This window comes from Stenotrophomonas sp. CASM110 (assembly GCF_049384345.1).
GTDB lineage: Bacteria > Pseudomonadota > Gammaproteobacteria > Xanthomonadales > Xanthomonadaceae > Stenotrophomonas > Stenotrophomonas muris.
This window is the reverse complement of record NZ_JBMRGI010000003.1, coordinates 56,013-109,687: the sequence shown is the minus strand read 5'-3', so window position 1 is coordinate 109,687 and position 53,675 is coordinate 56,013. Positions and strand designations below refer to the sequence as shown.

The following is a 53,675-nucleotide window of genomic DNA, read 5'->3' as shown; positions in this document are numbered from 1 at the left end:
ATCGCAACGGGGCAGTGCTGCCCGTCGCGCCTTGGGCGGTTGATCCGATCCCATGCACTGAAACCCGCACCTTGGTCTCCCGATCAGCCACCGCCGCCGTGATGGTTGGTTCGCCAGACGAGTATCGATGGATCGACCGCGCGCTGTCCGACCTCTACCGGCAGAACATGGTGCGCGCGCTGGTGGTGCTGGAGGAATTCACAGGGCGGGGTAGCCAGGCGCAGCGGGCCGCAGCCGTCGCCAAGAAGCTCGGGGCCGCGTTCACGAAGTGGCAGTACCGAAAGGAGCTGGACAAGGGCATGGCGTTCATGGAGGCGCGGCGCGCATGAGAAATCTGACATTGGCACAGGCCGCTCGCGATGCGGTGTACCTGTGCGCAGCCTGCGGCGCCGACGGGGTAGTCCGAATCAGCGTTTCCCGAAACCCCGAGGGCAGCATCTGCCGCCGGCCCAGCGTAGTTGCCTCTCAATGGGCCTGGGTGGGTAGCGAATCGAGAGCGAAGCTGCTCGTGCGCCGGCTTCGCCGTCAGTGGGCTGAACGCTACGTTGTGGGGGAGGGCTACCGGTTCGACTATGGTTCCGAAGGCAGAACCTTCCGGGACGAGCTCAACCGGGTCTTTGAGGAGGTTGTGGGCGGGTCGGCGGCATGGGAGAAGCTGGGGCCGAGCGCCTTGGCGATCCTCAGGGGGCGATGACAGATGGCCCGGCGAATGCACCGGGCCGGGCGTGGCGTTTGAGTCCTCAACGTTCATCACCGGCTTGAAGCCGGGATGGGCATAGCTGGCTCCAGCACGGTGGGTGCGCGGTCAGTCTGCGCACCGCACCGCGGGGGTTTCCGACTATCTGCCAATGCCCCGTGCTGCCCCACGGCGGTACGATTGAGCCTCACCCAACAGCGGAGAACCGCGCTTGAACACGGACGATCAGACGAAACTCGCACGCTCTATTGGCCGCGACGTTGCACAGGAGCGTGCCCTCCTGGCTTTCATCGGCAGCCCCCGCAGGAACGAACCGGCAGCGATGGCCGATATCCTGAAGATGAACTTCGAGATGGGCCGCACCCAGCTGCAGGGGCGCCTCGTTGAGGCCAATCTGCCGGACAACCTCTACCGCACGGCCGAGGATGAATTCCGCAAGGTGAAGGACGCCATCCTGGACGGCGTCAAGAACGGCAAGTACGTGGTGCCGCCACGCTGACCAAGCCCAACCGTCCTCCTTATGGGGGACGGTTGTTTTCCCGGTTCCAAACCGGAGAAAGGCCCGGTTTCAAACCGGACCTTTCTGAGCAATAGACGGAATTCCGCCTATCTCGGGCCCTCGGTCGGCCCGCCTCAGCCTTTCTTGTCGATTTCGTTGAAGAACAAGGGCTCGCGGGCCAAGTCCTTTCCATCCTCTCCGACGAGGTATGCCCCCCAACTCTTGGAGTAGAACGCGCGCTCTTTGCTGAAATCCTTGGATTCGGTTCCAGCCGTCGTCAAATAACTCCCGTGGAGCGTAATGGTTTGCTCATTGCCATCCGTAGACCACACCAAGGCGCCGACGGGCGGCTTCCCTGGCCCCTCGATAGCCCCAAGAACCCGGAATTCGACCCTCACGCCGTCAGCGAGGTGGACGCAGCTGGAAGGGCTCTCCAGATATCGGATCTCCCCCAGTTCCTTGCCGCTCATCGCGACCGCTACGTCCAACATATCCTCCCGGTCCTTGATTTGCGCTCGAAGAAACCAGCCCCCCTCCGACTGGATCAACGACCCAAGCGGCCTGTCAAAGTCCCTTCCCACCGCAAACGCGGTCGCTTTAATCAGCATGTCTTCGTCTCCTCTGGCAGAAATCTGAGTCTACGGCCGCAGCGTTCGGCTGTGCCGGTCGTCACGTCCTCGGTGCCTCGTGCCGGCTGCGCCCGTTCATCGCCATCCACAGGTCGAGCAGCAGCTCCCCGTCGCGGTACATCGGTTCCGCCCCCTTCTTCCCGCCGCTCGCAAGCCGCGCTCTTGACCGTTGCCAACAAGCTGCTACAGTTCTCGGCATGGTGGGGAGAGTCCCATCTACACGGCTCGCCAATCGGTGGGCCGTTCGCGTATCTGGCTCCGCAACTCCGGGAATTGCCGGAGTTGAAGAACTGGTACGCCGGCGCAAACCGCGCCCATCCGTAAACAAACAGGGCGGCGCCCCGATGCCTGCAAGCACCGGAGCACCGCCGCCGTACACGCGTTCCAGCCGCGTGCCATTGGCTCAAGCCCTGCCGCTCTCCGGAGAGCGAGTGAAGCTTGCTTAACTAATGTCGCATGAGCTGAGATTTGAAGACCAAGACACTGTTTCCCTGGCCGGGTGGCAAAACACGCCTGGCGAAGCATCTGCTGCCGCTGATCGATGAGCGGCCACACACCTGCTACGTCGAAGCCTTCGCCGGCAGCGCCGCCATGCTGTTCGAGCGTGCACCGGCCAAGATTGAAGTCCTGAATGACACGCACGGCGAGCTGGTTCGGCTCTACCGCGTGGTGGCCAATCACCTGGACGAGTTCGTTCGGCACTTCCGTTGGTCACTGACCAGCCGGGAAATGTACCGGTGGGCTCAGCTGCAGCACGTCGAAACGCTGACTGATATCCAGCGCGCCGCGCGGTTCTACTACCTGCAGAAGCTGAGCTTCGGTGGAAAGGTGGACGGGCAGTCGCTGGGCGTTGGCCCGACGGCGACAAAACGCATCAACCTGCTCCGACTGGAACAGGATCTGAGTGATGCCCACCTCCGGCTACAGGGGGTGGTGATCGAGCAGCTGACTTGGCAGCGGTGTATCGAGAAGTACGATCGGCCCGAAACGTTGTTCCTGCTCGATCCTCCGTACTGGGAGACCACGGGCTATGGAAGCGAGTTCGGCATGGATCAGTACGAGCTGTTGGCTGAAACCATGAGCCAGCTCAAAGGCCGGGCAATCCTGACCATCAACGACCACCCCGCCATGCGCGCGCTATTCGATCGCTTCAGTCGGGTCAGCGTGCCCATCCGCTACACCGTGGGTGGTGGCCAAGGCGTTGCTCGGAGCGAGCTGATCTACACAACCTAGCCGGGCATCGGGTCCGGCAGGGTATCCATGCCCCGCTCGGCGCGGCGGGGCTGAACCTCCGCAGGAACCGAGATGACGCAGATCACTCCCCAACAGGCTGGCGGCGTGAACGTCGTAGCCTTTCTCGACATGCTGGCTTGGTCCGAAGGTACGGACAACGGCAAGCAGGCCACCAACGACCGCGGCTATGACGTGATCGTCGGCGGGCAGTTGTTCAAGAGCTACGCCGACCACCCGCGCGTGCTGGTGGACCTGCCGCGGCTGAAGATCCAGTCGACCGCAGCCGGCCGCTACCAGCTGCTGCGCCGCTACTACGACGCCTACAAGAAGACCCTCGGCCTGAAGGATTTCTCGCCGCTGTGCCAGGACCTGATCGCGCTGCAGCAGATCCGGGAGCGTCGCGCGCTGCCGCTGATCCAGGCGGGCAGGATTCCCGAGGCCATCAAGGCGGTCAGCAACATCTGGGCGAGCCTGCCCGGAGCTGGCTACGGCCAGCACGAACAGAAGCTTGCCGACCTGCTGGCCGTGTACCGCAAGGCCGGCGGGACGGTGGTGCCGTGACTGAGCCCGTGAGCACTCTGAAAACCATTGTCGGGACGTTCACCGCGGCCGTTGTGGCGCCGGCGACCGCTGATGCGCTGCGGGAGGCCGAAAGGGTGATCCTCGGCGTACCGCAGTCCGTGCTGCTGGTTGCCATGGCGGGAGCGCTGATCGGCGTCCTGCTGCTGCCGGAAAAGGACGCGGAGCGCGTGGCCGCTGACGCCAGCCGCCGGCGCGGCCACCGCCTGCTGCAGACTGCCGCGCGCTGGGCTGCCCTGGCTGTGGCGGTCGTGGCCTACGCCATCGTGGCCGCATGGGTCATCGCCGTTGCCGCGTCCATCTGGCCGGCGCTGGCGGGCGCCCCGCAGCTTCCCCTGGCCGGCCTGTCCGGCGTCCTGATCCGCCGGCTGTTGCCCGGCTACGTGCGCATGGTGGAGCGGGCCACCGGTGCCATCGGAGGCGATAAGCCATGAGCGTACTGATTCGATTCCTGCGCGCGCTGTGGACCCTGATCGTAGGCGCCGCTGCCGACGCGCTGCAGTGGCTGAGCAAGCCCGGCAGCAAGGTCAAACTGGTGTGCGCGGTGCTGGCCTTCGGCTGCATGGTGTCCGGGCTGACTGCCTGGGAGAAGGAGCAGAAGATCCGCGACCTCAGCGCCCAGGTGATCAAGGTCCGGGCGGACTGGCAGGCCGATGCCGCCCGACTGCAGGCCGACGTGGACAGCCGCGATCAGCGTCTGGCCGAGGTCGCCGCCGCACTGAGGGCGGAAGCCGAGAAGCTGCAAGCCCTCCGGGACGAGAGTGCGGAGGCACTGCGGGCCTTGGCAGGAAAGGTCGAGGCTTCCGAGAAAGAGGCATCCACCTGGCGCGGTCGCTATGAGCAACGGCCCGACACCTGCAAGGCAGCACTGGAGCTGCTCGATTCCGCTTGCCCGGCACTGAAGGGGTACTGACATGCGCGTCATCGTGGTTGCTACCGCTGCCCTCCTGGCCGCGTGCCAGGCAGCACCTACCAAGCCGAACCCGCCGGCGGCAGCCGTCATCACCATGCCGGTGGCCACCTACGTCCCGATCGATCCCCAACTGCGCAAGCGCTGCAAGTGGGTGAAAGAGGCGGCGCCGTCCGCCGTATTCGAGGTGAGCAACGGCCGGAAGCGTTGCCTGCTGCAGTACGAGGCGCAGCTCGACGGCATCGACCAGGTGCAGGGCAAACCTGTCCCGGATTTGCCCTGATGGTCCGGCAGACGGCGCGGGAACGCCGCGTGCTGGCGTTGGGTCGCCTGAAGACAGGCGAGATGAACAAGACCGAGGCCGCGTATGCCGAGCGGCTGCGCGCGCTGCAAGCGGCAGGCGAGGTGCAGTGGCACCGGTTCGAGGGCATGAAGCTGCGCTTGGCCGACAACACGTTCTACACCCCGGACTTTGCAGTCATGGCTGCCGACGGCGTCATGGAGTGCCACGAGGTGAAGGGCCACTGGCAGGACGATGCACGGGCCAAGATCAAAATCGCCGCCGCCATGTACCCATTCCGCTTCATCGCGGTGAAGGTCAGGCGCAAGCGCGACGGCGGTGGCTGGGAAGTGGAGGAGTTCTGACCCTCCCTACTGATGCTCCCTGAGCAACTCCTGCAGCTGGCTCGCGAGGTAGGAGATATCAGAGGATGGCCCGTAGAGCCCGGTGACCCACTCAGACGGTGGGGCATTGGTCCGCAAGGAGAAGTTGGCGGATGCCTGCCTGATAGCTGGCTCGTAGAACGCATCCTCGATCCTGGTCAGCCGTCGCTTCGAGCCGTCGACAGTGCCGGTGGCCGCGCGCTGCTTCAGGTGGGCTTTCAGCTCTACCAAGCGTGCGCGGTAGTCCTGCAGTTCATCTGGAGCCAGGGATCGATGGCGGTCGCCTGCTGCGGCAATCTCTTCAAATTCGTCATGTACCCGGAGCAGCTCGGCAAGTACGAGTCGTGCTTCATGGAGATCAGTGGTGTCCATTCAGTTCAATCCTGATGACGGCGTCGTCCGTGTGGAAATGTGCGTGCGCGGCGGTAAGGAGGGTGACCTCAGCCGGTACATCGCCTCTGGCGCGCTGCGCACCCTGGATTCTATTGCTGCCATGGATCAGGGACCTGCGAGACGAAAGCTGATCAGCTGCCTGATCCAGCAAGCACGATCGCTCAAGCGAAACGAGGATGAGCTGCGATTGGCCGCAAGGGCAGGGAGTGCCAAGCAGTGAGCGTGGCTCGCGGCCGCAGGACCCGGCAGACCGGCGGCAGCGCCTTCGCCCACCTGTATGGCACCGCTCGGTGGCAGCGCACGCGCAAGGCTCAGCTCGACCGTGAACCGCTCTGCAGTCGGTGCAAGGCCCGCGGGCACGTGACGGTGGCAACGGTGTGCAACCACACGAACGGACACCCGCCTGGGGAGACCGAGGAGATGTTCTGGTCTGGACCCTTCGACAGCCAGTGCTCCGACTGCCACAACGTCGATCAGGCCCGTTTGGAACGGGGTGCGGTGCAGGTCCGAGGGTGCGATGAGGACGGGTGGCCGGTGACCGGCTGACGCGTTCCACGCTCCTGTTCCACAGGGGGGGGTGAATTTATGCCATTTCGACCGGCCTAGACCGACCGTCCCCCCAAACACGCGTATCCACAATTCACGGGACGACCCTCGACCGGGCGCCCCCAGTCAAGAAATCCCGCACTTTCCCGAGGAATTCATGCCAAGGCCCCGATTGCCCGTCGCAAAGGCTGCGACAAGCGGCGCCGCCATCAAGAATCCCGGCCGGCACGCTGGCCGGAAGAAGCCGGCGGGCACACGAAGCTTGGGCGAGCCGTACAAGGCCATGACTGCGGCGGAGAAGCGGGCATGGAAGGAATTCGCGACGGAAATGCCCTGGCTCAACGCGAGCCACCGAGTACTGCTCCGCCTTGCCTGCCTCTGGACGGCCCGGATGGATGACCCGAAAGCCGAGTTCGGCGTGTCAGCAACCCAGGCGCTCAGCTCGATTCTTTCGAAGCTGGGCGCCACACCTGTGGATGAATCGAAGGTCTCGCATGGCGGTGACGAAGAAGACCAGGGCGAAGAATTCTTCGGTGGCCCCAGCTCCGGCCGACCGCACTAAGGCGTATGCGCTGGATGTGGTGGCTGGCCGGATCGTTGCCGGCCCTCATGTCCGAAACGCCTGCCGGCGCCACCTGCAGGATCTGATAGAAGGCCCCGAACGGGGCCTTTACTTCGACCACGGGGCTGCCGAGTACGCGTTCCGCTACTTCGAGAACGTCTTGATGCTCTCCGAGGGTCAGTTCGAGGGCCGCAAGTTCGAGCTGCACCCTTCGCAGGCGTTCATCATCGGCTCGCTCTTTGGCTGGAAGGGCGCAGACGGGCTTCGCAGGTTCCGTCGCGCGTACATCGAGCAGGGAAAGGGCAACGGAAAGAGTCCGCTGGCCGGTGGGCTGGGCCTGCTGGGGATGACGGCCGCAGGCGAGGCCGGCGCACAGATCTACTCGGCGGCAGCGAAGAAGGACCAGGCGGGCATCCTGTTCGCCGACGCGGTGAAGATGGTCAAGAAGTCGCCGCTCCTGGCCAAGCGCATTGAGTTCGCTGGCGGTGAGGGTCGGGAGTTCAGCATGGCGCACCACGCCAGCGCGAGCTTCTTCCGGCCGGTGTCGCGCGATACGGGACGCACCGGGTCCGGTCCGCGACCGTTCTTCGTGCTGGTCGACGAGGTGCACGAGCTTCCCGACCGGCGAATCATCGAAATGCTGGAGCGCGGCTTCAAGTTCCGGCGCGAGCCGCTGCTCTTCATGATCACCAACTCCGGCAGCGACCGAACTTCGGTGTGCTGGGAGGAGCACGAGCATGCGGTAAAAGTCGCCGCCGGCCACACCGAGGCGGTGAACGATCCGACCTTCGTCGGCGACGTGATCGATGACCGCACCTTCAGCTACGTGTGCAGCTTGGACGACGGGGACGACCCGCTTGAGGACCCCAGCTGCTGGGCAAAGGCCAATCCCCTGTTGGGGGTAACTATTACCGAGCAGTACCTGGCGGATGTGGTGGCGCAAGCCAAAGCGATCCCCGGGTCTCTCAACGGAATTCTTCGTCTGCACTTCTGTGTGTGGACCGATGCGGAGACCGCTTGGATGACGCGCCCAACGCTGGAACCGGCGCTGGCCGACTTCGACCCGCGCGTGCATGAGGGACGCAAGGTTTACCTCGGCCTGGACCTGTCGCAGGTTCGCGATATCACCGCGCTGGCGGCGGTGGTGGAGACCGGCACAGTGCCGGTGGAGGTTGAAGTCGAGGGCGAGAAGCTCGTCATCGAGAAGCCCACATTCGACGCCTGGATTGAGGCTTGGACGCCCGGCGACACGCTGGACGCGCGGCAGCTGCAGGACAAGCTGCCATACCGCACGTGGGTCAATGGTGGATACCTGCACGCGCCACAAGGGCAGGCCATCAACTTCCGGCATGTGGCCCAGGTCGTGGCGGAGTACGACAACCGGTATGACGTGCAGCTGGTCGCGTACGACCGCTACGCGTTCCGCAGGTTCGAGGAAGAGGTCAACGACATTGGCTTGTCGGTGACCTTCGCCGAGCACCCGCAGGGCGGCTGCAAGAAGGGCAAGCCTCTGCAGGCCGCGGTCGAGGCCGCAGAGCAGTCGGGACAGCCGGCGCCCGAAGGCATGTGGATGCCCGGATCGCTACGCCTGCTGGAGGAGGCGCTGCTGGAAGGCCGCCTGCGCCTGCGCCGGAACCCCGTTCTGGTGTCCGCAATCATGTCCGCCGTCATCGAATCGGACCGCTGGGGCAACAGCTGGCTGTCGAAGGCCAGGTCGGCAAACAAGATCGACGCCGCCGTGGCCCTTTGCATGGCCATCGGAGCGGCACACGCCATGCCACCGGATGCCGGCGGCATAGACGACTACCTGGAAAACGGCTTCTTTGGACTGATCGGATGACTACCTTTCGTTGGTACAACCCGCTGAGCTGGCGGTTCTTCGGATACGACGACCCTGCCACCGGCAACTACGTGGAGGTCGATCTATCCACCGGTGGCCGAGGCACCAAGGCTGGCGTCCGGGTGACGCCCAAGAAGGCGCTGACGGTCAGCATCGTCTGGTCGTGCGTGAAGGTGCTGTCCGAGTCTGCCGCGGGGCTGCCTTGGAAGCTGTATGAGGACGCGGGCGGCCTCCGCCAGCTGGTCAGAGGGAGCAGCCCGCAGAGGCGCCGTCTGCTTCGCCTGCTGAGCAAGCCGAATCCGTTCATCAAGTGGCTGGACCTGATCAAGGCGGTCGTGGTGAACATGGCGCTGCGCGGCAATGCCTTCGCCATCATCCAACGTGACGACGGTGGTGGATGGATCGGCCTGATTCCCGTGCCGGTGGATAGCGTCCGCATCGACACAGACGACGGCCTGATCTACTGGGCGACGATCAACGGCAGCGAAACGCCGGTCTCGCCGCAGAACATGCTGCACTTCAAGCTGTTCAGCCCAGATGGCATCACTGGCCTGTCGCCAGTCGAGTATCAAGCCGAAACCATCGGCCTAGCGCGCGCTGCGCAGGACTGGTCCGCCCGGTTCATGCGCAAGGGTGGTTTCACCGGTGGATACATCATCTATCCCGGCTTCCTGACCAAGGAGCAGCAGGCGCAGATCAAGGCGAAGTTGCCGGATATCCGTCAGGGCGATGTAGACGACCTCGGCAAGATGGCCATCCTGCAGGGCGGCCCGACGATCACGCCGGCCGGACTGACCCAGAAAGACAGCCAGTTCATCGAATCGCAGCAGTTCCAGGAAGAGGCGCTCGCCGGCATCTGGGGCGTTCCGCTGTACCTGACGAACCGCGCTCGCTCCACGTCGGTGCTGGGCTCCAATCTGGAGCAGCAAACCAGCGGCTTCGTCACCTTCGGCCTGAAGCCATACCTCGATGCCATCGAGAGCGAGATCAACGACAAGTTGTTCGCTGATGGCGACATGTTCGTGGAGGCTGTCGTGGAGGGCCTCCTGCGGGCCGACAGCGGCGCCCGTTCTACCTACTACAAGACGGCCCTCGGCGGCTCCGGCGGCTCGGGCTGGATGACCATCAACGAGGTCAGGGTGAAGGAGAACCTTCCTGTGCTGGAAGGCGAGCAATACAACCAGGTCACACGGTGGACCAGCAACAAGCCCGATTCCAGTAACGACGACCCAACGGGAGATCCCGCCAATGCTTAGCAAGTATTCCTGCCCTTTCGAGGTAAAGGCGGCAGATGATGCCGGCAACTTCGAGGGCTATGCCTCGGTGTTCAACAACGTGGATCTCGGCGAGGACCTGATCCTCCCTGGCGCCTTCGTCAAGGTGAAGACGACTCGGACTGGCCGACTGCGCCTGGCGCTGTACCACAACCTGACCCGGCTGATCGGCGATGCCGAGTTCAAACAGGACGGCAACGGCCTGCACTTGAAGGGCAAGGTCAACCTCAACGTCAGCTACGCCAAGGACGCCTACGAGCTGATGAAGGCCGGCACCTTGGACGAAATGTCAGTCGGCTTCAACACCTTGGAGGACGCGATTGAGAACCGCGAAGGACGTCGGGTGCGCGTCATCAAGAAGGCCGAACTGTGGGAGGCATCGGTTGTCCCATTCGGCATGAACCCGGATGCACAGGTGATGAGCGTCAAGTCCGACGTTCGCGCCTTCGAATCAGCCCTGCGCGAACGCATGGGGCTGTCCCAGAAAGAGGCGGCGGCCGTCGCCTCGCTCGGCTTTCCCGCGATCCACCGAGACGGTGGCATTGGGGACACGGAGACCGTGAAGCAGCTGCAGAAACTCGGCAACTCCATCCAATCCATCTTTGAAGGAATGAACTAATGCCGGACAATATCATTGAGATCCGCGAAGGCCTGGAAAAGCAGCTGAAGGACGGCTTCGCCGGCCTGCAGAAGAAGTACGACAGCGCCTCGGCCGAGATCGAAAAGGGCAACCAGGTCACCACTGACCTGAAGAAGCAGATTCAGTCCGCCACCGACGAGATCCAGAAGGTCGTCGACAAGGTCCTGAAGCTGGAAGAAAAGGGCATCGGCCTGGGCAACCAGCCCGGCACCAAGAAGGGCTTCATCGACTTCATCAAGGGTAACGACGAGTACAAGTCGCTGATCGGCCGCGAGAAGTCGGCTGCGGAGATCGAGATCCAGAAGGACGAGCTCGCGTCCATGCAGGAGACCAAGGCGGTCACCAGCGCAGGCATCGTCGTGCCGAACTACGACCCGACGATCCAGCCGGGCATCCGTCAGGAACTGCGCATCCGCGACCTGATCCCGTCGATCTCCGTCACCGGCCAGAGCTACACCTACTTCCGCGAGAAGCTGCACACCCGCGGCGCCGGCCCGGTCGGCGAAGGCACGGCCAAGCCGCAGAGCAACGTCACCTTCGAGCAGAAGACCGACCTGGTGAAGAAGCTGGCGGTCTGGATCCCGGTCACCGACGAAGCGCTGGACGACGTGCCGCAGATGTACGGCTACCTGCAGCAGCTGCTGCGTTACGACCTGAAGCTGGAAGAAGAAGTCCAGATCCTGAAGGGCGACGGCCTGGGCAACAACCTGCCCGGCCTGATGACTGACGCCACGCTGTTTGATGACGCCCTTTCGAAGGCAAGCGACACCTCGATCGACACTGTCCGCCGCGCAATCTATCAGGTGCGCAAGCAGTCGAAGCTGTCGGCCGACGCCACGGTGATGACCGAACTGGACTGGATGAACATCGAGCTGGAGAAGGACAGCCAGAACCGCTACCTGTTCGCCAACCTGCAGGGCTTCGTTACCCCGATCCTGTGGGGCCGGCCGGTGGTCGCCTCGGACAGCATGGACGAAGGCGACGGCACCACCACCGGTGGCGAGTTCCTGGTCGCCAACTTCCAGCGCGGCGCCACGATCTACGACCGCATGAGCTTCCTGTTCAAGGTCGGCCTGATCAACGACGACTTCGTGAAGAACCAGCGCGTGCTGCTGGTCGAAGAGCGTCTGGGCCTGGCCAAGCGCCGCATCGAGGCATTCGTGAAGGGCCGCTTCAAGCCGCAGGCGTGATAGCGAGCTGATCCCGAAAGAGGCCGGCCACGCGCCGGCCTCTCTCTTTCGATACGGAGCAGGAACATGAAGATCAAAGCTCAATGGGGCTTCCGCGGCGACGCCCTGAAGCTCAATGCAGAGTCTGCCGATGTGAAGGCCGGCCAGGTGTTCGAAGACGTGGATCCGGAATACGGGCACGTGCTGGTAGGCAAGGGCCTGGTGGTGCAGATTCCGGAAGGCACTGCGCCCAAGGAGACGAAGCCGGCCAAGCCTGCCGAGCTGAAGGCGGGCGAGGGCAGCGACGTGGTCCCAACCACCAACAGCGACGGAGCGACAGACGCGGCAGGCACCCAGACGGCCGGTGGTGAAGCGTCCGGCGGTGCTGGTCCGGCCGACGCCGTCAGCGATGCTGCCGCAGGCGGTCCGACCACTTCCGATCAGGGCGGCGACGATAAGAAAGCGCTCTTGATTCAGCAGCTCGAGGCCGCCGGCGTTGAGTTCGATCGCCGCTGGGGTGCTGCCCGCCTGGAGGCAGCGCTCGCTGAAGCCCAGAAGAAGGATCCCGCGTAATGGCCGTCACCCTCGATCTGGAGCTGGTGCGCAAGCAGTGCAACATCGTTGCCGACGTGGACGACGCCCTGCTGCAGCAGTACGTGGCAGCGGCGTTGGCACACATCGAGCAGCACTGCGACCGGAAGCTGGTCGAGGGCGAGCCTGCCGCCCCGGATGAGATGAAGCTGTCGCCAGACGTGATGCAGGCCGCACTTCTTCTGGTGGGACACTGGGTTTCTAATCGCGAGGCGATCATCGTCGGTGAGGTCTCGACCGAGATTCAGTTCGGTGTGGAGCGCCTCCTTTGGTACAGGAAGGCATTCTGATGCGTGCTGGCAAACTGCGCTGGAGGCTTCTGCTGCAGCGTCCCGAGAAGACACGTGACGACTACGGCGAGGAAACTTTGACGTTCGTCAACGTCGGGGAGGTCATGTGCGGAGATGAGCCGCTTTCTCTTCGGGGTACGGCGGCTGTCCTCGGGGTCGAGTCAGGATCGATCAACGCCCCGGTGTTGCGGTGGTTAACGATTCGGCACAGGGGCGATATCGCCGAGGAATGGCAAGTTGTGCGTCAGACGGGCGATCGGGCTGGGGTTCCGATGACGGTCATCGCGGTTCGAGATGGCGAGCGGCCTGACGAGATGAACCTTATCGCGAGGTACAGGCGTGTCTGACTTCGATATCCACATCACTGGCCTGAGCGAGCTAGAGACGGCGCTTCTGGAGCTCTCTGATCGGGCCGCCCGCCGGGCGCTCCGAAAGGGCATGCGCCGCGGAGCAATCGTGGTCAGAAACGACGCACGCAACCGCGTCAGGATCGCGCGGGGCAAGCTGCGTCGATCGATCCGCGTTCGGGAGCGCAGCGACGAGCAGGGCTGGATGCGGTTCGCCGTGGAGGTTCCGCGATCGGCCTTCTACGGCAAGTTTGGCGAGTACGGCACATCGAAAATGGCCGCCTGGCCATTCATGCGGCCTGCAGCGGAGTCGAAGACCGAGGAGGCCGTTGGCACCATGCGCGATGCCCTCGGCGAGGCGATTGTTGACGAGATGCGGAGGACCCGCCGATGAACCTCGATATCCGCCTCACGGCGGCAGCCGCCACGATCACCGCAGCCTTCTACCCGTTTCCTGCCCCGAAGGACCGCCCGCCGTTGTACGTGACGTATCAGCGTGCAGGCGGCAAACGACACACGACCCTGAACTCTGGCGCCGGTGCCGAGAGAGGCACGTTCCAGATTGATGTTTGGGGTCCGAAGAAGGGGCCAGTGAGGGAACTTGCTGAGCAGCTCAAGGATGGTCTGCCGGACCTGCTGAAGGTAGGTGAGATCACCGACAACCCCGATGACTACGAGTCGGATACCTCGCTGCACCGCGCCAGCTTTGACGTAACCGTTTGGGCCTGACGGCCGCCGAACCCTGCAACCACCATGCCGCCTCCGGGCGGCTTTTCTTTACCCCAAGGAGCCAACATGGCCACGAATGAAGCGATCTCCGCGCAGGACTCTGCGCTCTATGTGAAGAAGGGCACTGCGCCCACCACGCCGAACGATCCGGCCGGCTACACCGAGGTCGACGGCCTGACGGGCTTCCCGTTCGGCCGCGGCCAGGCCAACACCCTGGACGCCACCAACCTGAAGTCCAAGCAGGTCGAGAACATCGCCGGTCTGGCTGGCGGCCAGACGGTGCAGGTTGCTGGCCACCGCTGGCCGGTTGGCAAGTCGGCCGGCCAAGAGATCCTGCGCGATGCCGACCAGGATGAGGACCTGCACTTCCTGATGGTGCTGCCGACCGGCGATGCGGCCACCTTCGTCGGTAAGGTGGCCGGCTTCAACGTCACCCCGGGCACCAACGCCGTGCTGACCTTCACTGCGGACCTGCTGCCGCGCGACTTCACCATCGTCACCCTCCCGACCGGACCGTAAGCCATGACCCTGTTGAACAAGAGCCAGATCCTCGCCGCATCCGACCGCAAGACTGAAGACCTCGAGGTCAAGGAGTGGGGCGGCACCGTCCGTATCTCCACCATGTCGGCCAGCGACCGCGACAAGTGGGAGCAGGACACCTACGGCGGCGAGAAGACCAAGACCGAGGACTTCCGCGCTCGCTTCGTCGCCCTGTGCCTGGTGGATGAGAAGGGCGACCGACTGTTCACCGACAAGGACGTGGCGCAGCTGGGCGCCAAATCGGCTGCGGCCCTGGACCGCGTGTTCCGTGCAGCGCAGAAGCTCAACGCCTTGGGCGATGCTGCGATCGAGGCCGCTGAAAAAAACTGACGAGCCGGCCTGAGCGCCGGCTTCAGTTTCGGATCGCGTGGCGCCTCGGCTTCCCGCATCCTGACCAGATGCTGGCGGGGATGGACTCCCGCCAGCTGACGGAGATGTACGCATTCGCCCGTATAGAACCGCTGGACCAGCCCCTCCAGGACATGCTGGCCCAGCTGACCGACGTACTGGCCCGGGTCCATGGTAATGAGACCAGCCCGAGGGACTTCCTGCTGGTCCGCGAGGCCCGGCCACCGGTTGATGAAGGTGCGGCCCGCGCCCAGCGGATTGCTGAGCTGTTCCAAGCTGCTGCCGCGAAGAACACGGTCAATTGAGGGTGTGGAAAGAATCCCTACCTCTGCCCGGTTCGCATGTAACGTTTCGCCTTGGCGATGGCTTCGTACTGATTCGGTTGGCAGCCGAAGATATTTGCGCACCAGGCCTTTGTACGGATCTGATATTTACCGCCGTCGAGGGGTTCCTTCGTGATGCTGAAGGCGAGACTAGGCGATGCGTCAGTAGGGTTGTAGGTTTCGATTACTGTGTCGTTCTGAATCTGCAACTTAAAGCCCGCATTGGCGCTCACGAAGTACGTTGCGCGCTCCCAAATGGTCTTGCACTCGGCTTCGCTGTTGCAATACAGCGGTTCGTTCAACTCGCTTTGCAGATCGGGTGGAAGTTTCGAACCTGGCGGCGATGTAGCGCAGCCGGCCAACAGCATTACTGCCAGAATGTTGATGTGGCGCATTAGTCCCCCTATCGCGACGGATGTTCGCCTCGTCATATTGCCGCTGAGCGGGGGGCGGTGTACAGCCCAGCTCGTCGAAACTGCGCCCCCACAGCCAGCGCGCCACAGCCGCTTAACCCTCAGCCCGCCGCTCGGCGGGCTATTTATTGCCCGGAGTAAAACGTGTCATCAACTGCCGCAACCATTGATGTGCAGCTGCGGGCTAACACCGCTGCCTATCGTGCGGAGATGGTTAACTCCGCACGGACCACCACGCAGCAGCTTGGCCTAATCCGTAAGGAAGCCTCCCAGACAGCGGTTTCGATCGCGAACCTCAACAGGGCAGCGATCGGGTTCGTAGGCTTCGAAGCGGTCAAGAACGGGGTGTCGGCGCTGCTGGACGCACAGAAGTCGATCCAGCAGATCCATTACGGTCTCATGGGTGCAACGGGGTCCGCTCAAGCAGCAGACAAGGCTTATGGATTCGTCGCGCAGACGGCGAAGGACCTTGGCCTGAACTTGGAGGAGGCCGGCAAGAGCTTCACCAGTATGTCGGCGGCTGCTACAGCGAACGGCATTGCCATGAAGGATCAGCAAGAGCTGTTCCGGCAGCTGTCGCGCTCGGCGACGGTGATGCACCTGACCAGTGAGCAGATGGGACGAGCCACCACGGCGCTTGGGCAGTCCTTCAGCAAGGGCAAGTTCCAGGCCGAGGAGCTACGGCAGCAGCTTGGCGAAGCAATCCCCGGCATCGTGCCACGCTTTATGCAGGCGGTTGCTAAGATGAACGAAGGAACGGCTCTTGCTGGCAAGTCCTTCGACAAGCTCCTCCAGGACGGTGACCTGAGCGTCCAGAAGTACCTGCCAGCGATGATCAAGGCGCTTGAAGCGTCCGGTACTGGAGCGGAAGAGGCGGCGAAGGGACTAAGCGCTGAGCTGAATCGCCTTTCCACGGCGTGGTTCAACTTGAAGGTCAAGGCTAGCGGCGGGGTGTTCAGCGACGCCGCCATCTCGTCCGTTCGATTCATGGCCGAGAATTTGGAGAACGTCGCCGGTGCGGCGACGGTGGCTGCGGGTGTCATCGCTGGCCGTCTCGTCGGCGTCGGTGCTGGCAAGGCATATAGCGCTGTCGCTACACCGATCACCGATCGGATGGCTGCATCCAGCCAGGCATCGGACTTGGCAAACGTCGCGCGGGAGCGTGTCAAGGAGGCTGCCGCAACAGTCAACCAGGCAAGGGAGTCTGTACGCCTTACCACGACGTGGAAAGCCCAAGCTGCAGCCGCCCAAGATACTGCTCGGGGCCAGTTGGCTGTGGCTGCGGCTGCCCACGAAGCGGCACAACGGACGCTAGAACACCAGCAGGGCGCGGCAACGCTGTCTGCCAACCTGCGGGCGCAGAAGGAGGCTCAAGCCGCAGTGGTTGTTGCCCAACGCAACCTTGAGCGGGCCCAGCTCGAGTACAACGCAGCATCTCTGTCCGGAACGCGAGCTGATGCAGCAGCTACCGCGGCGAAGGGGCGGCTGATCCTGGCCCAAGAGGCTGCTGCCGTAGCAACCAACAACCTCACTGCGGCGCGCGGGAGGGAGGTCGCTGCGGCGTCGGCATCCTCACTCGGCGGAATGCTGGCTGGCGGACTGCGCAGTGCAGGTAGCGGCTTGTTAGCGCTGGCTGGTGGCCCATGGGGCGCAGCAGCGATCGCCATTGGGGCGCTCGGCATCGCGTATGTGGATGCCCAGAAGAAGGCCGAGGCGGCAAGGGCTGAGTTCGACGCACAAGTTAAGTCGATGGACACGCTTCGTGTCGCCATCCAGGACACCTCAGCCGAATATGGGCGGATGGATGGTTCCAAGTCGATACGCTCCGCTGCTGAGGACTGGAACCAGTACGGCGTGGCAGTGCGCAAGGCCGATGCCGAGATCGAGAAGGTCAAGAAGGAGATTGCAGACTACCGTCGGGATATAGAGGCGGCTAAAGACCAGTTGGAGATGGGTGGCGGCGGGTTGGGAGTTGGCTTCTACACCACCAAGCTGGAGGATGCCCAGGCTCGACTGCAGCAGTTGTCGAAGGAGACGGAATCGACTCGCGCTGCCTTCCAGACGCTGGAGGGACAGTTGAAGAAGTCGATGGATCCCGACCTATTCGAGAAAATGCGCCAGGCGGCATTGAACGCAGACGACGTGAAGTTCGACAGCCTTCGAGCAAAGCTCGACAGGACTAGTCAGGCGGCTCTGGATGTATACCTCGCTATTGAGAAGATCAATAGCGCAGGTCGCGACGATATCTGGGATCGCAAGGTTGCACGTCTCAAGCGCGAGCAAGGAGAGCTAGCCGCTTGGGATGCAGAGCGACTCAAGGACTTTGCCGCAAAGGGAAATATCAAGCTTGATGGGATATCGCCGGCCTCGTTGGCGGACCCCGATGGGATGGCGGCGAAGATGGCTCTTTCCGCACTGACCAAAGATCAGCAGCGTGAGTATCGCGAACAACGGGCTGCAGTTGCGGAGAGCATCGCGGCCGAGAAGGAATGGAAGGAGTCGAAGAAAGACACCGCGAAGGCCACCCGTGAGTCGTTGAGCGAGTCCAAGGCTCAGGAGAACCAGTACACCTCGATCATGGACCGGATCAAGCGGCAGATCGCTCTGGATAAGGAGCAGATGGGCCTGACCGACGACATGACGGCGGCGCAGAAGATCCAGGTGGTCGTCACGAACGAGATGGCCTCAGCCAAGAGCAAGCTCAGCGATGAGGAGAGGAAGCGCGTCAAGACGCTGCTTGACGAGGCGGTCGCACAAGGCAAAGCACTGGCAGCCCAGGAATCGGCGAAGAAGGCCGCGCAGGACCTGCTGCGGCTGCAGAAGGAGTTGAACGAGGCGGCAGTCACGCAGCAGCAGGGGAACGATATCGACCTGGCGGCTATCGGCACCGGTAGCGAGCAGATGGAGCGCATGCGCCGGCAGCATCAACTCAAGGAAGAGTACGACCGCAGGCTGTCAGCGCTGAACGACCGCAACGCCAGCGCCAACAACGGCAATGGCTATAGCAAGGAGCAGTACGCGCAGCAGCTGGCGGAGCTGGACAAGTACCACCAGGACGCGCTGGAGCGTGAGGCTCAGTACCAGGAGGCGCGGCAGCGCTACATCGGGGACTGGAGGGAGGGGGCATCACGCGCCTTCTCCGACTATGCCGCCACCGCAGCGAATTCCGCCGAGTTGGCCAACCAGGCATTCACCAACGCCTTCCAGAGCATGGAAGATGCGTTTGTGAACTTCGCTTTGACCGGGAAGCTGTCGTTCAAGGACATGGCTCGATCGATTATTGCCGACCTGTCCAGGATCGCGGCCAAGCAGGCGATTGTCGGGATTGTCAGATCGATAGGGCAGGCGTGGGGCCCCCAGATCACCGGCTTCGACTCAGGTGGCTACACGGGGCATGGTGGTCGCCTTGAGCCGGCCGGCATCGTACACAAGGGCGAGGGCGTTCTCAGTCAGGATGACATGCGGGCGTTGGGTGGTCCTAGCGCGTTCCATTCGCTGCGTGCCTCACTCCGCCGTGGCTATGCCGTTGGCGGAATTGGCGGCGATGCCCCAACCTCGGCACCGGTTGCCCTGGGTGGTAGCGGCGGCGGCCGAGGCGGCGACGTGAACGTGGAGATCAACATCGCGGGCGACGGGAACGCCAATGTCCAGTCGAACCAACCGCTGATGCAGCAGTTCGGCAAAGAGATCGGCCAGTTTGTAGAGGCCAAGTACCGCGAGCTGCAAACCCGCGACCTCCGTTCGGATGGGATTCTCGGTAGCAGGCTCCCTAAGCGCTAGAGGCCGGAAACCCCAGTATCACAGAGGTGAAGACTATGAAGGAAACGTTCGACTGGCCCGTGAGGGTCGGCGTGCAAGGCTCTGGGCGATTCGCAGTGCTGTCATCTGCGTTCGGTGACGGCTACGCCCAAACGGCGGCAGATGGGCTGAACAACGAAAGGCAGCAATGGCCGGTATCGTTCGTGGGATACGGAGCAGATATAGAGCCGATTCTCGCGTTCCTCCGAGCGAGAAAGGGGGCGGAGTCCTTTCTGTGGACTCCGCCCCTTGGGCAGCAAGGGCTCTACACCTGCAAGGAGTACAGCGTGACAGCGCACGGCAACGACGTACACACGCTTTCCGCCACCTTCGAACAGACGTTCCAGCCGTAAGGAGAGAACATGGCGCTTCAACCTATCAATATCGATACCGTCCAACCGAACGGCAAAAAGGGCGATCCAGCCAGGATTGCCTTCGGGAAGGTCAACGATAACGACGCGTACCTCGACGGACGGATCAGTACCGTCGCCACAGCTGCGGCCACCGCGGACACGAAGGCGACCAATGCTGGTTCTGCAGCAGCGGCGGCTGTTCCGAAGGCTGGTGGTGAAGTGGGCGCTATGACGGGGACGCTCGTCATGCGAGGCGGCGGAACGGCAGTTCGTCGCGCGAACCTCTTTCACAATGCGAATTCCTCGAATGATTTCGGAGCCAAGTGGACACTGTCCTATAACGCCAGCAATAGCGATCTGGCCGGCGTGTTCTTGGTCCCCACGGGGGCCAATGGATTCGAATCCCAGTTCCAAGTCTGGTTGAAGGATGGAGATTTCTTCAACTCCGCATACGTGTCGATGCTGGTTGTTACCCGGCAGAACGTCTCATTCCGTGGCAACAACCTCTGGCATGCAGGGAACACCACCGTGGATGCCAACAACTTCATCAAGAGAGCCTGAAAATGGAGCCCACCTGCACTGCAGCGTTCAACATCCAGCCTGACGGCGGGATCGTACTCGATGGGGACCATGCTCCTGGGACAAGCATCGGATGCTCGTTTGATGCCCTGGGCATCGCGTGCACTCGCGTTGCGACTGGCGTGTATCGGGTAGCAGGTCCGGGGATCCATCCGGCTACCGGCTGGCGCGCGAGCGTGTACCGCGACGAGAACGACGAGCAGACCATTCGCCTGGCCATCCAGCAGGAGGCGGGTGCGGTGCTTTACCTGGGCACCGATCCGGCAACCGGAGAGGCAAAGGACATTGTCTACTTGCTGACGGTACGTGTCGTCGTTGACGTTACGGAGGTCGAACAAACCGAGGATGCGGAGGTCGATGCGCCATGATCACCGCAGATGCCCAGCAGCTAGAGCCAGGTGGCCGCATCACGGTCTATGAACTGGACTGCAGCAGCTTCGGCGCTGATCAGCTGTTCTTCCACCAGCACCTGCAGTCGGGGGTGATCTGGTGGCAAGGGCAAGAGTATGGCGCTTGGCCAATCGAGGCTTCCGGCTTTGAGCGAACCAGCGATCAGCCGCCGATGCCGCGGCTGAGGGTCGGCAACCTGGATGGCCGGATCGGCTACATGTGCCGGCTATTCGGCGACCTAGCCGGTGCCAGAGTCATCCGCCGGCAGACGCTGGTGAAGTACCTGGATGCGGCCAACTTCCCCGAAGGCAATCCGTTGGCCGATCCCGGCGAGCATTTCCCGGATGAGATCTGGTTCATCGAGCGAAAGGTGTCTGAGACGGCTGAGATGGTTGAGTTCGAGCTGACCACCGCAATCGACCTCAATGGCGAGCAGCTGCCTGGTCGCCAGATCATTGCCGGGGTGTGTGGCTGGCTGATCCGTGGCGGATACCGGGGGCCATTCTGTGGCTACACCGGGTCGGCCTACTTCGACATCAACGACAACCCCGTGACGGATCCAGCCAAGGATGTATGCGCCGGCTTGGTGCGCAGCTGCAAACGACGGTTCGGTGAGGACAAGCCTCTGCCCTATGGCGGCTTCCCCGCTGCCGGCCTACTCAGAAGCTGAACTGGACGCACGCTTTACCACTTCCAGCCCGCCGCGTGCGGGCTTTTTCATGGGCGAAACCATGCTACAGAGCACCCTGCAGGCCATCCAGGCGCACGCCATGGCCGAGTATCCGCGTGAGTGCTGCGGCCTGATCGTGGCCGGCAGCGATGGCGAGGCCTACATCCCGTGTCGGAATGTGGCCACCACACCCAGCGAACACTTCCGGCTGCCGGCGGAGGACTTTGCCGACGCCGAGGACCGAGGCGAGGTGCTGGCCGTTGTGCACAGCCACCCGAACGCCCCCGCCATAGCTTCAGATGCCGATCGGGTCATGTGTGAGGCAAGCGGCCTGCCATGGCACATCGTCAGCGTTGGCCAGGTCACCGGTGCCGATCCCGAGTGCGGAGATTTCCAAACCATCGAGCCCTGTGGCTACGAGGCGCCGCTAGTGGGTCGCCAGTTCGCTCACGGCGTGCTGGATTGCTACAGCTTGGTGCGGGACTTCTATGCCCGAGATATGGGCATTCGGCTCAGTGAGTACGAGCGGGAGGACGACTGGTGGGAGAAGGGGCAGGATCTCTACAGCCTGGATCGCCTGCGCGCCGAGGGCTTTGACCTGATCCAGGGCGAGCCACAGCGTGGCGATATGGTGCTGATGCAGATCCGCTCAGAGGTGCCTAACCATGCCGGTGTCTACCTTGGCAACGGTCAGATGCTGCATCACCTGCATGGGCGGCTGTCCGAGGCCGTGATCTACGGCGGCATGTGGACAGAACGAACCCGCTTCATTGTCCGGCATCGGGAGGTCGGTCATGGTTGATGCCATTACCCGCCATATGTATGGCGAGCCCCGTCTGCGCACCATCCGCCTGTACGGTCGACTTGGTGCTCGCTTCGGCCGCAAGTTCCGCCTAGCTGTCTCCAGCCCAGCCGAGGCGATCCGGGCGCTGTGCGTTCTGCTGCCAGGCTTCAAGCAGTACCTGATGGCCGCGAAGGGAAGCGGCATGGAGTTTGCCGTCTTCGTCGGGCGCCAGAACTTGGTCAAGGAGCAGCTAAAAGACCCTCCAGGCGACGACGACATTCGCATCGCCCCGGTGATGGTTGGCGCCAAGCGCGCTGGAGCCCTACAGACGATCGTGGGCGCGGTACTCATCGTGGTGGGCGCCATCCTCTACTACACCCCGGTAGGTGTGCCCTTGATCAAGTTGGGTGTGGCCATGGCCGCCGGCGGCATCGTGCAGATGCTCTCGCCGCAGCCAACGGGACTCGGGGCAAAAGATAGCCCTGAGAATACCCCGAGCTACAGCATGAACGGCGCCGTCAACACGCAGGCGCAAGGCAATCCCGTGCCTTTGGCCTACGGCGGACATGACACCAAGGGAATGTTCACGGGCTCGGCAGTAATCAGCGGTGGCATTTACGCAGAGGAGCAGCAGTGAACGCAGCAATCATGTCTCAGCCGACGCAGCTGGCGCGTGCCTGCTCGGTCGCAGCAATCGCCGGTGCCGGTGGCAAAGGAGGCGGGAATGCCCGGACGCCTGTCGAGACGCCCGACAGCCTGCATTCCATTTCCTACGCGAAGATTCTTGACCTGACCAGCGAAGGCGAGATCCGCGGCCTGGTGGCGGGCAACCAGTCCGTCTACCTCAATGAGGTGCCGATCCAGAACAGCGACGGCACACTTAACTTTGCGGGCGTCCGCGTTGAGACTCGCGCTGGCACGCAGGATCAGGAGTACATTGCCGGCTTCCCATCGGTCGAGAACGAAGTCACGGTGGGGGTCGAGTTGCGCAGCAATGCGCCCGTCGTGCGGAGCATCTCCGGAGCAGACCTGTCGGCCGCCCGTATCCGGTTCGGCGTACCTGCGCTGCAGCGGCAGAACAGCGAGAACGGTGACACCGAAGGCTACGCGATCGAGTACGCCATCGACTTGTCCACGGACGGTGGTGCCTTCAGCACGGTGCTGACCAACGCCTTTCGCGGCAAGACAACCACCGAGTATCAGCGCAGCCACCGTATCGATCTTCCTGCCGGGTCTCAGTGGCAGGTTCGTATCCGCCGCCTCACCCCGAATGCCAGCAGTTCATTGATCGCCGATACGGTCAATGTGCTGTCGCTGACCGAGATCATCGACGCCAAGCTGCGCTATCCCAACTGCGCCTTGGCTGCTGTGCAGGTTGATGCAAGCGCCTTCCAGAACATCCCGTCCAGGGCCTACCAGATCTGGGGCCGCATCATTCGCGTCCCGAGCAACTACGATCCGATCAGCCGCGGCTACACCGGCGTGTGGGACGGAACTTTCAAGTCAGCATGGACGAACAACCCGGCATGGGTGTTCTTCGACATTGTCACCAACAACCGGTTCGGGCTTGGCAACCGCATCCCATTGGATTGGGTCGACAAGTGGCGTTTGTATGAAATCGCACAGTACTGCGATCAGCTGGTCAGCGATGGCGTCGGGGGTATGGAGCCCCGCTTTACCTGCAGCTTGTACCTGCAGACCAGATCTGACGCCTACCGGGTGCTGCAGGACATGGCCAGCATGTTCCGCGGGATCAGCTTCTATGCCGGTGGCCAGGTCATGGCTGCAGCCGACATGCCAAAGGACCCGGTCTACACCTATAGCCAATCCAACGTGGTGGAAGGAAAATTCACATATGAGGGCAGTGGCCGCAAAGCCCGGCACACCGTAGCGCTGGTGTCCTGGACTGACCCGGACGACTTCGGCCGGCAGAAGGTCGAGCCCGTGCAACTGTTGGGCGCTAAATTCGGCATTGCCCGGTATGGCGTGAACCAGGTGGAGGTCACGGCGCTGGGTTGCCATTCGCGGTCGCAGGCGCAGCGCGTTGGTAATCACATCCTCTACAGCGAGAACCTGGAAACGGAGACGGTCACGTTCGAGGTGGGCCTGGATGCCCTGAACTGCACGCCGGGTGACGTGATCCAGGTGGGCGATGCCAACCGCGCAGGTCGCCGCAATTCAGGTCGAATCAGCGCCGCTGGCGGGAACAGCCTCACGCTGGACGCTGTGCCGCCGTCAATGCAGGTCGGAGACCTCCTGCGCGCCACGCTGCCGAGCGGCAAGACCGAAGCCCGTACCATCAACGGGATCAACCCAGAGACGCGTGTGGTCACTGTCTCGGCGCCTTGGAGCGCGGTGCCGGTGGAGCAGTCGATCTGGGCAACCGAGTCGGCTGACCTGGTCCTTCAACAGTTCCGCGTCCTGAGCATCGCCGAGACCGAGGGGCTCAACTACCGCATCACCGCGCTGCAGCACCGCCCGGACAAGTTCGCGGCCATAGATGACGGCACCCGGCTGGAGCCGCCGCCGATCAGCATCGTGCCGCCCAGCGTTCAGCCGGCACCGGCCAACGTGCGCATGTCCTCGCATGTGGTGATCGACCAGGGCATTGCAACGCCGGTGCTGACCATCGAGTGGGATGCGGCCGACAAGGCGATTGCCTACGACGTGGAGTGGCGCAGGGATGACTTGAACTGGGTGCGCGCGGGTCGGGTGTCCACGACCAGTGCCGAAGTGCGTGGCGTCTATGCAGGCAAGTACCTGGCCCGGGTGCGATCGGTGAACGCGCTAAATGCGGTGTCGCAGCCAACCCTTAGTGCCCTGACGGACATTCACGGCAAAACGGAGCCGCCGCCGGCGCTCACCTCGCTGACGGCAGCGTCGGTGGTGTTCGGCATCCAGCTGGCCTGGACCTTCCCGCCCGGGGCAACCGACACCGAGCGCACCGAGATCTGGCGCAGCGCGGGCCCGAATCTTGAAAGCGCGACGAAGCTGGGCGATTTCGCCTATCCCCAGAACCGGCACCGGCTCGATGGCCTGGCCGCCGGCGCGAAGTTCTACTTCTGGGGTCGGTTGGTGGACCGCAGCGGCAACATCGGGCCGTGGTATCCCGCTGGCGCTGGTGTCGTGGGCGAGTCGAGCACCGACGTGACCGAGTACGACGCCTATTTCTCTGGCCTCATCAACAAGAGCGCGCTGGGGCGGGAGCTGCTGTCGGAGATCGAGAGCATCAGCAGTATCGCGCCGTTGATCTGGGCCGCAGATGCCACGTACGAATCGGGCCAGACGGTGGTGCACAACGGCAAGATCTGGTTGTGGACCGACGCCGCGCCCGGCAACGAGGAGCCCCCGGGCACGAAGTGGAAGAGCGTCGGTGATGCGGTGGCCGAGGCCGGTGCGTTGGCCGGGCGGATCGATCAGCTGGAGCTGGATGTTACGGAGGTGGACGGCAAGGTCACGGCGGTGGGCAACCGCGTAGATGGCCTGGTGGCGCAATACAGCGCGGAGCACGCCGGCGATGGGGACTGGAACGCGGGCGATGAGGACGCGTTTGCCGGCACGATCACCACGCTTACGGTCATCGCCAGCGGAGACTACGCGCTGGGCCGGCGTGTGGATACCACCGAAGCAGCGGTAGGCGAGACCCGGGCGATGGTGCAGGCCACCTCGCAGGCTCTGGTCGACTTGGACGGACAGATCAGCGCGTCGTACAGCCTGAAGCTGCAGATTGCAGCCAACGGCCAGTACTACGCAGCTGGCATGGGCATCGGCATCGAGAACCAGCCGGACGGCAGCTACCAGAGCCAGGTGCTGTTTACCGCCGACCGTTTCGCGTTCGTCAACCTGGTCAACGGGCAGCTGACCTCGCCGTTCGTGATCCAGGGCGGCCAGACCTTCATCAACCAGGCCCTGATCGGCACCGCGTGGATCACCAGCGCCAAGATCGCCGATGCAGCGATCACCAACGCGAAGATCAGCGGGGCGATCCAATCCGATGACTACTTGCCTGGACAGACTGGCTGGCGGATCAACAAGGCTGCCGGCGGCGGGTTCGAGTTCAATGCCAGTGTAGCCGGCGGGTATCAGCTGAACATCACGAACCAGGGCATTTACATCCGCTACCCGAACGGGAATCTCGCCGTGGAGCTTGGAGTACTGCAGTAATGGTCGACATTGGGCTGAGGGTTCGGACCGAGAGCGGGTACGTGGAGACGTCGGTCACCACCAAGCTATCGAAGATGATCGGGTCGTACACGTTCCCGCTCTACAGTCCTGTGAACTCCAACAACAAGTGGGTGGCTCCGCCCGAGGCGAATGGAGGGCTCGTCGTCAACGACTTCTCAGGCGGCGAGCCTTTCTACTACTTCACCTGCGAGGGCCAACGATCTGTGTACGGGATGCTGGTCCCGTCGGTGACCATCTCGGGTAACAGCATTATCTGGAGCTGGGATCCTGACGTTGTGAACTACCACGTCAGGATGGAGATGTTCCCGAGCAAGCCCACGACGGACACCGTCGGCGGCATCACCCTTCATTACGGGATATACAGCTGATGGCCGTTGGACTACGCGTGCGGAACCAGGGAACCGGGCAGATCCAGATTGGTGCTGGGTATCGGAACTTGCAGCTGGCCAAGTCCGGGACGCTGAACACTGGGACCTTCTCCGGCGGCGGGACCGGCGGCTCGCCGCCGTTTGCGTCATGGTCGCCGAGCGGGGTCCTGGCTTCAACGAGCGGGACCACGAATCTCCACGTCTGCCGCTACATCAACGACAGCGTTGCAACTACGACGGGATTCACTCTGGTTCAGACCGGGGTGACGTGTTTCGTCTACGCCTCCAACCAAGCGCCGAACAAGACACTGGAGTACTACACGTTCAACGCGACCGAGCGTGCGGCCAGCGGACCGGTTGGTCTGCGCATGCGCGGTGAGGACGGCACGGTCTTCTACGACTCCAGGCGCAAGGGCCTACGGGTGCTTCAAGTGGTCGCGCTGCCAACCGTCCCAGGGCCGCCCGTAGAGATCGGCCAGTTCTTCCCAGGGACGAAGATCGGCATTGCCATCCCGTCGCCGCGCTTCTACTACTTCTCGCAGTCACAGGACCGGTGCACCATGAATGCCGATCATTTCCACATGACCAGTGACAACCGGATCTTCCTATCGCGGTTGCAGGTGACTCAACAGACCCTGATCACCAACACCTTCCCGGTGGGCGGTGTGACGATGGGCCCTCAGAACGCCACGATCTTCATCGTGGACCTGACCGAGGTTCCGCTGGGGTTCGGTTGACACAGCGGTATTGTTGGCTGTGGGGACTGGGTCATGTCGCGGATTTGCAAGTACAGCTAGGATGGGCCGGCGAGCAAGGGGCTCGCGATTGAAGAAATGGAGATGTCCGTGAAAGCATGCCTTTTGGGAATTTCGTTGCTTCTGGCAGCCGGAACCGCAGCCTCGGCTCCTGCCAGCCAATCCGATCTGTCCGCCGCGGCAAATGCAGCAGTTCAGATGAGCCCGACGTTGGCCGTGCCGCCCGGAGTGACCTTGAGCGAGGTCCTGCGAATCTACAGACCGAACCTTGGCTCACACATGAGCGTCAACTGGGACTACGGTCCCTCGTTGGAGGCGGGATGGCATATCGAGGGCACATTAGGATTCATCTCCTCGACTCCCTTTGAGAACAGCGCGCCAATTCGTGAGTGTGTATCGCATACTCCTTGGGACACCTTCAGTAGCATCGACGTGAACTGTGAGGGCCAGCCGATGCTCCCCCAGCCGAAGCTGCGGGGCTACATCTCGCAAGCCCAGCTGCCAGGTACTGTTCCCCTGTACCGCTGCCGCCATCTCTGGGAGGGGAAGTCGCGGCATTTTGATACCCTTCGCGCGGATTGCGACGGGGCGCCTGGCGCTATCCTTGACGGTCCTTTGGGTTACGTCTTCATGTGATCCCCTGCTGCCCAGCTACGGCTGGGCAGTTCGAGCGAAGGGCAATAGCAGATCCTCACTGTTGTTCCGGGGCGTATTGACCGCGCGGCTGACCCGGTAGGCCTCCATTGCTGGCGGCTCGCTGGCCAGCAGCATGGCCATGGCGTCGTCCGGGCTCGCCGCCATCCATTCATCGATCTGGCCGGCCTGCAGCCACACCGGCATGCGGTCGTGGATGTTGGCCGAGACGCCGCTGCTGTCGCCGGTGATGATGGTGAAGGTTCCCAGGTTGCCGTCGGGCAGTAGGGGGCTGGTGTCCTCCCACAGGCCGGCAGCCAGCAGCGGCGCTTCTTGAAGGCCGACCGAAATGCTGGCTTGGTGGCCACCGTCTCGATCCGGGCGTTGATGGTCTAGCCCTGCAGCTTCTTGTCCTTCGCCCAGAACCGCAGTAGGCCCCGCGCCATCCGGGTGACCTGCCGGCCTTCGCCGCGGTCCAGAATCACCGAGGCGCGCTGTGTCGGCGCCAGGTTGTAGCTGGGCTGGATCTCGGCCAGGCCGGAGGCAAGGTCAGCCAGCCCCGGCTGGCCGAAGTCGATCACGGGGAGCTGGACGAATCGGCCGCACATGGCAGGAGGGTAGTCCTGCCGGGCGTGCCCAGAATGTGTTGGGCACGGGCCCTGATAGGATCTGGTCTAGACCTCAATGGCAGGAACAGCAGTGGGCAAAAAGGACGTGATAGTGGGCCTTGTGATTCTCCTGATCCTAGCCGTCTCTTACTTTCAGGTTAGAGAGAGTCGGCGAGCCGAGCAGGAAGAAGCCCGGACGAAGTGCATCAAAGAATCGTACGAGCGCGCTGACTACTACGGTGGCACTCAGAATGAGAACTACAGGATGTGCTTGGAAGAGCATTCTGAAGCCGGGGCTGTATTCCCGCAGGACTAGCGGCATACGCCACTGCTCTGAACGACTTTCCTACCACTCGCTTGAAGTCAATCACTATCTGGCTCCGAGGCAGAAGTTGGCGCCGGCCGGAGTATCAGTGAATGAGGCAGCGGCTGGTGAAGGGGATCTCGATGTAGCGAACTTGGTGCGAGCTGCGTGTAGCGCTTCAGCGATTTCCAATCCTTGTGGCCGGTCACGATTGCGACCTCTGGAATGGTGTACCCCTGCTCAAACAGCCTGGACGTTCCCTCGTGACGCAGATCGTGGAAGTGAAGATTCTCGATCTGTAGCCGGTTGCAGGCGCGGCGAAATGATGCACCGATGCTGTCTGCCTTATAGGGGAAGATCAGCGCGCCATTGCGGGGCTGACTGTCAATGATCGCCGCCGTCCGCCCCAGCAGTGGCACCCATTGATGGTTGCCCTTCTTGTCCTTGGGATCCTTTCTGTCCCGGATCAGGATCATCGGCTTCTCGCCGCCTTGGTAGTCGTCCCAGCGCAGTGCGACAATCTCACCCATGCGCATGGCCGAATCGATGGCGAACGGGATCAGGTCGCGCATCGGGATGGCGCCGAAGTTGAACTTGTAGAAGGCAGCCAGCTCGTCAAGCTCATGGGCCGTAGGGCGCCGATCGCGCTCCTCTGGCTTGGCGATGGCTCCGGCGCGTCGCAGCACTGGTCGGACGGCAGTGACCACGTCGGGGATGGTCATGTTCCATAGCGACCGAGCAGCGGCCAGGGCCTCAGCCAGAAACCCGAGTTCCATTGCCATCGTCGCCGGTCCCGGGGCCTTACCGCCATTCAGTGCAGCGGACGGATTCGTCCTGTCCCGGATGTGGTTCAAAATGTCCTGGCCGGTGAGGCTGGACACCTCTCGGTCGCCTAGGCTTTCAACCCATCTGCGCAGGTTCCCGCGCTTGGTGGCCGAGATGGGTTTGAAGCGGTCCATCTCCTTGATGTACCGATCAATGAGGGTTTCCAGCGTCATGCTCTCCTGCGGCGGAGGCAGGCCAGCCCGAAGGGCGTCTTCTGTAATGCGAGCCCAATCCTCAGCGGCCTTGCGACCGTTGAAGGTCTTCGAGGCGGTAGGATGGGGCTTGATGCGGACCATTGCCCGCCATTTCTTTCCGCGCTTTTCGACTACTGCCATGTCTTGGTGCACTCCCCGCTGCTTGGTGCAGCAGGGGTACATTACACCGGGATTGGCAGGGGAAAACAGGGACTTACAGGGAGTCCCAGCGCACCAAGGATGCACCGAAACATGCGTAAGACATTGAATTTGAAAGATATCCGCCTTTCCGTGGCCCCCATGATGGACTGGACCGATCGCCATTGCCGCGTGTTCCATCGCGTGCTGGCACCGGGTGTGCGCCTGTACACGGAAATGGTGCACGCCAACGCGGTCATCCACGGCGATCGCGCGCGCCTGCTCGGCTTCGACCGCAGCGAACAGCCGCTGGCGCTGCAGCTGGGGGGCAGCGATCCCGCGCTGCTGGCGCAGGCTGCGCGCATCGCTGCCGACTGGGGCTACGACGAGGTCAACCTCAACTGCGGCTGCCCGTCCGACCGCGTGCAGGCCGGGCGCTTCGGCGCCTGCCTGATGCGCGAGCCGATGCTCGTGGCCGAGTGCGTGGCGGCGATGGTCGATGCCGTCGAGATCCCGGTGACGGTGAAGTGCCGCCTGGGCGTGGACGAGGACAACGACTACGACGTGTTCGCCGCCTTCGTCGACCGCCAGGTCGCCGCAGGTGCCGCGATGGTGGTGGTGCACGCGCGCAACGCGTGGCTGAAGGGCCTGTCGCCGAAGGAGAACCGCGAGGTTCCGCCGCTGAAGTACGACTGGGCCTACCGCCTGAAGCAGGAGCGCCCGGCGCTGCCGGTGGTGCTCAACGGCGGCCTGGCCAGCGTCGAGGCGGTGCAGGCGCAGGCCGCGCACGTCGATGGCGTGATGCTGGGCCGCGCGGCCTACCACGATCCCTACCTGCTGCATCAGCTGGAGGCGCTGCAGACCGGCGCCCCGCTGCAGGCCCGCGGCGACCTGCTGCGCGCGCTGCGTCCCTACGTGGAAGCGCGCCTGGGCGAAGGCCTGGCGCTGAAGCACATCACCCGCCACCTGCTCGGCCTGTTCCATGGCCAGCCCGGTGGCCGCGCATTCCGCCAGGTGCTGAGCGAGGGCGCACACCGCCCGGGCGCCGATTGGAGCCTGGTCGAGCAGGCGCTTGCCGCGACCGAACGCGACGCTGATCGCGCCGCAGCGTGACCGCTGTCACATTCCTGACTTGACAAGGCGCGGCGATTCGTTCCGAATGTTCACCTAGCTGAACATCGTGGGGTCGCGGCCGGAAAAGTTCAGACCGGATTCACTGCCCCAAACCAAGAATTTGCAAAGGATTTGTAAAGCGCCGGGCCCCGAACCCGGCATCCGGATTTACGACTTTTGAACGAATCGCCGTGCTCGGCTAGGATCGCATCGATGTCTTCCGCTCCCTTCCATCGCCGCATTGCCCTGGCCACCTGCGTGGTCCTGTCGGCCGTGCCGCTGTCGTCGGCGCTGGCACAGCAGCCGCCGCGGGGTGAGCAGGGGCGTGCGGAGATGATGGAGCGGGGCGAGCGCGGCAACCGTGGCGACGAGCGTTCGCTGTCCGATGCCGTGCGCCGCGTGCAGCGCACCACGGGTGGTCACATCCTCGGTGCCGAGCGCGTGCCGTTCGATGGTCGTGATATCAACCGGGTGAAGTACATGGACGACCGGGGCCGGGTCCGCTACATGGACGACCCCGCCCCGTCGCGTTCACAGCCGCGCACGCCGCGGTCGGATATGTCATCACTACGCGGCGATAACCCCTGAACAGGGATAGTTGTCGCTATCAACCCGTACCCCACAGGCCTCCGGGCCACACCCAGGACACTAGGGAGAGTTCATGCGTATCCTTCTGGTCGAAGACGAAGCCCCGCTGCGTGAGACCCTGGCAGCCCGGCTCAAGCGCGAAGGCTTTGCCGTCGATGCTGCGCAGGACGGCGAGGAAGGCCTCTACATGGGGCGCGAAGTTCCGTTCGATGTCGGCATCATCGACCTCGGCCTGCCCAAGATGTCGGGCATGGAGCTGATCAAGGCCCTGCGTGATGAAGGCAAGAAGTTCCCGGTGCTGATCCTGACCGCGCGTTCGAGCTGGCAGGACAAGGTCGAGGGCCTGAAGCAGGGTGCCGACGATTATCTGGTCAAGCCGTTCCACGTCGAAGAGCTGCTGGCCCGCGTCAACGCGTTGCTGCGCCGCGCCGCCGGCTGGAGCAAGCCGACCCTGGAATGCGGCCCGGTCGCATTGGACCTCGCCGCCCAGACCGTCAGCGTGGCCGGCAGCAATGTCGACCTGACCAGCTACGAGTACAAGGTGCTGGAGTACCTGATGATGCATGCCGGTGAACTGGTCTCCAAGGCCGACCTCACCGAGCACATCTACCAGCAGGACTTCGACCGCGACTCGAACGTGCTGGAGGTGTTCATCGGCCGCCTGCGCAAGAAGCTGGACCCGGATGGCGAACTGAAGCCGATCGAGACCGTGCGCGGTCGCGGCTACCGTTTCGCGATCCCGCGCAACGAGGGCTGAGCCGGCTCACCCTGGCGATAACACGATGTCCGGCCGTCTGTGGTTCTTCCGACGCTGGCGGCCACGCTCACTGCAGGCGCGCCAGATGCTCGCCGCGTCCGTGGGCCTGGTGGCGTTCCTGGCCCTGGCCGGTTACGCGCTCGACGCCGCCTTCGCCGACACGGCGAAGGCGAACCTGCGTGAGCGCCTGAAGAACTACGCCACCTCCTACGCGGCCGGCATCGACTTCACCCGCGACCGCTCGCTGTACATCCGCGAGCAGCCGCCGGATTCCCGCTTCGACGTGCCCGGCAGTGGCCTGTACCTGCAGGTGGTGATGCCGCACGGCAAGGGCAATTCGATGTCCGCTGAAGGCCCGATGCTGCCCACCGTGGGCGGCGGCCTGCTGGCACCGCGCCAGGAAGTGTTCGAAGGCCCGCTGCCGATGATCCAGATCGACGGCAGCCAGGGCTCGGTGTACCGCTATGGCCTGGGCCTGGTGTGGGGCGCCGATGCCGACCCCGCCACCGAATTCCCGTACACCATCTATGTGATGGAAGACTCGCGCGCGCTGGGTGCCCAGCTGCGCGTGTTCCGTGGCCGCGTCTGGTTCTACCTGGGCGGCATCGGCCTGATCCTGCTGCTGCTGCAGACCGTCATCCTGCAGTGGAGCCTGCGCCCGTTGCGCCGGGTGATCACCGAGTTGACCAAGGTGCAGCGCGGCGAGACCGAGCGCATGAGCGAGCGCCACCCGCGCGAGCTGGAACCGCTGACCGACAGCATCAACGCCTTCATCGAAAGCGAGCGCGAGAACCTCGAGCGCCAGCGCAACACCCTGGCCGACCTGGCGCACAGCCTGAAAACGCCGATTGCCGTGTTGCGCACGCAGATGGACAGTGGTGCCGGCGACGGCGCGCTGCGTGAGGAACTGGACGTGCAGCTGCAGCGCATGAACAACCTGGTTTCGTACCAGCTGGCACGCGCGGCCTCGTCGGGCCACAAGCTGTTCTCCGCGCCGCTGCCGATCGAGTCCAATGCCGAGGAAATCGTGCGTGGGCTGGAAAAGGTCTACGCTTCCAAGGGCGTGCTGTGCGAGTTCGATATCGATCCGGCCGCACGCTTCCACGGCGAACCGGGCGACCTGCAGGAACTGCTCGGCAACCTGCTGGAGAACGCCTTCAAGTGGGCCAACCGCCGCGTGCTGCTGACCGCGCAGCCGCTGCCGGCCCCGAACGCGCGCCGCGCCGGCCTGCTGCTGGCGGTGGATGACGACGGCCCGGGCATTGCCCCGGACGACATCGGCAAGGTGCTGCAGCGTGGCGTGCGTGGCGACGAGCGCGTGCAGGGCCACGGCATCGGCCTGTCGATCGTGCAGGACCTGATCAAGGATTACCGCGGCGAACTGACCGTGGGCCGTTCGGCCGAACTGGGCGGCGCCCGCTTCGAAGTGCGCCTGCCGCCAGGGCCGTAAGCCTCGTTGATCGGTAGTGCTGGCCGCTGGCCGGCAACCAAGCAATGCCATCGAAGATCATGGGGTTGCCGGCCAGCGGCCGGCACTACCGCATTGCGATCCTGGGCGGCTCGCCGTAGAACCGTCGCAGCTGCGCCGCCACCTCCGGCAACGCCTGCTGCAGCAGATCCGGTGCCGAGAAGTGGTACTCGCTGGCCACCGCGAAGAACTCTTCCGGCGCCTCGGCCGCATACGGATCGATCAGCGTCTCTTCGCCTGCGTCCACCTGCGCACAGAACGCGTCGTAGGCGCGCTGGAACGTGCCCGCCCACTCGCGCTGCCATTCGCGCGGCAGCGGCGGCGTACCGTCCATCGCACCATCGAGCGCATCCAGCTTGTGCACCATCTCGTGCACCGCCACGCAGTAGCCCTCGTGCGGCGCCGCCAGGTCGGCCTGCACATCGGCCCAGGACAGGATCAACGGACCGCTGTCCCACGACTCGCCGATCAGCTCGTCATCCCACTCGTGCAGCACGCCAGCCGCATCCATGTGGCTGCGGTGCACGCGGAAGGCATCGGGGTAGACGATCAGCTGCGACCAGCCCTCCAGCCCCACCTCACCGAACGCCAGCAGCGGCAGGCAGCACAGCGCGGCCAGCAGCACGCCGTCACCGGCCTGCAGCTGCAGCTCACCGATCGGGGTGATGGTCTTCTCGTGCAGGAAGCGCGTGGCCAGTACGCGCAGGCGCGCGCGGCGTTCGTCGTCCAGTCCGTCCAGCCAGGCCGCGCGGCGGCAGGCGTGTTCCCACAGTGCATCGTCGATCGGCCGCGGCGTAGGCCGCAGCCACTGCAGCAACGACTTGATCAGCGGAACATTCCCGGCAGGTAGCTGTGCCACTTCGGCGCACGGATGCGCTGCAGCACGTCATCGTCGCTGCCGCCGCCCCCGGTGCTGGTGGCACTGCTGGCCGCAGGGCGTACCGGTGTCGGCTTGGTGGTCGCAGCCGAGGCAGTCGCGGTCGGCGCGCGCTGCGAGGCGGCATCACCGTTGGAGGACACGCAGGCGCCGCGGCTGTCGTCCAGCGCTGCCGTCGCAGACGCCGCGAAGGGCATCATCAGCAGGATCAGGCAATGGGCATAACGGCGCATTGACGACATCCACGTTAAGGGAGGGTGAGTTCCCGATTCTAGCCCGAACCCGGCGCCCCGTTGGAAGCCCCCGCGGAACCCAGCGTGGCGGGCGTCGCTGGCGGCTTTCCCGCATAATTCCTGCCTGACTTCGTGGAAGCTGCCGTGGACGATCGCCAATTGCTGGCCAAACTCGCTGCCGGTCGCCTGTCCGGCGACGCCCTGGCCCGTGAGCTGGGCCAGACCCGTGCGGCTATTTGGAAGCGTATTCAAGGGCTTAGGGCCGCCGGTGTGGATGTCGAGGGCCGTGCCGGCGAGGGCTATGGCCTGACCCGCCCGGTTGACCTGCTGGACCCGGCGGCGATCCGTGCTGGCCTGCCGGCCGGGGTTCTGCCGCTGCTGCACGACCTGCAGGTGGCCTGGACGGTGGACTCCACCAACGCTGAATTGCTGCGGTGCAGCGCGCCCCAGCGCGGGGTCAGCGTGCTGCTGGCCGAACGCCAGACCGGTGGCCGTGGCCGTCGTGGCCGCACCTGGGCCTCGCCGCTGGCCGCCCATGTCTACCTGTCGGTGCTGCGGCTGTTCTCCGGAGGCCTCGGCCGCCTGGCCGGCCTGAGCCTGGTGGCCGGCGTCGCCGTGGCCGAAGCGCTGCACGATCTGGGCTACACCCAGGCGCAGCTGAAGTGGCCGAACGACCTGCTGGTCGATGGCCGCAAGCTGGTTGGCCTGCTCGCAGAAGGCGGTGGCGAATACGCCGGCCCGGCGCGCGCGGTGATCGGCATCGGCATCAACACGCACATGCCGCCGTCGTTCGCCGAGCAGATCAGCCAGCCGTGGGTGGACCTGGACACGCTGGCTGGCAAGCCAGTGGATCGAAACGTGGTTGTTGCCGCCGTGCTGGCGCGCCTGCTGCCGGCGCTGGAGGAATTCGATCGTGAAGGTCTTGCTCCGTTCTTGCCGCGCTACGCCGCCTTCGACATGCTGGCCGGCCGCGAGGTTCGGGTGGAACTGGATGGGCAGTGGCAGCATGGCACCGCACTCGGCCTGGCCGATGACGGCGCGTTGCGCGTGCGCATCGATGGCCGTGAGCGTCTGCTGCACGCCGGCGAAGTCAGCGTGAGGGCAGCATGAGCGATTGGTTGTTCGACCTTGGCAACTCGCGCTTCAAGTTCGCGCCGTTGCAGGGTGACCGTGCCGGTGACGTGCAGGCCTGGGCGCATGGCGCCGAAGGCATGGCCGGGCAGCCACCGCACAGCCTGCCCAGCGGTACCACCGCGTTCGTGGCCAGCGTGGCCGCACCCTCGCTGACCAGCGCCATGCTGGACCAGCTGCAACGCCGCTTCGAAAACGTGCACGTGGTGCGCACCAGCGCCGAATGCGCCGGTGTGCGCATTGCCTACGCCAAGCCGGAAAAGTTCGGCGTCGACCGCTTCCTGGCCCTGCTGGCTTCCGCAAAGGCACAGCGCCCGGTGCTGGTGGTCGGCGTGGGCACCGCGCTGACGATTGACCTGCTCGACGCCGACGGCCAGCACCACGGTGGCCGCATTTCCGCGTCGCCCACGACCATGCGCGAAGCGCTGCACGCCCGCGCCGTGCAGCTGCCGGCTACCGGCGGCGACTACAGCGAGTTCGCCAACGACACCGCCGATGCGCTGGCCTCCGGTTGCGATGGCGCTGCGGTGGCGCTGATTGAACGCAGCGCACAGCACGCGCACGCGCTGCTGGGCGTAGCGCCGTCGCTGCTGGTGCACGGCGGCGGCGCACCGGCGCTGATGCCGCTGCTGCCTGGCGCCGACTACCACCCGTCGCTGGTGCTGGATGGCCTCGCCCGCTGGGCGGTGCACCAGCCCGCAGGCTAGTATCCGCGCATGCTGACCCGTGCCCTGATCGTCGTACTGGCCGTTCTCAATCTTGGCGTCGCCTGCTGGTGGCTGCTGCGCGATGCACCGCAGCCGCCTGCGCCTGCACCGCAACCGGCTGGCGTGGCCGAGCTGCGCTGGGTGCCCGGTGGTGTGGATGCTGCTGCAGCCGCCGAAGCGACCGCCGCCGCCCCGACCGCGCCGCTGATGGAGCGCGAACCGGCCGCGAAGACCGCAGTGGCTGCGACGCCCGCACCCGCGCCGGCCGTGCCGGCCAAGCCGGAAATTCCCAAGCCGCAGACGGCTGAGGCTACGCCGGTTGCTACCGCTGCCAAGCCGGCAGCACCGCCTGTACCCGTTCCGGCACCGGAAAAGCCCGTAACCCCGCCCGCGGTCGCCGAGCCGCCGCGCTGCGTCGCGCTGGGCCCGTTCGCCGACCGCGCCGCCGCGAACAGTGCGCAAGGCAAGGCCGGCACGCTGCTCAGCCAGGTGCGCCTGCGCGAACAGCCCGCTGCCAGCGGCAGTGCCCGCTACCGGGTGATGCTGCCGGCCGCCGCCAATCGTGACGAAGCCCAGGCCACCGTGAAACGCATCGTCGCCGCCGGCCTGAGCGACTACTACATCATCAGCCAGGGCGAAGAGGCCAACGCCGTGGCGCTGGGCCAGTACCGCAACCGCGAAGGCGCCGAGCGCCGCATGGCGGCGGTGCAGGCCGCCGGCTTCCAGCCGCGCCTGGTCGCCAGCGGCGACGCCGGCCAATGGTGGCTGGAAGGGCAGCTGGCGGCGGGCACGCAGCCAGCCCAGGCCCAGCAGCGCAGCGGGGCGGCACAGAGCCGGTCGCTGGAATGCACGCGGTTGCGCTAGAATCCCCGGACCGCGGCGCTGCCGCCGGTGAACCACCCATGCCGCTTTAGCTCAGTTGGTAGAGCAACTGTCTTGTAAACAGTAGGTCATCCGTTCGATTCGGATAAGCGGCACCATCTCCATGAGTCAGCGCTTCTTTGCGCTGCGCCAGGTACTGGCCCAGTGGCTCGAAAGGCAGCACACCCGGTGCCTCGGCAGTCTTACCTTGAGAATGATGGTCCGTCCTGCGCATGGACCAGCTGCGCTGGCTGCTGTTCAAGATTTGCCGCCAACGAATCAGCGCGATGAAGGGACTCTGCTTCAGGCGCGCGAAGCGCGTCCATCGTATTCATGGTTCCACGGCGTTGGGCAGGATCGTCCATCGCTCCCTCGACAAGGAATACTCTCTCGCCACGTGCAAGGGACTCTGTCGGGTTGTTCAATACAACGTGGTCAACTCTTGAAAGCCCTTGCTCCTTCGCGAGCACCAGCAAACTCGCGGACATGCGTTGGCTTGACTCATCCCACTGCTTCCCGCTCTCGGCGTCCAGGCGTTCCACTCCCGCTCTTATCTGCATGTAGAGCGAACGATCGGCATCGTCGAGTTCAGCGACTGAGAAAGCTGTTCGCTGCATTGAGGGTAAGTTGACATTGGCGGCGGTGACTCTTTCCTCGACCGTAGTGCGCTCGGCGTCAAATGCTGGCTCGGGCCTGCGCCGACGTTGCGTGGGCGCTATGTGCTGGTCATAGTGCGCGCCATAATAGAGCTCGTACGTCGCATGAGGGCCAACCGACGGAGCCTCCGTCTTGAACACGTCAGCGATCTGACTTAGTGCTTGGTTACGGTTGATCTGCCCTGCCTCGAGTTTCGCCGCAATGGCTCCATACTGCTGGGGGCGATCGCCTGTGCCCGACACGCCAATGTTTGGTCCTCCGGCTGCGGTGATTTCACGCTGGACCTGGACATTGCTGAGCGTGGCAGCTGCTTCTCCTCGCAGCGAGGTGTTCACAAAGGACTGCTTAGACGCCCGATCTGGTTGCTCGGTGAAGAGGTGATGCCCAATTTCATGAGAAAGAGAACGTGCGATTCTGGAGCCTTGCCCGATGGCGTTCTCGTCAATGACGATCTTCACACCGGGAACAAGATAGGTGCCGCCACCGGCTGGCCCCCATTCGACACCCAGGTTGTCGTGATCAGCCTGTGCAAGACCCGCTCGAAGTGTTGGGGATTTGGTCAGAAGCGGTACCAGCGAAGGATCAACCAAAGGTGAAGCCGGACGACGTGTGGCCCCTGGTCGGCCACTCTCCTGCGGCTGTGACAGTGCAAGTTCTTCAGCACGCTCCATGGTGCGGCTCCTTCGCAATGACAGGGATCAGCGCTGACTGATCGATACGTAGGTCAGCGTCTTGTGGTCAAGGGAGAGCCCGAGCACTACCTTGGCACTGTTCACCTGAGCAGACCAGTAAGGGCGGGAATCAGGCGCATCCGGATGGGGTGGATACATGGCGGATTCCTCCCAGATGATTTCTCCGAGCGCGATGCTCGGTGGGGCAACCTCAAAGACCAAGGTCGCGTGCGTAGGATCGTCGGCAGGACTTCTCAGCGTGATGTTCTTGATCTCAAGTCCGCCCAGCATGCCGCGTTCTGCGGTCCGCTCGTCCCTCAAGCCTTGTCGATTCGGTTCTCCCAGGTGTGTGTGGAGCTGTTCATTCAATGCGTCGACATCATCAAAACGCACCTTGGTCAAATGCTCGATATCGTTCTTGAACCGCTCCATACCAGTTTCACTCCCTGATTCGACGGGCTGTTTTTGATTTAGATGATCTGATGGGCGTGGCGGCGCGGCGATTGAACATGCTGCCAGCACAAGCGCCGGAACAGCGATCGCGAGGCGACGACGCACTGCTATCCAGAGGTAGCGCCGAATTCCACGTTTTGATGAAGAAGCGAGTTTCTCGACCCATGCATTCATGAAAGCGTCTCTCGCGCCAACGTCACGCTCTTGAATCTAGCACAGCGTTTTGTGAGCACGGATCGGGTTCCCGTGAAAAATGAGCTACTGAAAACGCACCCGGTTCCACTTTCCAGTTTGAAAAACGCGGCGTCAGCTGCGAGGGAGGGAACATCAGACGGAAGGCCGAGCACACCTCCATGCGCGCAATCCGATAGTTGAAAGACTGTAGCCAGTAGGCTACAGTCCTCCATGAAGATCCAGCGTACCCGTCAGTTCGCGACATGGATTGACGCTCTCAAGGACGTAACCGCACGCGCTCGCATCCTGGCCCGTATCGGTCGGCTCGCTGAAGGCCATCCGGTGATCACCGCTATCTGGCGGATGGCGTTTCTGGATTGCGTATCGATGCAGGACCGGGTTACCGCGTGTACTACACCCGGCGCGGCAGGCAGTGGGTGATTCTTCTGGTTGGAGGCGACAAGGGTTCGCAGCGGCGCGATTAGAGACGGCCAAGGAGATTGCGCGTTCCCTGTGAGCATCGAACCGGCTGTAGGCGAAACGACTCAATACCGAAGTACCGGAGCTGTCCCATCATGGCCATCAAGAGAAAAGTCGAACTCAAATCATTTGATGTGGCCGAGCATCTTCGGACGCCGGAGGAGATGGCGGCTTATCTCGACGCCTGCATCGAAGAAAGCGAGGGCGATTCTGCCTTCATCGCCAAGGCGCTTGGCGATATCGCTCGCGCTCAGGGCATGAGCAAGGTTGCGCGTGCGGCAGGCCTGTCGCGCGAGAGTCTGTATCGCGCACTGTCCGGCGAGCGCAGCCCTGATTTCGCGACCATCCTGAAGGTGACCCGGGCCCTGGGTGTGCGATTGCACGCCAGCGCAGCATAAGCGCATGCGCCGATCATGATGCGTCGGCACCGCGTCGGTCGAAGGCGGTGGAACGAAAATGAAGGAACCGCTTTTCGCCGGTTTTCTCGCCCCAACCCGGTGAGTCAGCTCAATGTGTGACGTGGGCAGATCCTTCGATCAACGCCGCACACACATTGCGACCACCGCAGCCTCAGCTACGTACCTGCAACGCCACATACTCGGCCAGCCCCCGGCAGGCCAGCATCAGCCCTTCGCGCGTGCCATCGCCGATATCGTCCTTCTCTTCCCCGTCCACGCGCACGCGTTCGGCGGCGTGATATAGCTCCAACAGCGACACCAGACCCACCGCAGCGCGATCCCGGCGTGCGGCGGCCACGGCGTGGCCGGGTGTGCTGGCGGGCCCCGTCCACGGCTGTCCATCGGCGGTGTCCCCGGCCTGGATGCGCTGCAGGCAGCCGGGCAGGTTGATCGGCGCGGGCGCCTCGTTGGCGGCAGCGAAAGCGGCTTCCAACGGCTGCGCCAGTTCGGGTGGCAGGCGCAGCGCGGCCTCGCCCAGGGTGGCGGTCAGGTACGGGTGATGGGTCTTGGGCATGCGGGCGTCCTCGTCGGCAACAGAGGTGCCACCCGAAGAGGGTGGCGGGCGATGCGTGGCTTCCAAGACCGGAAATCGATGAGCCGGTGGGCACGGGGCCCCCACGCACCGCCCGCCGTCGATCGGCGAACGGATTGCCAGCCGGCGCCGCTCTGGGAAGACGGCGCCGGCTGGCAAGCGTATACAGCTTCGATTAAACGGGCTTGGAAGTCCCGGCCACCCTTGCAGGTGGCGATTCATCATGCGCACGTGAAATCACCGCCTGCCAGTCGTTTGTTTCGATGACATCGGGTGATCTGAAAGGAAAAATGAATTATCGCGATTGGCCCGTTTCGAGCATCGCAATGCCAGAAGCGACATTTCGCGCGGGGCTGCAACCAACGATGAATCCTGGTGCGTCATTGCTGTCGCACGGCCTTTCATGACCCAGGAAGTAAAGCTGGCTTAACTTCCCCGGCAGGGCTTCCAGAACACCCTACCAGACATGAATCCCCACGCGCGCTACCCGGAAATTGATATTCCTCACGGACAGCCCGCAACGCTCCGCCGCATACTGCCGCCACACGCCCATCCTGGGCCCCTTCGGGATCCGCACATGCGTCGCCATGCCTTGTCGCTCACCGTCGCACTGTTGTCCGCCGCCTTCGTGGCCCCGGCCATGGCCGCAGTGCCGTTCTTCAACGCCAGCTGCCCGGGCGGCATCGATGTGCACGCCGACGATGGTGGGCCGGTCTACGTGCAGGGCCGCGAGGCCGCGCTGAAGCGCTTCAACGACCGCTATTTCGAAGCACGCGATGCCAACAGTGGCATCACGCTGTCGATCAGCAGCAACGAGGACGGCACGCCGCAGATCAGCTACACCGGCCGTGGCGGCGCCAATGGCATCTGCCAGGTCAGTGCCAGCGGAACGCCCGCGCCGGCAGAGCATCGCGACCGCCGCCACCACGATGACGACAACGATGCGGCGCTGCCACGCGAGGTGACCTGCGAATCCACCGACCAGCAGCAGGTGTCGTGCGACATGGATACGCGCGGCAACGTGGAGATGGTGCGCCAGCTGAGCCACACCCGCTGCGAACAAGGGCAGAACTGGGGCCTGTCGCGGCACTCGGTATGGGTGAACGGCGGGTGCCGGGCGGTGTTCCGCAATGTGTCCAAAGTGGCGTACAGCGCGCCGGCGGGTGATACCGCGCTGGGCTCCTGCAATATGCGCAAGGGCGCGCAGGGCACGCTGGTGACCCGGATGCCGGTGGGCAGCGATTACCAGGAACTGATCATCGATTATCCCGATGGCCGCTTCCTGTGCATGATGCGCAACAACGGCCAGGTGCAGAGCCTGACGCCGGTTCGTCGCCGCGGCGGTTGAGTTCATCGCGCCAGCGGCCTTATGGTGACCGCCCATACACCCGTCTGGTGGCACCTATATGTCCCATCTTCTGGCCAAAGCAGCTGAGAAGCAGGATCTCGCCCGAATCGACGCGCTGCTGGATGAGGGTGCCGATATCGAGTGGCAGCACAAAGGCACGGGGCGCACCCCGCTGCTATCGGCTGTGATCGCCGGGAAGGCTGACTCGGTGGAGCGGTTACTGGATCGTGGCGCCAACATCCAGCACGCCTGCACTGCACTGGGTTACACCGCGCTGGGTTGGGCTGCCAACGCAGGCGATACGGAAATCGGACGTGTGCTGATTGCTCGCGGTGCATTGCTGGATGCTGCTTCGCCGGAATCGAGGTACACGCCGCTGATGTTGGCGTCTTCGGGCGGCCATCTCGCGATGGTCGAACTGTTGCTGGATAGCGGAGCTACCGTCGCACCGTTGAACTTCGAGGGGACAAACGCACTGGCAATGGCTGATGCCCGCAAGCACGAAGACGTAGTGGCGCGTTTGAAGTTGGCGGGGGCGCAGTTGCCGCCGCCGTTGATAGAGGCGCCGGCGCTTGAGTGGCCCGAACCAGACGCCGAAGGTGAACCCGCCTCAGTGGTGCGTGGCTATTTGTTGGCCTATTACGAATGGGAAACGCGTGGCTACAAGGATTCCCGGTCCGGTGGCAACCTTCTGCGAAGCTCCGGCTTCCAGCAGGAGAAAGCGGATATTTTGACAGCCTGGTGCACCGACCGCCAACGTGTGTACTCGACTGGAATTTCAGTCGGCAGCCCCCGACGGTATGTGCCGGATGACCTACTGGTATCAGTTGCGAGGCTTGGGATCTCGAAGGCGGAAGTGCTGGTACGCGACGATCCTCAGAAGTCGAGTTCCTTGCGTTACGAGCACTTGTTCGTACTCAGACGCGTGAGTGGACAGTGGCGTATCGACGTGTTGAAAAGGCGCCCGTTCCGAGTTGAAAAGTGGTCGTCGGCGATCCTCTAAGCGCGGCCCGCCAAACGGTCGGTCACCAATTTTCCGCCGCCGTAAAAGCCGTCGCAGGCCGACATGACCGCCGTCGGCCGGGAGTCTAAAGGGGCAATGCGGCAAACATTGCCCCCGTCCCGTTACTGCTGGTTTACCGGGTCATTTCCCTTCTTGTAGGTGTACCCGGTGACATCCCAGCCGCCGCCATGGCCGGACGAGGGTTCCACCCAGGTGAATTCCCACGTCTGCAGGGAGCCGTCGGGAAGCAGGTTTTCCACCCGGTAGATCTCACCGGGAATGCCCTGCTCCGGCAGCTTTCCCGGAATCGATTCATCCGCGCGTGCAGACGCGCGCCCCACCGAGAATGCACGCCGTTCCACCTGTACGTTGCCGTAGCCCTGCGGGGCGAACGACGGCTTTACCCGCTGCGCCACCCAGTCGAGCACCTGGCGTGCGCTCGCCGTCTGCATGGGATACGCGTCGGTGGTCACCGTATGCGTGATGCGTTGCGAGGAGGCATTGGCAGCTGCCGGAAACAGTCCGCCCAGGGCAATTGCCAGTACCGCAAATCCATTGAGTGCATGTTTCATGTGCGTCGTTCTCCAGGGTTGGGGAAATGAAGCCGCACCGTCCGGGTGCCGACGCAGGGTGGACACAAGGACCGCCGTGGGTAAGAGGCGATGCCGACTCGGGTGTGAAGTGGATCAAGGAAGGGCGGGTTCCTGACCGCTCAGCGCTGGAATCCCTGACGGGGGCGCCTTTGTGCTCGCGGCGATCCGGGTATTGCCCTGCTGCACCGCCGCGAGTGGTGTCACACAGCTCTGGCTAGACTGTGCTTCTTTTTTCCCACCGCAGGAGGCACCCATGGCCCATCCCATCTCCGTATCCCTGATTGGCGTTCCCACCGATGTCGGTGCGGGCCATCGCGGTGCACGGCTGGGGCCGGAGGCGCTGCGCGTGGCGGGCCTGCCGGAGGCGCTGGAAGCACGTGGTGTGGACGTGCGTGACGTGGGCAATCTGGATGGCCCGCGCAACCCGTGGACCGCGCCGGTGGAAGGCTACCGCCATCTGGATGAAGTGGTGGCGTGGAACCATGCACTGATGGAAGCCAGCTACGCCGAGCTGCAGGCCGGCCGCATGCCCATCATGCTCGGCGGCGACCACTGCCTGGGGATCGGTTCGATCACCGCCGTCGCGCGCTGGTGCCGCGAGCAGGGCAAGACCCTGCGCGTGCTGTGGCTGGATGCGCACTCGGATTTCAACACCAGCGATGTCACCCCGTCGGGCAACATCCACGGCATGCCGGTGGCCTGCCTGTGCGGCCTCGGCCCGGAGGCGCTGACCCACCTGGGCAGCAGCGCACCGGCGATCACCCCGGCGCAGATGCACCAGATCGGCATCCGCTCGGTGGACCCGGAGGAGAAGCGCCTGATCAAGACCCACAAGGTGGATGTGTACGACATGCGCTACATCGATGAGAACGGCATGAAGCGCGCGGTGGAGGCGGCGCTGGCCGGCATCGATGAGAACACCCACCTGCATGTCAGCTTCGATGTGGACTTCCTCGACCCCAGCATCGCACCGGGCGTGGGCACCACGGTGCCGGGTGGGGTGAACTACCGCGAGGCGCAGCTGGTGATGGAGATGATCGCCGACACCGGGCGCATGGGATCGCTGGACATCGTCGAGCTCAACCCCTTGCTGGACAAGCAGAATGCCACCGCCGAACTGGCCGTGGACCTGGTCGAAAGCCTGTTCGGCAAGTCCACCCTGATGCGCGACTGAGGGCCTGGCCTGAACGGATCGCCGATCCGTTCACACCCGCTCCACGCCGCTGCCGCCAGATTGCACGTCACGCGGCGGCGGTGGCAGTGTGCCCTCCCGCCGAGCGACAGAACCCCATCCGCGAATGAAGCGGTGTAGCGGCGAACCCAAGGAGAAGCCCATGAAGCGCGTAGTTGCCCTGATGCTGTTGTCGATGTTCTCGGTGGCCCTGCTGGCCGGTTGCAATACCGTGGCCGGTGCCGGCAAGGACGTGCAGAAGGCCGGTGAAAAAGTTGAGGACGCCGCCAAGGGCAAGTGAGCCCGGCGCGGATTGGAAGCGAAAAGGCCGGGAATCTTCCCGGCCTTTTTTGTGCGCGCTGTTTGCCGCATGGCCGTCGAAGCGGAGTGAACCATTCAAGCAGGTGAGCATGTATTTCATTGCCGGTTGACCGGTACTCAACAGCCGCTGCGCCAAGCTGGAGCCACGGTAAGAACGCCGTTGCAACCAAGGACTCCCAGCAATGAACAAAGACATCATTTCCGGCAAGTGGTCGCAGCTGAAGGGCAAGGCCCAGGCCAAGTGGGGCGATCTGACCAACGACGACTTCGATGTGGCCGAAGGCAATGCCGAGTATCTGGCCGGCCGCCTGCAGGAACGTTATGGCTGGGCCAAGGACCGCGCGGAGAAGGAAGTGCGCGAGTTCCAGGACGCGGTGAGCAAGGACTACCCGGACTACAAGTAAGCGCTTCGGTTTCCCCCACAACACGACGCCCGCACCGTGAGGTTGCGGGCGTCGTGTTGTCTGCGCGGGACGATCAGCGCGCCGGCGGGTCCGGCACGTAGCGGTTGGGGAACGCCTGCGGTTCGCGCGGCAGGCGCGAGGGCGAATCCACCAGAATGCCGCGCGCACGCAGGTTGCGGGCGCTGTCGTAGCGCAGCTGCAATACCTGTGCGGGGCTGCGGCTGGCGCGCTCGAAGTCGGTATCGCGCACCGAGGACTGCTCGCGCGCACCATGGCCGGTACCCAGCGCTGGGGCCTGCGACTTGCTGGCGTAGCCTTCGATGCGGCTGGCACTGGCACTGGCACTGGCATCGGCCGCCGCTTCGGCCGCCGGGGCCGGCAGCGGCAGGCCACGGCGCAGGATCGGCTCAGGGCGCCAGCGACGTGCCTCTTCGAACACCGCCACGCCCACAACGCCGATGTTGTCCGGGCGGCCGGTGCGGCTGGCATAGCTGCCGCTGGGGCTGCTGAACACGAACTGCGCCACTTCGTCCTGGCTCTTGCGCCAGCCGGTGATGTCGGCGCGCTGGCCGGGGTTGAGCACGTAGCCGGTCTGCGAGGGATCGGCATCCTCGCCGGAGATGGCGTTGACGCCGTCCACCGACAGCACCACCAGCACCCGGCGCGGGCTGTCGTTGTACAGGCGCACGGCGTAGCGGTGGCCGCGCTCGCCGGCCACCCAGCGCTGGCCGTCGGCGGGGTAGCTGCGCAGTTCGGTGCCACGGTCGCGGTCGACCAGGGTCATGCGCACCGGGCCGCCTTCGTAGGCCGGTGGCGGAGGTGGCGCCGGGCGGAAGCCGGCCAGGGGCAGGATCAGCAGCAGGGGCAGCAGGCGTTTCATCGGGCGTCTCCAGCGGGGTTGGGTGAATGAACGCGCCGCAGGCCCTGACGGGGTTGGTGGCGTGCAAGGTAAACTGGCCCCGTTCATCGAAGGTTACCCCACGCAGTCATGACGACCCGAGTCCTTACCGGCATCACCCCCTCCGGCACGCCCCACCTGGGCAACTACGTTGGCGCCATCCGTCCGGCCATCGCCGCCAGCCGCGCGCCGGGGATCGAGAGCTTCTTCTTCCTGGCCGACCTGCACAGCCTGATCAAGTCGCAGGACCCGCAGCGCACCCAGCGCGCGACCCTGGAGATCGCGGCCAGCTGGCTGGCCTGCGGCCTGGACCCGGAACACGTGTGGTTCTACCGCCAGAGCGACATCCGCGAGACCACCGAGCTGATGTGGTTCCTGACCGCCATCGCCAGCAAGGGCATCCTCAACCGGGCGCACGCCTACAAGGCGGCAGTGGACAAGAACCGCGAGGAAGGCGTGGACGAGGACGCAGGCGTCAGCGCCGGCCTGTTCATGTACCCGGTGCTGATGGCCGCCGACATCCTGATCTTCAAGGCCAACCAGGTGCCGGTGGGCCGTGACCAGATCCAGCACATCGAGATGGCGCGCGATTTCGCCCAGCGCTTCAACCACGTGTACGGCAAGGAGTACTTCCCGTTGCCGGACGTGGTGATCGATGAGCAGGTGGCGACGCTGGCCGGCCTGGATGGCCGCAAGATGAGCAAGAGCTACCACAACACCATTCCGCTGTTCGTGCCGCGCGAGGAGCTGAAGAAGCTGGTGTTCTCGATCCTGACCGACTCGCGCGCACCGGGTGAGCCGAAGGACACCGAAGGCTCGGCGCTGTTCCAGATGTACCAGGCGTTCGCCACGCCGGAACAGACCGCAGAGTTCGCCAAGGCGTTCGCTGCCGGCATCAGCTGGGGCGACGCCAAGCAGCAGCTGTTCGAGCGCATCGACAGTGAACTGTCGCCGCTGCGCGAGCGCTACAACGCGCTGATGGCCGAGCCGGAGAAGATCGAAGCGCTGCTCAAGCGCCGTGGGCAGCAGCTGCGCGAGCAGTTGGCGGCACCGCTGCTGGAAGAACTGCGCCACGCCGTGGGCCTGCGCGACCTGTCCACGGCGGGCAACATCGCCAGCGAAGATGCCGGCGTGGCCCGCGTGGCGCCGCCGCAGTTCAAGCAGTACCGCGAGAAGGACGGCCGGTTCTACTTCAAGCTGACCGCCGGCGACGGCACGCTGCTGATCCAGAGCGAAGGCTTCGATTCGCCGCGTGATGCCGGCCAGCTGATTGCCGTGATCAAGCAGGCCGAGCAGGGCGACCAGCTGCAGAGCGAGCTGTTCAAGCTGGACGCCGAGGTGGACGCCGTGCTGGCCGCGCTGGCCGTGCTGCGCGAAGCGGCCTGATCGCCGGGCCTGCCTGCCCTTTGTAGAGTCGAGCCATGCTCGACTTTGCTCCGCCTCTGTAGAGCCGAGTCCGTGCTCGGCTGGGTAACAAAGCAGCCGAGCATGGGCTCGGCTCTACAGGGACGCCCCCGCCGGCACGACCGTGGCACAGCACCCATGGCATGATGTCCGCGCGCCGCCGGCGCGATGACATGGAGTCTGCGATGGCCTGGTTGTCGCTGCTGCTGTTCCTGCCCTGGTTCCTGCTGCTGGGCAGCCTGTACTGGCTGTTCCCGCGCCAGCCGCGTACCGCGCGGCGGCGCCTGTTCGATGGCACCACCCTGGTATTGGCGTTCGCGCTGAGCATTGTGTCGATGCTGTGGGGCTACCGCATCGGCGTGGTGCAACCCGGCGCCGGCCCGATCTGGCCGCAGGTGCTGGCGGTGCTGTACGCCTACGGCGCGTTCCTGGCGGTGCTGGTGCTGGCGTTGCTGCTGCGACCGCGCTGGCTGGACCGGTAACCCCGCCTTTGTAGAGTCGAGCCATGCTCGACTGCACGCGCCCTCTGTAGAGCCGAGCCCATGCTCGGCTGATGTCTGGCAGAAAGGCAGCCGAGCATGGGCTCGGCTCTACGGAATCTGGACTCCGACCAAAGCCGCATCGAACCCGGGCCGCCTGCGCGCCTACCATGGGCGTCTGTTCCCGATCCTGCCAGGTGCGTGCCGATGACCGCCGACCCCAGCATCCACACCATCGATACCGGCTTCCAGCGCCCGGACTTCGACGCGGCTTACCTGATCGTTGAAAACGGCCGCGCCGCGTTTGTCGACTGCGGCACCGGCCTGTCGGTGCCGGCGATGCTGCAGGCGCTGGCGGATGCCGGCCTGGGCGTGGAAGCGGTGGACTGGTTGCTGCTCACGCACGTGCACTTGGACCACGCCGGCGGCGCCGGCCTGCTGATGCAGCAGCTGCCCAACGCAAAGGCGGTGCTGCACCCGCGCGGTGCGCCGCACATGATCGACCCGACCCGGCTGATCGCCGGTGCCACGGCGGTGTATGGCGCCGAAGAGATCGCGCGCAGCTATGGCCGCATCGAGGCGATTCCGGAGTCGCGCGTGGTGGTGGCCGAAGACGGCCACCGCATCGATCTGGCCGGCCGCGAGCTGGTGCTGCTGCACACGCCGGGTCACGCGCTGCACCACTATTGCGTATGGGATGCGCGCAGCCGCAGCTGGTTCACCGGCGATACCTTCGGTATCTCCTACCGCGAGCTGGACAGCGCGCAGGGCGCTTTCATCTTCCCGACCTCCTCGCCGGTGCAGTTCGACCCGGAGGCGATGAAGGCCTCGATCCAGCGCATGCTGGGCTACGGCCCGCAGGCGATGTACCTGACCCACTACGGTCGTGTGGAACAGGTGGAGAAACTGGCCGGCGACCTGATCGAGCAGATCGATGCGATGGCCGCCATCGGCCGCCAGTGCGACGGTCGACCGGACCGCCATCGTTGCCTGTTGGCCGCGTTGCAGGCGCTGTATCTGGAACGTGCACAGCTGCATGGCTGTGCGCTGGACGATGCGGCAGTGACCACCGTGCTGGCGATGGATATCGAGCTCAACGCACAGGGCCTGGCCTGCTGGCTGGATCGCATCAGCAGGTAGATCCACGCCCTGCGTGGATGACGCAGGCCCAAGCCGCGCCGTGATGTCACGACCACGTTACACTCTGGTGACTTCCAAGCTAGCCGTGGTACTGCCGTGAATCCGATGCGCGTGTTGCTGCTGTCGTCCTGCCTGTTCGTCGGTGGCCTTGCCCATGCGGCCAACGACCTGCCGGGTGGCGGCATCGATCCGCAGGCGCTGTCGCGCCATGTGCGCGTTCTGGCGTCGGATGAATTCGAGGGCCGCGCGCCGGCCACCGAGGGTGAAGAGCGCACGGTGCAGTACCTGATCGAGCAGTTCCGCAGCTACGGCCTGCAGCCCGGCGGCGTGGATGGCAGCTGGGTGCAGCCGGTCCCGTTGGTGCGCGCGCAGCTGGACGGCCCGGCCAAGGCCAGCCTGTCGCTGAAGCAGGGCAAGCGTGCGCTGGCCAATGGCGTGGACGTGACCCTGCAGAGCCTGCAGCCGCGCAAGCGCGTGCAGATCAGGAATGCGCCGCTGGTGTTCGTCGGCTATGGCATCGATGCGCCGGAACGCCAGTGGAACGACTACAAGGACGTGGACCTGCACGGCAAGATCGCCGTGGTGCTGATCAACGATGCTGATTTCGAGGCCGATGCGCCGGGCGCGTTTGACGGCAAGGCGGTGACCTACTACGGCCGCTGGACCTACAAGTTCGAGGAAGCCGCACGCCGTGGCGCCGAAGGCGTGCTGATCGTGCACGAGACCGCGCCGGCCGCCTACGGCTGGGCCACGGTGAAGAGCTCGGGCACATCGCCGCTGTTCGACATCGAGCGCGGCCAGGACGAGGCGATGGCGCAGCACACGCCGCTGCGTGGCTGGATGCAGCGCGAGCTGGCCGAGGCGATCTTCGCCGACGCCGGCCTGGACTTTGATGCGGAGAAGCGCAAGGCGATGCGCGCCGACTTCCGCCCGGTGGCACTGGACAACGCCAAGCTGAGCGTGGACTTCGCGCTGAAGCGCGAGCAGGTGGTGACCCGCAACGTGGTGGCCAAGCTGCCCGGTGGCGAGCATGGCGACGAGGCGGTGATCTTCTCTGCGCACTGGGATGCCTTCGGTATCGGCCAGCCCGACGCCAAGGGCGACCGCATCCGCCGCGGTGCGATCGACAACGCCACCGGCGTGGCCACGGTGCTGGAACTGGGCCGGGTGTTCGCCGCCGGCCCGCAGCCGCAGCGCACGCTGTACTTCGTGGCGCTGACCGCCGAAGAGAAGGGCCTGCTGGGCGCCAGCTACTACGCCGCGCACCCGCTGGCGCCGCTGGACAAGACCGCCGCGGTGCTGAACATCGAGATGTTCAGCCCGGATGGCCCGACCCGCGACATCGCGTCGTGGGGCAAGGGCCGGGTCTCGCTGGAAGGCGACCTGGAACGCGTGGCCAAGGCCCGCGGCCGCAGCTACAGCCCGGACCCGAACCTGGAAGCGGGCTTCTTCTACCGCGCTGACCACTTCGCCTTCGCCCGCCTGGGCGTGCCGGCAATCACCATCGGCCCGGGCCTGGACAAGCTGGACGGTGGGGTTGAAGCCGGCCGCGCGCTGCGCGAGAAGTACTTCGCCGATTGCTACCACCAGGCCTGCGATGCCTGGACGCCGCGCTGGGACCCGAGCGGCCACGCTGCCGATACCCTGCTGGTCTACGATCTGGGCGCGGAGCTGGCCAACAGCCGCCGCTGGCCGACGTGGGAAAAGGAATCGGAGTTCCGCGGCGCGCGCGACAAGAGCGAAGCGGCCCGCCGCTGAGGTAGTGCCGGCCGCTGGCCGGCAACTCCCTGCTCTTTCCGGAGGTTCATGAGGTTGCCGGCCAGCGGCCGGCACTACCAAAGGAATGTTGAGTTGCCGGCCAGCGGCCGGCACTACCAAAGGAATGTGGAGGTGTCGGCCAGCGGCCGGCACGACCGGGTGTTCGTCAGCGCCGGCGCAGCAGCTTCCACGCGCCCCAGCCGCTGGCGGCGAGCGCTGCCAGATAGCACGCCACCATCGTGCGCAGGCCGACCAGCGATCCGCCGTTGACGCCGCGATGCAGGCGCAGTTGCAGCGAGCTGTGGCCGCTGCCCAGGTCCACTGCCAGCTGCAGCGCCAGTGCGGCGCAGAACAGCAGCAGGGCGATCCCGAAACCGATGCGTGGCCATGCGGCCTGTGCGCTGGGGCGGCGCAGCAGCCAGGCCAGTGCCGTGGCTGCGGCCAGCGTCACCGCGATCCACATCAGTGGAGGAGCGGGAGACGCAGCGGCCACCGGCATTGCACCGGTGGCCGCGATCAGGGCAACGCGCTTACTTGCGGGTGCCGTCGAGCCAGTTCGGGCCCTTGTTGGTGAGGAAGAACACATAGACCACCAACGATACCGCGATCGTGGCAGTCACGTAGAGGGCGAACCAATCGACGTGGCCGGTCTTCAGCGCGCCTTGGTACAGCAGCGGGGCGGTGCCACCGAACAGCGAGTTGGCCAGCGCATAGCCCAGGCCCACGCCCAGTGCACGCACGTGGGTGGGGAACAGCTCGGCCTTCACCACCGCGTTGATGGAGGTGTAGCCGGTGAGGATGACGAAGGCCAGCGCCAGGGTCAGGAAGGCCAGGGTGGCGTCATGCTGGTGCGGCAGCTGGGTGATCAGGTACCAGCTGTACAGCACGCCGCCGACGCCGAAGAACACCAGCAGGGTCTTGCGGCCGATGATGTCCGACAGCCAGCCACCGACCGGCTGCAGCACCATCAGGAAGGCCAGCACGCCCAGGTTGATCAGGGTGCCGGTCATCGGATCGTTGCCGGCGAAGGCGCTCTGGATCATCTTCGGGCCGTTCACCGAGTAGGTGTAGAAGGCCACGGTGCCGCCGGCGGTGATCAGGAAGCACAGCAGCAGCGGTCGCCACTGGTGCACGAACAGCTCGTACATCGAACCGGACTTCTGCGCCTTGCCCTCGCGCGCGGCCTCGATGGACGACTCCGACAGCGACTCGTCCATGCCACGGCGCAGCCAGAACACCACCACCGCGGCGATGCCGCCGATGCCGAAGGCGATGCGCCAGCCCCACTCGGAGATTTCCGGCTTGCCCCAGAAGGTCAGCATCAGCAGCAGGGTCAGCTGGGCCAGCACGTGGCCGCCAACCAGGGTGACGTAGTGGAAGGACGACAGGAAGCCGCGGCGGCCGGGAATGGCGGCTTCGGACATGTAGGTGGCGCTGGCGCCGTACTCGCCACCGGTGGCGAAGCCCTGCAGCAGCCGTGCGAACAGCAGGATGACCGCGGCCCAGATGCCGATGCTGGCGGCGGTGGGGGTGATGGCGATCAGGAACGAGCACAGCGCCATCAGCGTGACCGAGACGGTCAGCGCCAGGCGGCGGCCATGGCGGTCGGCGAAGCGGCCGAAGAACCAGGCGCCGATCGGGCGCATCAGGAAGGTCGCGGCGAAGATCGCCCACACGTACATCGTGGAGTTCTTGTCGTCGGGCGAGAAGAACTGCGATTCGAAGTACACGGCGAACACCGAGTACACGTAGACGTCGTACCACTCCACCAGGTTGCCGGCGGAGCCTTTGAGGGTGTTGGAGATCGACCGCCGCAGGGCGGCGCGGTCGTTCGCGGGGACAGCAGGTTGGGGCGTGGTGCTCATCTGGGTGGGAATCCTCGATGCGGCGCGTCCGTGCGCAGGGAAAACGGCGCCCGGCCTTGGGGCGGCGCGGCCGGGCAGCCCTCTTGGTACTGCATCGACCGTCAACACGGGGTAGCAGACCAGAGCAGGGTGCATGGATGGATGACAGCGTGCCACCGCATGGGGTCCCGGACCATACTCAAAACGTCCTAGAATCCGCCTTCCCCCGGCTCCCTGGTGTGTCATGTCGGCTCCCCCCTCTTCGTCTGCGGCTGCCCCCCGGGGTGGCCTTGTCGCGCTGGCACTGCTGCTGGTCTATGTGGTCTGGGGCTCGACCTACCTGGGCATCGCCA

The 53,675-nt window shown here is 64.5% G+C and carries 64 protein-coding genes, 1 tRNA gene and 2 pseudogenes (2 of these 67 cut by a window edge); 53 read left to right on the top strand and 14 right to left on the bottom strand.

What is annotated here, in order from left to right:
- The 3 genes from VG561_RS03205 to VG561_RS03195 all read left to right on the top strand — a co-directional run.
- Window positions 1-329 carry the 3' portion of a hypothetical protein gene (locus VG561_RS03205; RefSeq protein WP_189720437.1) on the top strand. 217 nt of this gene lie to the left of the window's left edge, so 329 of the gene's 546 nt are visible here — the last part of the coding sequence; its start codon lies beyond the left edge, outside the window; the stop codon is at window positions 327-329.
- Complete coding sequence (locus tag VG561_RS03200) at window positions 326-694, top strand: hypothetical protein (RefSeq protein WP_322546777.1); 369 nt, start codon at window positions 326-328, stop codon at window positions 692-694. Before VG561_RS03205 ends, VG561_RS03200 begins: the two co-directional genes overlap by 4 nt.
- Window positions 695-1,019: 325 nt before the next feature.
- Entirely contained in the window at window positions 1,020-1,196 is a 177-nt protein-coding gene (locus VG561_RS03195; protein ID WP_021203789.1) for a hypothetical protein, read from the top strand.
- 134 nt (window positions 1,197-1,330) lie between these two features.
- On the opposite strand, the gene VG561_RS03190 is transcribed toward VG561_RS03195, so the two are convergent.
- Window positions 1,331-1,804 (bottom strand): hypothetical protein, encoded by a 474-nt coding sequence (locus VG561_RS03190; RefSeq protein ID WP_322546778.1) that lies wholly within the window; start codon window positions 1,802-1,804, stop codon window positions 1,331-1,333.
- Window positions 1,805-2,293: 489 nt separating this feature from the next.
- On the opposite strand from VG561_RS03190, the gene VG561_RS03185 reads away from it, so the two are divergent.
- From VG561_RS03185 to VG561_RS03160, 6 genes are all read left to right on the top strand, one after another.
- Complete coding sequence (locus tag VG561_RS03185; protein ID WP_134729626.1) at window positions 2,294-3,058, top strand: DNA adenine methylase; 765 nt, start codon at window positions 2,294-2,296, stop codon at window positions 3,056-3,058.
- Window positions 3,059-3,130: 72 nt separating this feature from the next.
- A complete protein-coding gene (locus VG561_RS03180; RefSeq protein WP_322546779.1) occupies window positions 3,131-3,619 on the top strand; it encodes a glycoside hydrolase family 104 protein in 489 nt (162 codons plus the stop codon).
- Between the two features lie 8 nt (window positions 3,620-3,627).
- On the top strand, window positions 3,628-4,071 hold the full coding sequence (locus VG561_RS03175; RefSeq protein WP_223224762.1) for a hypothetical protein: 444 nt from the start codon (window positions 3,628-3,630) through the stop codon (window positions 4,069-4,071).
- On the top strand, window positions 4,068-4,550 hold the full coding sequence (locus tag VG561_RS03170) for a hypothetical protein (protein ID WP_021203794.1): 483 nt from the start codon (window positions 4,068-4,070) through the stop codon (window positions 4,548-4,550). The genes VG561_RS03175 and VG561_RS03170 overlap by 4 nt, the downstream gene beginning before the upstream one ends.
- A 1-nt stretch (window position 4,551) precedes the next feature.
- On the top strand, window positions 4,552-4,830 hold the full coding sequence (locus VG561_RS03165) for a hypothetical protein (RefSeq protein ID WP_322546780.1): 279 nt from the start codon (window positions 4,552-4,554) through the stop codon (window positions 4,828-4,830).
- Window positions 4,830-5,192, top strand: coding sequence for a DUF1064 domain-containing protein (locus tag VG561_RS03160; protein WP_262086901.1), 363 nt, complete (start codon window positions 4,830-4,832; stop codon window positions 5,190-5,192). The genes VG561_RS03165 and VG561_RS03160 overlap by 1 nt, the downstream gene beginning before the upstream one ends.
- A 6-nt stretch (window positions 5,193-5,198) precedes the next feature.
- On the opposite strand, the gene VG561_RS03155 is transcribed toward VG561_RS03160, so the two are convergent.
- The gene (locus VG561_RS03155) at window positions 5,199-5,582 is read right to left on the bottom strand and encodes a hypothetical protein (RefSeq protein WP_322546781.1); all 384 of its coding nucleotides are present in this window, start codon (window positions 5,580-5,582) and stop codon (window positions 5,199-5,201) included.
- Between VG561_RS03155 and VG561_RS03150 the strand changes: the two genes are divergently transcribed.
- The 14 genes from VG561_RS03150 (at window position 5,575) to VG561_RS03085 (ending at window position 14,784) form a co-directional block, all read left to right on the top strand.
- A complete protein-coding gene (locus VG561_RS03150; protein ID WP_322546782.1) occupies window positions 5,575-5,823 on the top strand; it encodes a hypothetical protein in 249 nt (82 codons plus the stop codon). The genes VG561_RS03155 and VG561_RS03150 overlap by 8 nt on opposite strands.
- Window positions 5,824-6,411: 588 nt before the next feature.
- Entirely contained in the window at window positions 6,412-6,711 is a 300-nt protein-coding gene (locus tag VG561_RS03145) for a hypothetical protein (RefSeq protein WP_237826723.1), read from the top strand.
- Entirely contained in the window at window positions 6,644-8,551 is a 1,908-nt protein-coding gene (locus tag VG561_RS03140; RefSeq protein ID WP_322546783.1) for a terminase large subunit, read from the top strand. Before VG561_RS03145 ends, VG561_RS03140 begins: the two co-directional genes overlap by 68 nt.
- On the top strand, window positions 8,548-9,807 hold the full coding sequence (locus VG561_RS03135; RefSeq protein WP_322546785.1) for a phage portal protein: 1,260 nt from the start codon (window positions 8,548-8,550) through the stop codon (window positions 9,805-9,807). The genes VG561_RS03140 and VG561_RS03135 overlap by 4 nt, the downstream gene beginning before the upstream one ends.
- Window positions 9,800-10,444 carry an HK97 family phage prohead protease gene (locus VG561_RS03130; RefSeq protein ID WP_423179370.1) on the top strand — a complete coding sequence of 215 codons (645 nt, stop codon included), beginning with the start codon at window positions 9,800-9,802 and terminating at the stop codon, window positions 10,442-10,444. Before VG561_RS03135 ends, VG561_RS03130 begins: the two co-directional genes overlap by 8 nt.
- A complete protein-coding gene (locus VG561_RS03125; RefSeq protein ID WP_322546787.1) occupies window positions 10,444-11,655 on the top strand; it encodes a phage major capsid protein in 1,212 nt (403 codons plus the stop codon). Before VG561_RS03130 ends, VG561_RS03125 begins: the two co-directional genes overlap by 1 nt.
- A gap of 66 nt (window positions 11,656-11,721) precedes the next feature.
- The gene (locus VG561_RS03120; RefSeq protein ID WP_322546788.1) at window positions 11,722-12,207 is read left to right on the top strand and encodes a hypothetical protein; all 486 of its coding nucleotides are present in this window, start codon (window positions 11,722-11,724) and stop codon (window positions 12,205-12,207) included.
- Window positions 12,207-12,515 carry a head-tail connector protein gene (locus tag VG561_RS03115; protein ID WP_169828482.1) on the top strand — a complete coding sequence of 103 codons (309 nt, stop codon included), beginning with the start codon at window positions 12,207-12,209 and terminating at the stop codon, window positions 12,513-12,515. Before VG561_RS03120 ends, VG561_RS03115 begins: the two co-directional genes overlap by 1 nt.
- A complete protein-coding gene (locus tag VG561_RS03110) occupies window positions 12,515-12,862 on the top strand; it encodes a phage head completion protein (RefSeq protein WP_322546789.1) in 348 nt (115 codons plus the stop codon). Before VG561_RS03115 ends, VG561_RS03110 begins: the two co-directional genes overlap by 1 nt.
- Window positions 12,855-13,256 (top strand): HK97-gp10 family putative phage morphogenesis protein, encoded by a 402-nt coding sequence (locus VG561_RS03105; RefSeq protein WP_322546790.1) that lies wholly within the window; start codon window positions 12,855-12,857, stop codon window positions 13,254-13,256. Before VG561_RS03110 ends, VG561_RS03105 begins: the two co-directional genes overlap by 8 nt.
- Window positions 13,253-13,591: a tail completion protein gp17 gene (gene gp17, locus VG561_RS03100; RefSeq protein ID WP_322546791.1), complete on the top strand. Its 339-nt coding sequence runs from the start codon at window positions 13,253-13,255 to the stop codon at window positions 13,589-13,591. Before VG561_RS03105 ends, gp17 begins: the two co-directional genes overlap by 4 nt.
- A gap of 66 nt (window positions 13,592-13,657) precedes the next feature.
- Window positions 13,658-14,110 (top strand): phage tail protein, encoded by a 453-nt coding sequence (locus tag VG561_RS03095; protein WP_423179369.1) that lies wholly within the window; start codon window positions 13,658-13,660, stop codon window positions 14,108-14,110.
- A gap of 3 nt (window positions 14,111-14,113) precedes the next feature.
- On the top strand, window positions 14,114-14,461 hold the full coding sequence (locus tag VG561_RS03090; RefSeq protein WP_008265925.1) for a hypothetical protein: 348 nt from the start codon (window positions 14,114-14,116) through the stop codon (window positions 14,459-14,461).
- Between the two features lie 80 nt (window positions 14,462-14,541).
- Window positions 14,542-14,784 (top strand): phage tail assembly protein T, encoded by a 243-nt coding sequence (locus tag VG561_RS03085; RefSeq protein WP_199747427.1) that lies wholly within the window; start codon window positions 14,542-14,544, stop codon window positions 14,782-14,784.
- Between the two features lie 17 nt (window positions 14,785-14,801).
- Here the strand turns inward: VG561_RS03085 and VG561_RS03080 are convergent, their stop codons facing one another.
- Window positions 14,802-15,197 (bottom strand): hypothetical protein, encoded by a 396-nt coding sequence (locus VG561_RS03080; protein ID WP_322546924.1) that lies wholly within the window; start codon window positions 15,195-15,197, stop codon window positions 14,802-14,804.
- 162 nt (window positions 15,198-15,359) lie between these two features.
- Here VG561_RS03080 and VG561_RS03075 point away from each other — a divergent pair, with 162 nt between their 5' ends.
- The 10 genes from VG561_RS03075 (at window position 15,360) to VG561_RS03030 (ending at window position 27,079) form a co-directional block, all read left to right on the top strand.
- Window positions 15,360-18,995 (top strand): phage tail tape measure protein, encoded by a 3,636-nt coding sequence (locus VG561_RS03075; RefSeq protein WP_423179368.1) that lies wholly within the window; start codon window positions 15,360-15,362, stop codon window positions 18,993-18,995.
- A gap of 35 nt (window positions 18,996-19,030) precedes the next feature.
- Window positions 19,031-19,366 carry a phage tail protein gene (locus tag VG561_RS03070; RefSeq protein WP_322546928.1) on the top strand — a complete coding sequence of 112 codons (336 nt, stop codon included), beginning with the start codon at window positions 19,031-19,033 and terminating at the stop codon, window positions 19,364-19,366.
- 9 nt (window positions 19,367-19,375) lie between these two features.
- Window positions 19,376-19,927 carry a hypothetical protein gene (locus VG561_RS03065; protein ID WP_322546929.1) on the top strand — a complete coding sequence of 184 codons (552 nt, stop codon included), beginning with the start codon at window positions 19,376-19,378 and terminating at the stop codon, window positions 19,925-19,927.
- 194 nt (window positions 19,928-20,121) lie between these two features.
- The gene (locus VG561_RS03060; protein ID WP_139924373.1) at window positions 20,122-20,313 is read left to right on the top strand and encodes a hypothetical protein; all 192 of its coding nucleotides are present in this window, start codon (window positions 20,122-20,124) and stop codon (window positions 20,311-20,313) included.
- Window positions 20,310-21,005, top strand: coding sequence for a phage minor tail protein L (locus tag VG561_RS03055; protein WP_322546930.1), 696 nt, complete (start codon window positions 20,310-20,312; stop codon window positions 21,003-21,005). The genes VG561_RS03060 and VG561_RS03055 overlap by 4 nt, the downstream gene beginning before the upstream one ends.
- Window positions 20,968-21,807 (top strand): C40 family peptidase, encoded by an 840-nt coding sequence (locus VG561_RS03050; RefSeq protein WP_423179367.1) that lies wholly within the window; start codon window positions 20,968-20,970, stop codon window positions 21,805-21,807. Before VG561_RS03055 ends, VG561_RS03050 begins: the two co-directional genes overlap by 38 nt.
- Window positions 21,800-22,426 (top strand): tail assembly protein, encoded by a 627-nt coding sequence (locus tag VG561_RS03045; RefSeq protein ID WP_322546733.1) that lies wholly within the window; start codon window positions 21,800-21,802, stop codon window positions 22,424-22,426. The genes VG561_RS03050 and VG561_RS03045 overlap by 8 nt, the downstream gene beginning before the upstream one ends.
- Window positions 22,423-25,953 carry a host specificity protein J gene (locus VG561_RS03040; RefSeq protein WP_322546734.1) on the top strand — a complete coding sequence of 1,177 codons (3,531 nt, stop codon included), beginning with the start codon at window positions 22,423-22,425 and terminating at the stop codon, window positions 25,951-25,953. The genes VG561_RS03045 and VG561_RS03040 overlap by 4 nt, the downstream gene beginning before the upstream one ends.
- A complete protein-coding gene (locus VG561_RS03035) occupies window positions 25,953-26,342 on the top strand; it encodes a hypothetical protein (RefSeq protein WP_322546735.1) in 390 nt (129 codons plus the stop codon). Before VG561_RS03040 ends, VG561_RS03035 begins: the two co-directional genes overlap by 1 nt.
- Window positions 26,343-26,410: 68 nt before the next feature.
- Window positions 26,411-27,079 (top strand): hypothetical protein, encoded by a 669-nt coding sequence (locus VG561_RS03030; RefSeq protein WP_322546736.1) that lies wholly within the window; start codon window positions 26,411-26,413, stop codon window positions 27,077-27,079.
- Between the two features lie 669 nt (window positions 27,080-27,748).
- Here VG561_RS03030 and VG561_RS03025 read toward each other — a convergent pair.
- A pseudogene (locus VG561_RS03025) lies at window positions 27,749-28,338 on the bottom strand (SOS response-associated peptidase).
- Between the two features lie 363 nt (window positions 28,339-28,701).
- Window positions 28,702-29,802 carry a site-specific integrase gene (locus tag VG561_RS03020; protein ID WP_322546737.1) on the bottom strand — a complete coding sequence of 367 codons (1,101 nt, stop codon included), beginning with the start codon at window positions 29,800-29,802 and terminating at the stop codon, window positions 28,702-28,704.
- A 111-nt stretch (window positions 29,803-29,913) separates the two neighbouring features.
- Between VG561_RS03020 and dusA the strand changes: the two genes are divergently transcribed.
- The 4 genes from dusA (at window position 29,914) to VG561_RS03000 (ending at window position 33,707) form a co-directional block, all read left to right on the top strand.
- Window positions 29,914-30,912 (top strand): tRNA dihydrouridine(20/20a) synthase DusA, encoded by a 999-nt coding sequence (dusA, locus tag VG561_RS03015; RefSeq protein WP_423179366.1) that lies wholly within the window; start codon window positions 29,914-29,916, stop codon window positions 30,910-30,912.
- Window positions 30,913-31,125: 213 nt separating this feature from the next.
- Window positions 31,126-31,500, top strand: a complete 375-nt coding sequence (locus VG561_RS03010) for a hypothetical protein (RefSeq protein ID WP_014645619.1) — start codon at window positions 31,126-31,128, stop codon at window positions 31,498-31,500.
- Between the two features lie 73 nt (window positions 31,501-31,573).
- Window positions 31,574-32,257: a response regulator transcription factor gene (locus VG561_RS03005; RefSeq protein WP_004136763.1), complete on the top strand. Its 684-nt coding sequence runs from the start codon at window positions 31,574-31,576 to the stop codon at window positions 32,255-32,257.
- Between the two features lie 25 nt (window positions 32,258-32,282).
- Window positions 32,283-33,707, top strand: a complete 1,425-nt coding sequence (locus VG561_RS03000) for a sensor histidine kinase (RefSeq protein ID WP_014645620.1) — start codon at window positions 32,283-32,285, stop codon at window positions 33,705-33,707.
- Window positions 33,708-33,792: 85 nt separating this feature from the next.
- On the opposite strand, the gene VG561_RS02995 is transcribed toward VG561_RS03000, so the two are convergent.
- Both VG561_RS02995 and VG561_RS02990 read right to left on the bottom strand, forming a co-directional pair.
- Complete coding sequence (locus VG561_RS02995) at window positions 33,793-34,584, bottom strand: zinc-dependent peptidase (RefSeq protein WP_167692531.1); 792 nt, start codon at window positions 34,582-34,584, stop codon at window positions 33,793-33,795.
- Window positions 34,551-34,835, bottom strand: a complete 285-nt coding sequence (locus VG561_RS02990; protein ID WP_046428091.1) for a hypothetical protein — start codon at window positions 34,833-34,835, stop codon at window positions 34,551-34,553. Before VG561_RS02990 ends, VG561_RS02995 begins: the two co-directional genes overlap by 34 nt.
- A gap of 144 nt (window positions 34,836-34,979) precedes the next feature.
- Between VG561_RS02990 and birA the strand changes: the two genes are divergently transcribed.
- From birA to VG561_RS02970, 4 genes are all read left to right on the top strand, one after another.
- A complete protein-coding gene (gene birA / locus VG561_RS02985; RefSeq protein WP_262093333.1) occupies window positions 34,980-35,945 on the top strand; it encodes a bifunctional biotin--[acetyl-CoA-carboxylase] ligase/biotin operon repressor BirA in 966 nt (321 codons plus the stop codon).
- Window positions 35,942-36,673, top strand: a complete 732-nt coding sequence (locus VG561_RS02980; RefSeq protein WP_262093332.1) for a type III pantothenate kinase — start codon at window positions 35,942-35,944, stop codon at window positions 36,671-36,673. The genes birA and VG561_RS02980 overlap by 4 nt, the downstream gene beginning before the upstream one ends.
- 9 nt (window positions 36,674-36,682) lie before the next feature.
- Window positions 36,683-37,537, top strand: a complete 855-nt coding sequence (locus tag VG561_RS02975) for an SPOR domain-containing protein (protein ID WP_262093331.1) — start codon at window positions 36,683-36,685, stop codon at window positions 37,535-37,537.
- A gap of 40 nt (window positions 37,538-37,577) precedes the next feature.
- Window positions 37,578-37,653: transfer RNA gene (locus VG561_RS02970), tRNA-Thr, on the top strand.
- A gap of 84 nt (window positions 37,654-37,737) precedes the next feature.
- On the opposite strand, the gene VG561_RS02965 is transcribed toward VG561_RS02970, so the two are convergent.
- Window positions 37,738-38,862 carry an XVIPCD domain-containing protein gene (locus tag VG561_RS02965; RefSeq protein ID WP_134808430.1) on the bottom strand — a complete coding sequence of 375 codons (1,125 nt, stop codon included), beginning with the start codon at window positions 38,860-38,862 and terminating at the stop codon, window positions 37,738-37,740.
- A 27-nt stretch (window positions 38,863-38,889) separates the two neighbouring features.
- On the bottom strand, window positions 38,890-39,489 hold the full coding sequence (locus VG561_RS02960; RefSeq protein ID WP_126411620.1) for a hypothetical protein: 600 nt from the start codon (window positions 39,487-39,489) through the stop codon (window positions 38,890-38,892).
- A 231-nt stretch (window positions 39,490-39,720) separates the two neighbouring features.
- On the opposite strand from VG561_RS02960, the pseudogene VG561_RS02955 reads away from it, so the two are divergent.
- Together VG561_RS02955 and VG561_RS02950 are read left to right on the top strand one after the other, a co-directional pair.
- Window positions 39,721-40,006: pseudogene (locus VG561_RS02955) on the top strand (type II toxin-antitoxin system RelE/ParE family toxin).
- A 58-nt stretch (window positions 40,007-40,064) separates the two neighbouring features.
- Entirely contained in the window at window positions 40,065-40,367 is a 303-nt protein-coding gene (locus VG561_RS02950; protein WP_005420598.1) for an addiction module antidote protein, read from the top strand.
- 172 nt (window positions 40,368-40,539) lie between these two features.
- Here VG561_RS02950 and VG561_RS02945 read toward each other — a convergent pair whose 3' ends face one another.
- Window positions 40,540-40,941: a hypothetical protein gene (locus VG561_RS02945; protein ID WP_423179365.1), complete on the bottom strand. Its 402-nt coding sequence runs from the start codon at window positions 40,939-40,941 to the stop codon at window positions 40,540-40,542.
- Between the two features lie 595 nt (window positions 40,942-41,536).
- Between VG561_RS02945 and VG561_RS02940 the strand changes: the two genes are divergently transcribed.
- Both VG561_RS02940 and VG561_RS02935 read left to right on the top strand, forming a co-directional pair.
- Window positions 41,537-42,307: a DUF3011 domain-containing protein gene (locus VG561_RS02940; protein WP_126411623.1), complete on the top strand. Its 771-nt coding sequence runs from the start codon at window positions 41,537-41,539 to the stop codon at window positions 42,305-42,307.
- A gap of 58 nt (window positions 42,308-42,365) precedes the next feature.
- The gene (locus tag VG561_RS02935; RefSeq protein WP_134808434.1) at window positions 42,366-43,310 is read left to right on the top strand and encodes an ankyrin repeat domain-containing protein; all 945 of its coding nucleotides are present in this window, start codon (window positions 42,366-42,368) and stop codon (window positions 43,308-43,310) included.
- A 122-nt stretch (window positions 43,311-43,432) separates the two neighbouring features.
- On the opposite strand, the gene VG561_RS02930 is transcribed toward VG561_RS02935, so the two are convergent.
- The gene (locus tag VG561_RS02930; RefSeq protein ID WP_046428110.1) at window positions 43,433-43,882 is read right to left on the bottom strand and encodes a hypothetical protein; all 450 of its coding nucleotides are present in this window, start codon (window positions 43,880-43,882) and stop codon (window positions 43,433-43,435) included.
- Window positions 43,883-44,156: 274 nt separating this feature from the next.
- Between VG561_RS02930 and rocF the strand changes: the two genes are divergently transcribed.
- From rocF to VG561_RS02915, 3 genes are all read left to right on the top strand, one after another.
- Window positions 44,157-45,077 (top strand): arginase, encoded by a 921-nt coding sequence (gene rocF / locus VG561_RS02925; protein ID WP_423179364.1) that lies wholly within the window; start codon window positions 44,157-44,159, stop codon window positions 45,075-45,077.
- Between the two features lie 160 nt (window positions 45,078-45,237).
- Window positions 45,238-45,375 carry an entericidin A/B family lipoprotein gene (locus VG561_RS02920; RefSeq protein ID WP_014035659.1) on the top strand — a complete coding sequence of 46 codons (138 nt, stop codon included), beginning with the start codon at window positions 45,238-45,240 and terminating at the stop codon, window positions 45,373-45,375.
- 202 nt (window positions 45,376-45,577) lie between these two features.
- Complete coding sequence (locus VG561_RS02915; RefSeq protein ID WP_004153772.1) at window positions 45,578-45,799, top strand: CsbD family protein; 222 nt, start codon at window positions 45,578-45,580, stop codon at window positions 45,797-45,799.
- A 73-nt stretch (window positions 45,800-45,872) separates the two neighbouring features.
- Here VG561_RS02915 and VG561_RS02910 read toward each other — a convergent pair whose 3' ends face one another.
- Complete coding sequence (locus tag VG561_RS02910) at window positions 45,873-46,679, bottom strand: hypothetical protein (RefSeq protein WP_423179363.1); 807 nt, start codon at window positions 46,677-46,679, stop codon at window positions 45,873-45,875.
- Between the two features lie 108 nt (window positions 46,680-46,787).
- Here VG561_RS02910 and VG561_RS02905 point away from each other — a divergent pair, with 108 nt between their 5' ends.
- From VG561_RS02905 to VG561_RS02890, 4 genes are all read left to right on the top strand, one after another.
- On the top strand, window positions 46,788-48,083 hold the full coding sequence (locus tag VG561_RS02905) for a tryptophan--tRNA ligase (protein ID WP_014645631.1): 1,296 nt from the start codon (window positions 46,788-46,790) through the stop codon (window positions 48,081-48,083).
- A 203-nt stretch (window positions 48,084-48,286) separates the two neighbouring features.
- A complete protein-coding gene (locus VG561_RS02900; protein ID WP_032956243.1) occupies window positions 48,287-48,583 on the top strand; it encodes a hypothetical protein in 297 nt (98 codons plus the stop codon).
- Window positions 48,584-48,787: 204 nt separating this feature from the next.
- Window positions 48,788-49,720 carry an MBL fold metallo-hydrolase gene (locus VG561_RS02895; protein ID WP_423179362.1) on the top strand — a complete coding sequence of 311 codons (933 nt, stop codon included), beginning with the start codon at window positions 48,788-48,790 and terminating at the stop codon, window positions 49,718-49,720.
- A gap of 105 nt (window positions 49,721-49,825) precedes the next feature.
- Window positions 49,826-51,478: a M28 family metallopeptidase gene (locus tag VG561_RS02890; protein WP_014645634.1), complete on the top strand. Its 1,653-nt coding sequence runs from the start codon at window positions 49,826-49,828 to the stop codon at window positions 51,476-51,478.
- A 166-nt stretch (window positions 51,479-51,644) separates the two neighbouring features.
- On the opposite strand, the gene VG561_RS02885 is transcribed toward VG561_RS02890, so the two are convergent.
- Both VG561_RS02885 and VG561_RS02880 read right to left on the bottom strand, forming a co-directional pair.
- A complete protein-coding gene (locus tag VG561_RS02885) occupies window positions 51,645-51,941 on the bottom strand; it encodes a hypothetical protein (protein WP_014645635.1) in 297 nt (98 codons plus the stop codon).
- A 67-nt stretch (window positions 51,942-52,008) separates the two neighbouring features.
- Entirely contained in the window at window positions 52,009-53,343 is a 1,335-nt protein-coding gene (locus tag VG561_RS02880; RefSeq protein ID WP_014645636.1) for an MFS transporter, read from the bottom strand.
- 223 nt (window positions 53,344-53,566) lie between these two features.
- Between VG561_RS02880 and yedA the strand changes: the two genes are divergently transcribed.
- Window positions 53,567-53,675 carry the 5' portion of a drug/metabolite exporter YedA gene (gene yedA, locus VG561_RS02875; RefSeq protein ID WP_049404006.1) on the top strand. The gene runs 797 nt beyond the window's last position, so the window shows 109 of its 906 coding nt (coding positions 1-109); its start codon is at window positions 53,567-53,569; its stop codon lies off the right edge, out of view.

Bases quoted from the DNA above. Each gene is read 5' to 3' on its own strand.
- rocF (WP_423179364.1), top strand. From the start codon at position 44,157: ATGGCCCATCCCATCTCCGTATCCCTGATTGGCGTTCCCACCGATGTC.
- VG561_RS02915 (WP_004153772.1), top strand. From the start codon at position 45,578: ATGAACAAAGACATCATTTCCGGCAAGTGGTCGCAGCTGAAGGGCAAG.
- VG561_RS03020 (WP_322546737.1), bottom strand. From the start codon at position 29,802: ATGGCAGTAGTCGAAAAGCGCGGAAAGAAATGGCGGGCAATGGTCCGC.
- VG561_RS03050 (WP_423179367.1), top strand. From the start codon at position 20,968: ATGGCGGCTTCCCCGCTGCCGGCCTACTCAGAAGCTGAACTGGACGCA.
- VG561_RS02920 (WP_014035659.1), top strand. From the start codon at position 45,238: ATGAAGCGCGTAGTTGCCCTGATGCTGTTGTCGATGTTCTCGGTGGCC.
- VG561_RS02950 (WP_005420598.1), top strand. From the start codon at position 40,065: ATGGCCATCAAGAGAAAAGTCGAACTCAAATCATTTGATGTGGCCGAG.
- VG561_RS03070 (WP_322546928.1), top strand. From the start codon at position 19,031: ATGAAGGAAACGTTCGACTGGCCCGTGAGGGTCGGCGTGCAAGGCTCT.
- VG561_RS03010 (WP_014645619.1), top strand. From the start codon at position 31,126: ATGTCTTCCGCTCCCTTCCATCGCCGCATTGCCCTGGCCACCTGCGTG.
- dusA (WP_423179366.1), top strand. From the start codon at position 29,914: ATGCGTAAGACATTGAATTTGAAAGATATCCGCCTTTCCGTGGCCCCC.
- VG561_RS02880 (WP_014645636.1), bottom strand. From the start codon at position 53,343: ATGAGCACCACGCCCCAACCTGCTGTCCCCGCGAACGACCGCGCCGCC.
- VG561_RS03135 (WP_322546785.1), top strand. From the start codon at position 8,548: ATGACTACCTTTCGTTGGTACAACCCGCTGAGCTGGCGGTTCTTCGGA.
- gp17 (WP_322546791.1), top strand. From the start codon at position 13,253: ATGAACCTCGATATCCGCCTCACGGCGGCAGCCGCCACGATCACCGCA.
- VG561_RS03095 (WP_423179369.1), top strand. From the start codon at position 13,658: ATGGCCACGAATGAAGCGATCTCCGCGCAGGACTCTGCGCTCTATGTG.
- VG561_RS02930 (WP_046428110.1), bottom strand. From the start codon at position 43,882: ATGAAACATGCACTCAATGGATTTGCGGTACTGGCAATTGCCCTGGGC.
- VG561_RS02980 (WP_262093332.1), top strand. From the start codon at position 35,942: ATGAGCGATTGGTTGTTCGACCTTGGCAACTCGCGCTTCAAGTTCGCG.
- VG561_RS02900 (WP_032956243.1), top strand. From the start codon at position 48,287: ATGGCCTGGTTGTCGCTGCTGCTGTTCCTGCCCTGGTTCCTGCTGCTG.
- VG561_RS03200 (WP_322546777.1), top strand. From the start codon at position 326: ATGAGAAATCTGACATTGGCACAGGCCGCTCGCGATGCGGTGTACCTG.
- VG561_RS03085 (WP_199747427.1), top strand. From the start codon at position 14,542: ATGGACTCCCGCCAGCTGACGGAGATGTACGCATTCGCCCGTATAGAA.
- VG561_RS02940 (WP_126411623.1), top strand. From the start codon at position 41,537: ATGCGTCGCCATGCCTTGTCGCTCACCGTCGCACTGTTGTCCGCCGCC.
- VG561_RS03170 (WP_021203794.1), top strand. From the start codon at position 4,068: ATGAGCGTACTGATTCGATTCCTGCGCGCGCTGTGGACCCTGATCGTA.
- VG561_RS03080 (WP_322546924.1), bottom strand. From the start codon at position 15,197: ATGCGCCACATCAACATTCTGGCAGTAATGCTGTTGGCCGGCTGCGCT.
- VG561_RS03000 (WP_014645620.1), top strand. From the start codon at position 32,283: ATGTCCGGCCGTCTGTGGTTCTTCCGACGCTGGCGGCCACGCTCACTG.
- VG561_RS03035 (WP_322546735.1), top strand. From the start codon at position 25,953: ATGGTCGACATTGGGCTGAGGGTTCGGACCGAGAGCGGGTACGTGGAG.
- VG561_RS03140 (WP_322546783.1), top strand. From the start codon at position 6,644: ATGGCGGTGACGAAGAAGACCAGGGCGAAGAATTCTTCGGTGGCCCCA.
- VG561_RS03130 (WP_423179370.1), top strand. From the start codon at position 9,800: ATGCTTAGCAAGTATTCCTGCCCTTTCGAGGTAAAGGCGGCAGATGAT.
- VG561_RS02890 (WP_014645634.1), top strand. From the start codon at position 49,826: ATGCGCGTGTTGCTGCTGTCGTCCTGCCTGTTCGTCGGTGGCCTTGCC.
- VG561_RS02975 (WP_262093331.1), top strand. From the start codon at position 36,683: ATGCTGACCCGTGCCCTGATCGTCGTACTGGCCGTTCTCAATCTTGGC.
- VG561_RS03065 (WP_322546929.1), top strand. From the start codon at position 19,376: ATGGCGCTTCAACCTATCAATATCGATACCGTCCAACCGAACGGCAAA.
- VG561_RS03180 (WP_322546779.1), top strand. From the start codon at position 3,131: ATGACGCAGATCACTCCCCAACAGGCTGGCGGCGTGAACGTCGTAGCC.
- VG561_RS03165 (WP_322546780.1), top strand. From the start codon at position 4,552: ATGCGCGTCATCGTGGTTGCTACCGCTGCCCTCCTGGCCGCGTGCCAG.
- VG561_RS02905 (WP_014645631.1), top strand. From the start codon at position 46,788: ATGACGACCCGAGTCCTTACCGGCATCACCCCCTCCGGCACGCCCCAC.
- VG561_RS02895 (WP_423179362.1), top strand. From the start codon at position 48,788: ATGACCGCCGACCCCAGCATCCACACCATCGATACCGGCTTCCAGCGC.
- VG561_RS02990 (WP_046428091.1), bottom strand. From the start codon at position 34,835: ATGCGCCGTTATGCCCATTGCCTGATCCTGCTGATGATGCCCTTCGCG.
- VG561_RS02960 (WP_126411620.1), bottom strand. From the start codon at position 39,489: ATGAATGCATGGGTCGAGAAACTCGCTTCTTCATCAAAACGTGGAATT.
- VG561_RS03115 (WP_169828482.1), top strand. From the start codon at position 12,207: ATGGCCGTCACCCTCGATCTGGAGCTGGTGCGCAAGCAGTGCAACATC.
- VG561_RS03120 (WP_322546788.1), top strand. From the start codon at position 11,722: ATGAAGATCAAAGCTCAATGGGGCTTCCGCGGCGACGCCCTGAAGCTC.
- VG561_RS02945 (WP_423179365.1), bottom strand. From the start codon at position 40,941: ATGCCCAAGACCCATCACCCGTACCTGACCGCCACCCTGGGCGAGGCC.
- VG561_RS03195 (WP_021203789.1), top strand. From the start codon at position 1,020: ATGGCCGATATCCTGAAGATGAACTTCGAGATGGGCCGCACCCAGCTG.
- VG561_RS03110 (WP_322546789.1), top strand. From the start codon at position 12,515: ATGCGTGCTGGCAAACTGCGCTGGAGGCTTCTGCTGCAGCGTCCCGAG.
- VG561_RS03005 (WP_004136763.1), top strand. From the start codon at position 31,574: ATGCGTATCCTTCTGGTCGAAGACGAAGCCCCGCTGCGTGAGACCCTG.
- VG561_RS03190 (WP_322546778.1), bottom strand. From the start codon at position 1,804: ATGCTGATTAAAGCGACCGCGTTTGCGGTGGGAAGGGACTTTGACAGG.
- VG561_RS03055 (WP_322546930.1), top strand. From the start codon at position 20,310: ATGATCACCGCAGATGCCCAGCAGCTAGAGCCAGGTGGCCGCATCACG.
- VG561_RS03125 (WP_322546787.1), top strand. From the start codon at position 10,444: ATGCCGGACAATATCATTGAGATCCGCGAAGGCCTGGAAAAGCAGCTG.
- VG561_RS03090 (WP_008265925.1), top strand. From the start codon at position 14,114: ATGACCCTGTTGAACAAGAGCCAGATCCTCGCCGCATCCGACCGCAAG.
- VG561_RS03045 (WP_322546733.1), top strand. From the start codon at position 21,800: ATGGTTGATGCCATTACCCGCCATATGTATGGCGAGCCCCGTCTGCGC.
- VG561_RS02935 (WP_134808434.1), top strand. From the start codon at position 42,366: ATGTCCCATCTTCTGGCCAAAGCAGCTGAGAAGCAGGATCTCGCCCGA.
- VG561_RS02910 (WP_423179363.1), bottom strand. From the start codon at position 46,679: ATGAAACGCCTGCTGCCCCTGCTGCTGATCCTGCCCCTGGCCGGCTTC.
- VG561_RS02885 (WP_014645635.1), bottom strand. From the start codon at position 51,941: ATGTGGATCGCGGTGACGCTGGCCGCAGCCACGGCACTGGCCTGGCTG.
- VG561_RS03155 (WP_322546781.1), bottom strand. From the start codon at position 5,582: ATGGACACCACTGATCTCCATGAAGCACGACTCGTACTTGCCGAGCTG.
- VG561_RS02965 (WP_134808430.1), bottom strand. From the start codon at position 38,862: ATGGAGCGTGCTGAAGAACTTGCACTGTCACAGCCGCAGGAGAGTGGC.
- VG561_RS03160 (WP_262086901.1), top strand. From the start codon at position 4,830: ATGGTCCGGCAGACGGCGCGGGAACGCCGCGTGCTGGCGTTGGGTCGC.